The 57,671-nt window shown below is 55.2% G+C and carries 54 protein-coding genes and 1 riboswitch (2 of these 55 running past the window's edge); of the genes, 19 read left to right on the forward strand and 35 right to left on the reverse strand.

The window, feature by feature from the left end:
• The 12 genes from efp to FrondiHNR_RS07340 form a co-directional block, all read right to left on the reverse strand.
• Positions 1-356 carry the 5' portion of an elongation factor P gene (efp, locus tag FrondiHNR_RS07285; RefSeq protein ID WP_279352127.1) on the reverse strand. Its footprint begins 208 nt before the window's first position, so 356 of the gene's 564 nt are visible here — the first part of the coding sequence; it begins with the start codon at positions 354-356; the stop codon falls past the left edge of the window.
• Between the two features lie 77 nt (positions 357-433).
• Positions 434-895, reverse strand: a complete 462-nt coding sequence (locus FrondiHNR_RS07290; RefSeq protein ID WP_279352128.1) for a type II 3-dehydroquinate dehydratase — start codon at positions 893-895, stop codon at positions 434-436.
• A gap of 23 nt (positions 896-918) precedes the next feature.
• A complete protein-coding gene (gene aroB, locus FrondiHNR_RS07295; protein ID WP_279354497.1) occupies positions 919-1,977 on the reverse strand; it encodes a 3-dehydroquinate synthase in 1,059 nt (352 codons plus the stop codon).
• 32 nt (positions 1,978-2,009) lie between these two features.
• Positions 2,010-2,621, reverse strand: coding sequence for a shikimate kinase (locus FrondiHNR_RS07300; protein ID WP_279352129.1), 612 nt, complete (start codon positions 2,619-2,621; stop codon positions 2,010-2,012).
• A 20-nt stretch (positions 2,622-2,641) separates the two neighbouring features.
• Positions 2,642-3,844: a chorismate synthase gene (aroC, locus tag FrondiHNR_RS07305; RefSeq protein ID WP_279352130.1), complete on the reverse strand. Its 1,203-nt coding sequence runs from the start codon at positions 3,842-3,844 to the stop codon at positions 2,642-2,644.
• A gap of 148 nt (positions 3,845-3,992) precedes the next feature.
• Entirely contained in the window at positions 3,993-4,808 is an 816-nt protein-coding gene (locus FrondiHNR_RS07310) for a shikimate dehydrogenase (RefSeq protein WP_279352131.1), read from the reverse strand.
• A gap of 20 nt (positions 4,809-4,828) precedes the next feature.
• Positions 4,829-6,328 carry an endolytic transglycosylase MltG gene (mltG, locus tag FrondiHNR_RS07315; protein ID WP_279352132.1) on the reverse strand — a complete coding sequence of 500 codons (1,500 nt, stop codon included), beginning with the start codon at positions 6,326-6,328 and terminating at the stop codon, positions 4,829-4,831.
• Complete coding sequence (ruvX, locus tag FrondiHNR_RS07320) at positions 6,318-6,809, reverse strand: Holliday junction resolvase RuvX (RefSeq protein WP_279352133.1); 492 nt, start codon at positions 6,807-6,809, stop codon at positions 6,318-6,320. The genes mltG and ruvX overlap by 11 nt, the downstream gene beginning before the upstream one ends.
• A complete protein-coding gene (gene alaS, locus FrondiHNR_RS07325) occupies positions 6,806-9,466 on the reverse strand; it encodes an alanine--tRNA ligase (RefSeq protein WP_279352134.1) in 2,661 nt (886 codons plus the stop codon). The genes ruvX and alaS overlap by 4 nt, the downstream gene beginning before the upstream one ends.
• A 65-nt stretch (positions 9,467-9,531) precedes the next feature.
• On the reverse strand, positions 9,532-9,750 hold the full coding sequence (locus tag FrondiHNR_RS07330; protein ID WP_279352135.1) for a hypothetical protein: 219 nt from the start codon (positions 9,748-9,750) through the stop codon (positions 9,532-9,534).
• A 141-nt stretch (positions 9,751-9,891) separates the two neighbouring features.
• Positions 9,892-10,521 carry a 30S ribosomal protein S4 gene (gene rpsD, locus FrondiHNR_RS07335; RefSeq protein ID WP_279352136.1) on the reverse strand — a complete coding sequence of 210 codons (630 nt, stop codon included), beginning with the start codon at positions 10,519-10,521 and terminating at the stop codon, positions 9,892-9,894.
• Positions 10,522-10,742: 221 nt separating this feature from the next.
• Positions 10,743-12,092 carry a replication-associated recombination protein A gene (locus FrondiHNR_RS07340; RefSeq protein ID WP_279354498.1) on the reverse strand — a complete coding sequence of 450 codons (1,350 nt, stop codon included), beginning with the start codon at positions 12,090-12,092 and terminating at the stop codon, positions 10,743-10,745.
• Positions 12,093-12,203: 111 nt separating this feature from the next.
• Here FrondiHNR_RS07340 and FrondiHNR_RS07345 point away from each other — a divergent pair, with 111 nt between their 5' ends.
• The 3 genes from FrondiHNR_RS07345 (at position 12,204) to FrondiHNR_RS07355 (ending at position 14,908) form a co-directional block, all read left to right on the forward strand.
• Positions 12,204-12,974, forward strand: a complete 771-nt coding sequence (locus tag FrondiHNR_RS07345) for a peptidylprolyl isomerase (protein ID WP_279352137.1) — start codon at positions 12,204-12,206, stop codon at positions 12,972-12,974.
• Positions 12,975-13,048: 74 nt separating this feature from the next.
• Complete coding sequence (locus FrondiHNR_RS07350; RefSeq protein WP_279352138.1) at positions 13,049-14,290, forward strand: DUF349 domain-containing protein; 1,242 nt, start codon at positions 13,049-13,051, stop codon at positions 14,288-14,290.
• A gap of 75 nt (positions 14,291-14,365) precedes the next feature.
• Complete coding sequence (locus tag FrondiHNR_RS07355; protein ID WP_279352139.1) at positions 14,366-14,908, forward strand: hypothetical protein; 543 nt, start codon at positions 14,366-14,368, stop codon at positions 14,906-14,908.
• Between the two features lie 4 nt (positions 14,909-14,912).
• On the opposite strand, the gene FrondiHNR_RS07360 is transcribed toward FrondiHNR_RS07355, so the two are convergent.
• From FrondiHNR_RS07360 to FrondiHNR_RS07410, 11 genes are all read right to left on the reverse strand, one after another.
• Positions 14,913-17,171, reverse strand: a complete 2,259-nt coding sequence (locus FrondiHNR_RS07360; protein ID WP_279352140.1) for a bifunctional (p)ppGpp synthetase/guanosine-3',5'-bis(diphosphate) 3'-pyrophosphohydrolase — start codon at positions 17,169-17,171, stop codon at positions 14,913-14,915.
• A 107-nt stretch (positions 17,172-17,278) separates the two neighbouring features.
• Positions 17,279-18,301, reverse strand: a complete 1,023-nt coding sequence (secF, locus tag FrondiHNR_RS07365; RefSeq protein ID WP_279352141.1) for a protein translocase subunit SecF — start codon at positions 18,299-18,301, stop codon at positions 17,279-17,281.
• 3 nt (positions 18,302-18,304) lie between these two features.
• The gene (gene secD, locus FrondiHNR_RS07370) at positions 18,305-20,050 is read right to left on the reverse strand and encodes a protein translocase subunit SecD (protein ID WP_279352142.1); all 1,746 of its coding nucleotides are present in this window, start codon (positions 20,048-20,050) and stop codon (positions 18,305-18,307) included.
• A gap of 90 nt (positions 20,051-20,140) precedes the next feature.
• Complete coding sequence (gene yajC / locus FrondiHNR_RS07375; RefSeq protein ID WP_279352143.1) at positions 20,141-20,503, reverse strand: preprotein translocase subunit YajC; 363 nt, start codon at positions 20,501-20,503, stop codon at positions 20,141-20,143.
• A 74-nt stretch (positions 20,504-20,577) separates the two neighbouring features.
• Positions 20,578-21,600 carry a Holliday junction branch migration DNA helicase RuvB gene (ruvB, locus tag FrondiHNR_RS07380; RefSeq protein WP_279352144.1) on the reverse strand — a complete coding sequence of 341 codons (1,023 nt, stop codon included), beginning with the start codon at positions 21,598-21,600 and terminating at the stop codon, positions 20,578-20,580.
• 2 nt (positions 21,601-21,602) lie between these two features.
• Complete coding sequence (ruvA, locus tag FrondiHNR_RS07385) at positions 21,603-22,214, reverse strand: Holliday junction branch migration protein RuvA (protein ID WP_279352145.1); 612 nt, start codon at positions 22,212-22,214, stop codon at positions 21,603-21,605.
• A 36-nt stretch (positions 22,215-22,250) separates the two neighbouring features.
• A complete protein-coding gene (ruvC, locus tag FrondiHNR_RS07390; RefSeq protein ID WP_279352146.1) occupies positions 22,251-22,829 on the reverse strand; it encodes a crossover junction endodeoxyribonuclease RuvC in 579 nt (192 codons plus the stop codon).
• A gap of 10 nt (positions 22,830-22,839) precedes the next feature.
• On the reverse strand, positions 22,840-23,601 hold the full coding sequence (locus FrondiHNR_RS07395; protein ID WP_279352147.1) for a YebC/PmpR family DNA-binding transcriptional regulator: 762 nt from the start codon (positions 23,599-23,601) through the stop codon (positions 22,840-22,842).
• A gap of 38 nt (positions 23,602-23,639) precedes the next feature.
• Entirely contained in the window at positions 23,640-24,263 is a 624-nt protein-coding gene (locus tag FrondiHNR_RS07400) for an HIT domain-containing protein (RefSeq protein WP_279352148.1), read from the reverse strand.
• Complete coding sequence (gene thrS / locus FrondiHNR_RS07405) at positions 24,251-26,173, reverse strand: threonine--tRNA ligase (RefSeq protein ID WP_279354499.1); 1,923 nt, start codon at positions 26,171-26,173, stop codon at positions 24,251-24,253. The genes FrondiHNR_RS07400 and thrS overlap by 13 nt, the downstream gene beginning before the upstream one ends.
• Before the next feature lie 119 nt (positions 26,174-26,292).
• Positions 26,293-26,610, reverse strand: a complete 318-nt coding sequence (locus FrondiHNR_RS07410; RefSeq protein WP_279352149.1) for a multidrug efflux SMR transporter — start codon at positions 26,608-26,610, stop codon at positions 26,293-26,295.
• 9 nt (positions 26,611-26,619) lie between these two features.
• Positions 26,620-26,688, reverse strand: a riboswitch (guanidine-III (ykkC-III) riboswitch).
• Between the two features lie 91 nt (positions 26,689-26,779).
• Here FrondiHNR_RS07410 and FrondiHNR_RS07415 point away from each other — a divergent pair.
• Positions 26,780-26,926 (forward strand): hypothetical protein, encoded by a 147-nt coding sequence (locus tag FrondiHNR_RS07415; RefSeq protein WP_279352150.1) that lies wholly within the window; start codon positions 26,780-26,782, stop codon positions 26,924-26,926.
• 5 nt (positions 26,927-26,931) lie between these two features.
• Here FrondiHNR_RS07415 and zapE read toward each other — a convergent pair whose 3' ends face one another.
• Positions 26,932-27,963: a cell division protein ZapE gene (gene zapE / locus FrondiHNR_RS07420; RefSeq protein WP_279352151.1), complete on the reverse strand. Its 1,032-nt coding sequence runs from the start codon at positions 27,961-27,963 to the stop codon at positions 26,932-26,934.
• 153 nt (positions 27,964-28,116) lie between these two features.
• On the opposite strand from zapE, the gene FrondiHNR_RS07425 reads away from it, so the two are divergent.
• Positions 28,117-29,013, forward strand: coding sequence for a sulfurtransferase (locus tag FrondiHNR_RS07425; RefSeq protein WP_279352152.1), 897 nt, complete (start codon positions 28,117-28,119; stop codon positions 29,011-29,013).
• 89 nt (positions 29,014-29,102) lie between these two features.
• Positions 29,103-29,543 (forward strand): SufE family protein, encoded by a 441-nt coding sequence (locus FrondiHNR_RS07430; protein WP_279352153.1) that lies wholly within the window; start codon positions 29,103-29,105, stop codon positions 29,541-29,543.
• A 73-nt stretch (positions 29,544-29,616) separates the two neighbouring features.
• On the opposite strand, the gene FrondiHNR_RS07435 is transcribed toward FrondiHNR_RS07430, so the two are convergent.
• Positions 29,617-30,774: an alpha/beta fold hydrolase gene (locus tag FrondiHNR_RS07435; RefSeq protein ID WP_279352154.1), complete on the reverse strand. Its 1,158-nt coding sequence runs from the start codon at positions 30,772-30,774 to the stop codon at positions 29,617-29,619.
• A 96-nt stretch (positions 30,775-30,870) separates the two neighbouring features.
• Between FrondiHNR_RS07435 and FrondiHNR_RS07440 the strand changes: the two genes are divergently transcribed.
• The 4 genes from FrondiHNR_RS07440 to FrondiHNR_RS07455 all read left to right on the forward strand — a co-directional run bounded on the left by FrondiHNR_RS07440 (position 30,871) and on the right by FrondiHNR_RS07455 (position 36,102).
• Complete coding sequence (locus FrondiHNR_RS07440) at positions 30,871-31,440, forward strand: DUF3000 domain-containing protein (protein WP_279352155.1); 570 nt, start codon at positions 30,871-30,873, stop codon at positions 31,438-31,440.
• Entirely contained in the window at positions 31,433-32,641 is a 1,209-nt protein-coding gene (locus tag FrondiHNR_RS07445) for an HRDC domain-containing protein (RefSeq protein WP_279352156.1), read from the forward strand. Before FrondiHNR_RS07440 ends, FrondiHNR_RS07445 begins: the two co-directional genes overlap by 8 nt.
• A 64-nt stretch (positions 32,642-32,705) precedes the next feature.
• Positions 32,706-33,920 (forward strand): thiolase family protein, encoded by a 1,215-nt coding sequence (locus FrondiHNR_RS07450; RefSeq protein ID WP_279352157.1) that lies wholly within the window; start codon positions 32,706-32,708, stop codon positions 33,918-33,920.
• Positions 33,921-33,924: 4 nt separating this feature from the next.
• Entirely contained in the window at positions 33,925-36,102 is a 2,178-nt protein-coding gene (locus FrondiHNR_RS07455) for a 3-hydroxyacyl-CoA dehydrogenase NAD-binding domain-containing protein (RefSeq protein WP_279352158.1), read from the forward strand.
• 156 nt (positions 36,103-36,258) lie between these two features.
• Here the strand turns inward: FrondiHNR_RS07455 and FrondiHNR_RS07460 are convergent, their stop codons facing one another.
• Positions 36,259-38,064 carry a glycoside hydrolase family 15 protein gene (locus tag FrondiHNR_RS07460; RefSeq protein WP_279352159.1) on the reverse strand — a complete coding sequence of 602 codons (1,806 nt, stop codon included), beginning with the start codon at positions 38,062-38,064 and terminating at the stop codon, positions 36,259-36,261.
• Between the two features lie 106 nt (positions 38,065-38,170).
• Between FrondiHNR_RS07460 and FrondiHNR_RS07465 the strand changes: the two genes are divergently transcribed.
• Positions 38,171-38,938, forward strand: coding sequence for a glucose 1-dehydrogenase (locus FrondiHNR_RS07465; protein WP_279352160.1), 768 nt, complete (start codon positions 38,171-38,173; stop codon positions 38,936-38,938).
• Here FrondiHNR_RS07465 and dxs read toward each other — a convergent pair.
• Together dxs and FrondiHNR_RS07475 are read right to left on the reverse strand one after the other, a co-directional pair.
• Positions 38,935-40,893, reverse strand: coding sequence for a 1-deoxy-D-xylulose-5-phosphate synthase (dxs, locus tag FrondiHNR_RS07470; RefSeq protein WP_279352161.1), 1,959 nt, complete (start codon positions 40,891-40,893; stop codon positions 38,935-38,937). The two genes, FrondiHNR_RS07465 and dxs, sit on opposite strands and share 4 nt — an antisense overlap.
• A gap of 170 nt (positions 40,894-41,063) precedes the next feature.
• Positions 41,064-41,993, reverse strand: a complete 930-nt coding sequence (locus FrondiHNR_RS07475; protein ID WP_279352162.1) for an NAD(P)-dependent oxidoreductase — start codon at positions 41,991-41,993, stop codon at positions 41,064-41,066.
• A gap of 98 nt (positions 41,994-42,091) precedes the next feature.
• On the opposite strand from FrondiHNR_RS07475, the gene FrondiHNR_RS07480 reads away from it, so the two are divergent.
• From FrondiHNR_RS07480 to FrondiHNR_RS07500, 5 genes are all read left to right on the forward strand, one after another.
• Positions 42,092-43,141, forward strand: coding sequence for a D-2-hydroxyacid dehydrogenase (locus FrondiHNR_RS07480; RefSeq protein ID WP_279352163.1), 1,050 nt, complete (start codon positions 42,092-42,094; stop codon positions 43,139-43,141).
• A gap of 171 nt (positions 43,142-43,312) precedes the next feature.
• Positions 43,313-44,098, forward strand: a complete 786-nt coding sequence (locus FrondiHNR_RS07485) for an IclR family transcriptional regulator (protein WP_279352164.1) — start codon at positions 43,313-43,315, stop codon at positions 44,096-44,098.
• Positions 44,099-44,270: 172 nt separating this feature from the next.
• On the forward strand, positions 44,271-45,734 hold the full coding sequence (locus tag FrondiHNR_RS07490; protein WP_279352165.1) for an MFS transporter: 1,464 nt from the start codon (positions 44,271-44,273) through the stop codon (positions 45,732-45,734).
• Positions 45,731-46,504, forward strand: coding sequence for an SDR family oxidoreductase (locus FrondiHNR_RS07495; RefSeq protein ID WP_279352166.1), 774 nt, complete (start codon positions 45,731-45,733; stop codon positions 46,502-46,504). Before FrondiHNR_RS07490 ends, FrondiHNR_RS07495 begins: the two co-directional genes overlap by 4 nt.
• Positions 46,497-47,573: an L-idonate 5-dehydrogenase gene (locus tag FrondiHNR_RS07500; protein WP_279352167.1), complete on the forward strand. Its 1,077-nt coding sequence runs from the start codon at positions 46,497-46,499 to the stop codon at positions 47,571-47,573. Before FrondiHNR_RS07495 ends, FrondiHNR_RS07500 begins: the two co-directional genes overlap by 8 nt.
• On the opposite strand, the gene FrondiHNR_RS07505 is transcribed toward FrondiHNR_RS07500, so the two are convergent.
• The 5 genes from FrondiHNR_RS07505 to dut all read right to left on the reverse strand — a co-directional run bounded on the left by FrondiHNR_RS07505 (position 47,553) and on the right by dut (position 53,667).
• The gene (locus FrondiHNR_RS07505) at positions 47,553-48,464 is read right to left on the reverse strand and encodes an alpha/beta hydrolase (protein WP_279352168.1); all 912 of its coding nucleotides are present in this window, start codon (positions 48,462-48,464) and stop codon (positions 47,553-47,555) included. The genes FrondiHNR_RS07500 and FrondiHNR_RS07505 overlap by 21 nt on opposite strands.
• Before the next feature lie 155 nt (positions 48,465-48,619).
• On the reverse strand, positions 48,620-51,433 hold the full coding sequence (locus tag FrondiHNR_RS07510; protein WP_279352169.1) for an aconitate hydratase: 2,814 nt from the start codon (positions 51,431-51,433) through the stop codon (positions 48,620-48,622).
• A gap of 243 nt (positions 51,434-51,676) precedes the next feature.
• On the reverse strand, positions 51,677-52,540 hold the full coding sequence (locus FrondiHNR_RS07515; protein ID WP_279352170.1) for a DUF3159 domain-containing protein: 864 nt from the start codon (positions 52,538-52,540) through the stop codon (positions 51,677-51,679).
• Positions 52,541-52,547: 7 nt separating this feature from the next.
• Positions 52,548-53,210, reverse strand: a complete 663-nt coding sequence (locus FrondiHNR_RS07520; RefSeq protein WP_279352171.1) for a DUF3710 domain-containing protein — start codon at positions 53,208-53,210, stop codon at positions 52,548-52,550.
• 4 nt (positions 53,211-53,214) lie between these two features.
• Positions 53,215-53,667, reverse strand: a complete 453-nt coding sequence (gene dut, locus FrondiHNR_RS07525) for a dUTP diphosphatase (protein WP_279352172.1) — start codon at positions 53,665-53,667, stop codon at positions 53,215-53,217.
• A gap of 44 nt (positions 53,668-53,711) precedes the next feature.
• Between dut and FrondiHNR_RS07530 the strand changes: the two genes are divergently transcribed.
• Positions 53,712-54,158, forward strand: a complete 447-nt coding sequence (locus FrondiHNR_RS07530) for a DUF3093 domain-containing protein (RefSeq protein WP_279352173.1) — start codon at positions 53,712-53,714, stop codon at positions 54,156-54,158.
• Between the two features lies 1 nt (position 54,159).
• Here the strand turns inward: FrondiHNR_RS07530 and FrondiHNR_RS07535 are convergent, their stop codons facing one another.
• Complete coding sequence (locus FrondiHNR_RS07535; RefSeq protein WP_279352174.1) at positions 54,160-54,450, reverse strand: DUF4193 domain-containing protein; 291 nt, start codon at positions 54,448-54,450, stop codon at positions 54,160-54,162.
• A gap of 177 nt (positions 54,451-54,627) precedes the next feature.
• Here FrondiHNR_RS07535 and sepH point away from each other — a divergent pair, with 177 nt between their 5' ends.
• Positions 54,628-55,896, forward strand: coding sequence for a septation protein SepH (sepH, locus tag FrondiHNR_RS07540; RefSeq protein WP_279352175.1), 1,269 nt, complete (start codon positions 54,628-54,630; stop codon positions 55,894-55,896).
• Between the two features lie 36 nt (positions 55,897-55,932).
• Here sepH and FrondiHNR_RS07545 read toward each other — a convergent pair whose 3' ends face one another.
• A complete protein-coding gene (locus FrondiHNR_RS07545; protein WP_279352176.1) occupies positions 55,933-57,054 on the reverse strand; it encodes an alkaline phosphatase family protein in 1,122 nt (373 codons plus the stop codon).
• Positions 57,055-57,171: 117 nt separating this feature from the next.
• Here FrondiHNR_RS07545 and FrondiHNR_RS07550 point away from each other — a divergent pair, with 117 nt between their 5' ends.
• Positions 57,172-57,671: the 5' portion of a DNA topoisomerase IV subunit A gene (locus tag FrondiHNR_RS07550; protein WP_279354500.1), read on the forward strand. The gene runs 1,930 nt beyond the window's last position; the window shows 500 of its 2,430 coding nt (coding positions 1-500); its start codon is at positions 57,172-57,174; its stop codon lies beyond the right edge, outside the window.

Consider the following 57,671-nt stretch of genomic DNA (forward strand, 5'->3'; position numbering starts at 1 on the left):
GAGCCGTCGTGTAGCGCGATGGTCACATTCTGATTTTCGAGCATAAAGTTTACCGCGTCACCCACCGTTGCCGCCGGAACCGTGATCTGGTCGTAATCAGAGGTGTCCATGAAGACAAAATCGTCACCGTCCTGATAGAGGTACTGATAGTCTCGACGGTCCACGTTTGCGGTTTCAATTTTCATACCCGCGTTGAAGGTTTTATCGATTATCTTCCCCGAGGTAACATTCTTCATTTTGGTGCGGACAAAAGCGCCACCCTTGCCCGGCTTCACGTGCTGAAACTCGATCACGCTCCACAGGTTGCCCTCAAGTTTGAGAACAGTTCCGTTCTTAATATCGTTTGTTGTTGCCATGCTAAAAGTTTTCCGTTCAATTATTACGTATTCAGGTACAGGATATTCTGCAAGCGGTGCCTCTGCGAGTTTAGCGTTCAGAAGACGTTTCTCCCAATGAATTGCAGGGCGAGTTGATAGGATTCGAACCCAAACCCCGCGATAACTCCGGTCGCAACACCGCTAATAACGCTGTTGTGCCGAAAAGTCTCACGAGCGTGCGGGTTGCTGATGTGAACCTCCACCAGAGGAACCCCGGCATCTTTCAATTGTGCAGCGGCATCTCGGAGGGCGTAGCTGTAGTGGGTAAAAGCTGCGGGGTTCAGAATCACGGGAGCTTTTGTCTCCACCGCCTCATGAATCCATCGAATAAGCTCCGCCTCATCATCGGTCTGTCTCACATCGACGGAGAGCGGCACGCCCCTCTCTCGCGACAGAATTGATGCCAAGGCGTTAAGGTCTCGGGTGAGATCATCTAAATTTGCCGATCCATATACCTCCGGTTCACGACTTCCTAAACGCCCAAGATTTGGTCCGTTCAGAACAAAAACTGTGCTCATCTTTTGTCTCCCGAAGTTAGAACCTAGCTCGCAATCTCCTGATACGCCGTAAACAAGAGCGTCTCATCAGGACCGGCAAGCACCGTTGGTTTACCAATTCTATCGAGCACAACAAACCTCAGCATACCGGCACGAGCCTTCTTATCACGCTGCATTGAACTCAGCAAGCCGGGCCAACGGCCCGCGGGGTAGGTTGTGGGTAGGGTAAGTAATTCTAAAACGCTCCGGTGACGGTCCACGGTGACATCATCCAGGGTGCCTACCAGGCGCCCCAACTCTGCCGCGTAAACCATACCCACGGAGATCGCGGCTCCGTGACGCCATTGATAGCGTTCAGCGTGCTCAATAGCGTGCCCTAGAGTGTGACCGTAGTTTAAAAACTCACGCAGCCCCTGCTCCCTAAAATCCTCTGTAACCACGCGCGCCTTAACCGCAATAGAAAGTTCGATTATTCGTCGGAACTCCCTGCTTTGCGGGTCGATCGCCAGGTCAACGTCCTTCTCTACGATGTCGAGAATCTCAGGTTCCGCGATAAAACCATATTTAACAACCTCAGCGAACCCGGCACGAATCTCATTTTGTGACAGGGTCGCCAGGGTGTCCAGATCCGCAAGGACAGCGGAGGGCGCATAAAAAGAACCAACAAGATTCTTGCCCTCTGCGGTATTAATTCCGGTTTTGCCCCCCACCGCAGCGTCAACCATCCCCAGCACGGTGGTGGGAATCTGGACAAGTTTCACCCCACGCAACCACGTCGCTGCAACAAAACCGGCTAGATCAGTAACGGCACCACCGCCAAACCCGATGACCGCGTCTGTTCGCGTGAAATCAGCCTGACCCATAATTTGCCAGCAAAAAGCAGCAACCTCGACGCGTTTTGCCGATTCCCCGTCAGGAACCTCGGCAAGAAGAACATTTTTATAACTCCCCAGCAGCATCTCGCGTAGCCTAGCCGCTGCGGCACCCAGGGTGGGGGGATGCACAACCAGCACCTGGCTCACCCGTTCCCCCAACACCTCGGGAAGCGAGGAGAGGATATCGCGCCCCACAACCACCTCGTAGGGCAGACTTCCCCCTACCATAATTGCTGCGGACCGAGGGCCTACAACCTGAGTCACTGTCTCTCCTCTGTTTTAACGGCGGAGCCGGCTATAAACCAGCGAACAATATCATCGGCAATATCGTCTTTACTTCTGTCAGCCGCATCAAAAGTAACGGTTGCTAGAGAACGATAAAGTGGTAAACGGGCTTCAAGTATGCGGCTCCAGGCGCCCGGGTCCTCCGCTAGCAAGGGCCGGTCTTTCAGATTAGATCTACGTATGACGGCTTCCTCCGTGGTGAGCAGGAGGACAACGTTAGTTTTCTCCAAAAGTGAGCGTGTGCCCGGATGTAAGACAGCACCCCCGCCGAGCGACACAATTGAGGGAATTCCCCGCAACACGGAATCGTGTGCACTTCTGAGGGCGATTCTCACAGCGGCAGCCTCTATCTCACGAAAAGCGGGCTCACCGTGGTCACGAAAATAGTCGGAAATAGAACCGTATTCCGCAACAATGCTTTGGTCGGTATCAAAAAAAGATGCGTTCAGCCGCCGAGCTACCCGACGACCGATACTCGATTTACCGGATGCCATAGGCCCGATAAAAACCACGGGTCGGTTTTGTTCCAACCCCACATGACGATTATTTTGCACAGGCTCAGTGTCCGGTCTATGCCTGGACGTCACGAGCGTCTTCTGCACAATCTCTATTCACCACGATCACGGTCTGTCACAAGCATCTGAGGGATATGTGCAAGATAGGATTCCAGATTACGCCGAGTCTCCCCTACCGAGTCGCCACCAAACTTCTCCAAAACCGCGTTTGCCAGCACAAGGGATACCATTGCTTCTGCTACCACACCCGCAGCGGGAACCGCGCACACGTCGCTGCGCTGATGGTGAGCTTTTGCGGCCTCTCCCGTGGCAACATCCACAGTAGGAAGCGCTTTGGAAACCGTGGCGATCGGCTTCATTCCCGCACGAACGCGCAGAACCGTTCCCGTACTCATACCTCCCTCAACACCTCCAGCTTTATCGGTAAGACGCCGTATGCCTTCCGCTCCCGTATGAAGCTCATCGTGTGCTCGAGAGCCCCTACGCCGGGTTGTTTCAAAACCGTCGCCCACCTCAACACCTTTAATCGCCTGAATCCCCATCAGCGCAGCAGCCAGTTGTGAGTCCAAACGTCGATCCCAGTGAACGTGTGAGCCGAGGCCGGGAGGAAGACCGTAAACAAGAACCTCAACGATACCGCCTAAAGTGTCGCCGTCCTTTTTTGCAGTGTCTACCTCCGCAACCATTGCGGCTGAGGTTATCGGGTCAAAACAGCGCAGTGGGTCAGCGTCGAGAACCTCCACATCGCTCGGGCGAGGGAGAGTCGCCCCCTCGGGAACCATGATCGGGCCAATCGACACGGTATGACTGACCGATGTGATTCCTAGCTGTGAGAGAAAGGCACGAGCAACCGCGCCTAGAGCCACCCGCGCTGCGGTTTCCCGGGCACTCGCTCGCTCCAGAATGGGTCGGGCTTCATCAAAGTCATATTTTTGCATTCCGACAAGATCGGCATGCCCCGGACGAGGGCGTGTCAGCTTTGCTCCACGACCGCGAGAACGGTCGGTCTGCTCCGTTTTTTCAGCGCTCATTACCTCGGACCACTTAGGCCATTCGGTGTTGCCAATTCGGATCGCGATCGGGCTTCCCAGAGTGCGTCCCTGAACAACACCTCCCGAGAAATTGAGCTCGTCCTGTTCAAACTTCATACGAGAACCACGCCCGTAACCGAGTTTGCGGCGAGCTAGATCAGCACGAACATCATCGAGCGAAACGGGCACGCCAGACGGAAGTCCCTCTAACAAAGCAATAAGTTCGGGGCCGTGAGACTCCCCCGCGGTAAGCCAACGAAGCATGATCACTATCCTATATCGTCACAGCCGAACGGGCTTCCGAAATCCATCAAATACCGTCTCTCCGTTTACAAAGATAACAAGTGGCATGTACTGAAATAACCCAACACGGGATGCTCTCCGATTCGCAGCGCAGATATTAGCGCGGGCACTATAAGTTCGCAACAGCCTCTTGCATAGCACGAAAAACATCGGCCTCCGAAGGCAACGTAGCATCGGGGTCGCCAAGAACAAAAATTCTAATCTGCAGTAAAGCCTGTTGCAAAAGCATGCTCAAGCCAGAACTCGCCGATTTTCCCGACTGAGACCAGAGGGTAGCTAACGGACTGGGCCAGGGATCGTACGCTACGTCATAGAGAGGAGTATTCTGTCGCACCCAATCGGGAGCCGAAAGCTCTGCCGCCTGCACACCCGGGACGGTACTAATAACCAAATCGCTCTCTTGCCAGGCCCCACCTAAGGACTCCGCTGCCACACTTACGCCGTGTCGCTCACCAAGCGCTACAAGGTTCTCCACTTTGGAAGGGGTACGAACCCTGAAGGTCACACGGGTGGCACCCAGACCTGCCACCGCCAAGAGAGCGGAAACCGCTGTAGCGCCTCCCCCCAGTACCGTCACACGAGAAAAGTCGCGTCCTATCTTTTCACTTAAAGCTAACCGCAGGCCCGAAACATCAGTATTATAACCACGCCAGGGGGCACCGGAATTCTCTCTGGCCAGTGTATTTACGACACCACTCTCGCGGGATATGGAGTCAATGTAGGAGTTCCTTGCGGAAAGAAAATCAAACGCGGTTTTCTTGAGGGGCATGGTGAGAGAGACCGCATTCCACTGAGTGGTTGCTAAAAAACCCTCTAGTTCGGGCTGGGTGCACTCTGTCGCAAAATAGTTCCACGGCAACCCCAGTACGCTATAGGCCGCATTATGAATACGAGGGGACAGCGAATGGCCTATAGGGGACCCCAAAACACCCAGCGTTACCACGGCTAACAGGCATCCGAGCCAGTCGCAATACACCAGGCCTGAAGCTCTTGAACAAAGACCTGATGCTCTCGCGAAGAATTGGTGAACTTTGTCTCACCCGTCTGAAGGTTGACCGTAGCAAAGTAAGTCCAGTCACCGGGCGCCGGATTCAAAGCCGCATTGATCGCATGATCTCCGGGATTTGTGATAGGGCCGACAGGCAACCCCGCCTGGTTATAAGTATTCCAAGGGTTAGCATTCGAACGCTGCTCATCACTTGTCCAGACTTTACCATTAGCCTCTGGTAGTCCATATTGCGCGGTGGAATCCATGCCCAGCGTCATTCCCAATTCAAGACGGTTAGCAATCACTCGACTCACCTTTTCAAAGTCTTGCTCCTGGCGAGCTTCAGCCTGAATGATGGAGGCGGTTGTCAATATTCGTTCTCGATCAGCTTCCGGGACATTCGCCGCGTTCAATGATTGAATAGTACGGTCCACCATTTTCTGCAGGATGCCCTCGGCGCTATCATCCGGCGTAAATTCATAAGTGGCAGGGAAAAGCCAGCCCTCAATATTTGGAGCACTCGCAGGAACACCAAAAGCGCTCCAGTTTTCTGCGGCTCGCATAAAGTTTTCGGCCGGAATTCCAGTGGCAGAGGACACTATGTCATACACTTGCGAAGCCCTAATTCCCTCGGGAACTACTGCCCGCATAACAACCTTAGTATCGGGGTGCAACAGTGCCTCGAGAGCGGCGGCCGCGCTCATTTCCTTCGCCATCTTATATGAACCAGGGTAAAAAATAGGACTCGGGTTTTGTAGTTGCACGTGCTTAATGAACGCCTGTGCGGTACGAACGACACCGTTGGACTCTAGCGTTCGAGCGATAGCGGTTCCGTCATCACCCTCAGCAATCACAATGGTGACTTCTCCCGTACCCGTTCCCTCATAGTCTTCTGCCCCGCTCTGCCCAAAGATTCCAGAAAGGCTATCGCCAAAGCTCTGCCACAGGAGAAAGCCTCCACCACCAAGAGCGGCAAGAAGAGCGACTACAACCGTGAGAGAAATAATAACGCGGCGTTTCATACTCTTATTCTTTTCCCTATACTTTTTTAGCGGGGGAAAAATATTATCTGTTTGTTCAGCTTGAACGCCCGCAGGCGAGAAGGCTGTCTTTGGGGGGTCCGATTTCTCGGCATTCTGAACCAGTATACCTGCAGCTGACTCCTCAGTAAGTGAGCGGAAATCAGTTTTTCCTGTAGAAGCTCGGAGAGTCTCACTCTCTTCTTTCTTGGCGTTAGGCACAGTTTCAGCCTGTATTCCAGCCAGAGCCTCTGCCCGCTTCCTTTCTTCAGCCTGCACGCGTGCTGTAGCCTCGGCTACAGCACGCGCCTCAGCCTCTCGCGCTAGCTGCTCACGAAGAAGTTGCTCTCGTAACTCGCGTCGCGAAATCAGCGGTTTAGTCTCACCATCATCGTCAGATAAAAACCCTGAACCTCCGCTTGGATCTTTATATCCCACTAAATTTTCCTTGCTGGGTAGCCGACCCTTCAACCAGACGCCCCGGGGGGTGTCCCAACGAACGCTCAACGTCAAGAGCCTGTTGAAGAATAATAACGGCTGCAACCTGATCAATAACTGGACGTGATGATTTTGTGCTACGTCCGACCCCATGTAAAACACTCTGAGCACTCACGGTCGACAACCTCTCGTCGACCAGCCTAATCCCGATATTTACTAAGGAGTCCAATTGGTGGGCAAAACCTAGAGCGTCCTCGGTCGAAGGTGTTGATTCCCCCTGCAGGTTCAAGGGAAGTCCTACCACAACCTCAGTGGCTTCGTATTCCCCAATGAGCTCAAGAACGCGCGCAAGAGTCCCAGACAGGTCTTCTTGTCGCTTAATCGTTTCAACGGGCATAGCCAACATCCCGTGAAAATCCGAACGAGATACCCCGACCCTAGCCTTGCCCACATCGATCCCTAGGCGAACCCCACTCCTCATGGTAGTTCCTCAAGCGCGGCGCGCACCGTTTTGAGGGCTATGCCGATATTTTCAACTTTGGTTCCACCACCCTGGGCTATATCATCCTTACCGCCACCGCCACCGCCGAGAACACCCGCGGCAGCCTTAGCAAGAAGGCCAGCTCGCGCACCAGCCTCACGGGCCTCCGCAGTAGTGGCAACAATGACCAGAGGCTTTCCGGCAGCAACACCGGCAAGAACAACAACGGCCCGTGATTGTAACTTTTCACGAACTCCAAGAACCAGGGTTCGCACATCATCCGCACGATCAACAGTACCGAGGTCGGCAATAACCGCGATTACTCCGCCCACCTCGTGAGCCTGCGACACCAGCTCTGGAACACGTGCTCTGAGAGCGTGAGCCGCAAGCTCAGAAATCTTCTTTTCAGCAGCCTTCAACTGCGCTGCCAGCTCTGCAACACGCCCCGGAATCTCTTCTCCAGGGACTTTAAGCGACGTCGATAACTGGGAGACGATAGCCCGCTCAGCCGCGAAGCTTCGAAAGGCATCAAGCCCAACAAGCGATTCCACACGACGATTAGTAGAACCAACCGATTGCTCGCTCACCAGGTTAATCATGCCAATCTCTGCGCTCGTGGAAACGTGGGTACCCGCACACAGCTCTCGCGACCACGGCCCCCCGATATCAACCACTCGAACACGATCACCATATTTTTCGCCAAAGAGAGCCATCGCTCCAATTTCTTTGGCCTCGGTCAGGGACATTTCACGGGCAACAACCTCGTAGTTTGCTCGGATGGCCGCGTTAGATATCTCCTCAATCTCTGTCTTAGTTTCGATACTCAGCGGCTGCGACCAGTTAAAGTCAAGTCGAAGATACCCGGCCTTGTTAAAAGACCCCGATTGGTGAGTGTGAGACCCCAACACCTCACGGAGTGCCGCGTGAACAATATGGGTTCCCGAGTGAGCCTGGGTAGCTCCGCGGCGGTATTCCTCATCCACAACACTCATCGCCATAGCGTCAACCGCGACCTCCCCGTTTTCGACCAGCACCGTGTGGCTGATCAAACCGGGAACCGGCTTCTGCACGTCAGTAACTTTCAGAACAAAACCGTCACCAACGATACGTCCCTGGTCGGGTGCTTGTCCGCCAGACTCAGCCCACAGGGAGGTCTCGGCAAGAATCACCTCAGCAGTTTGCCCGGAGCGCGCCACCTGAACGGGCGCACCGTCCACGATGAGCCCAAGCACACGAGACTCAGTAACCAGGTCTGTGTAACCCGTAAAAATGGTCTCGCCTTGGGCACGCATCTGGGTATAAATAGAAAGATCAGCAAGCGCAGTTTTCTTTGATTTCGCATCAGCCTTGGCCCTCGAACGCTGCTCCTGCATGAGCGAATCGAACACCTGGCGATTAACCGTAATTCCGGATTCCTCCGCAATCTCAAGGGTGAGTTCAATGGGAAACCCATAAGTATCATGCAGAAGAAATGCGGTGTCTCCGGGAAGAACAGTTGCGCCGGCCTTCACCGTGCTGGCAACAGCCAGATCGAGAATCGCAGTTCCGCCCGAGAGCGTTCGCAAGAAAGTTGCTTCCTCAGCAAACGCGGGCTGTGAAATTCGTTCGTAATCGGTTCTTACCTCGGGATATGCGGCCTTCATGGCATCGCGAGAAGCCGAAAAAAGTTGGTGAAAAGTTGCTTCCTCTACTCCAAGCAGTCTCATCGCCCGTATTGTGCGCCGCATCAGACGCCGCAGAATATAACCACGACCCTCGTTCGAGGGTGTCACACCATCGCTCAACAGCATGAGAGATGAACGCACGTGGTCCGCGATAATCCGCATTCGCACATCGTCTTCGTGATTAACCCCATAACGACGACCTGACAGCTCAGCTGCACGATCCAAAACGGGACGAACCTGATCGATCTCGTACATGTTTTCGACACCCTGCTTGAGGAATGCAACACGTTCAAGACCCATTCCGGTGTCAATATTTTTACGCGGGAGTTCCCCCACAACGCGAAATTCTGTTTTGCTTCTTACCTCATCGATGAGGTACTGCATAAACACCAGATTCCAAATTTCGACGTAACGGTCATCGTCCGTAGCCGGACCGCCATCCTGACCATAGGCCGGTCCACGATCAAAAAAAATCTCCGAGCTGGGTCCCGCTGGACCGGGATGACCCATAGACCAGTAGTTTGTATCTTTGTCTAAACGCTGAATTCGTTCCTCGGGAAGACCCGCAATTGTGCGCCACAGCCGGATTGACTCGTCATCGTCTTTGTAAACCGTAACCCAAAGATCACGGGGTTCAAAACCATATCCGCCATCGGCCTCTGAGGAGGTAAGCAGTTCCCACGCGTAGGCAATAGCGCCCTCTTTAAAGTAATCCCCAAAAGAGAAATTACCATTCATCTGGAAAAAGGTGCCGTGACGTGGTGTCTTTCCAACCTCTTCGATATCGTTTGTACGAATACATTTTTGCACGCTGGTCGCACGCGGGTACGGTGCAGGAACCACACCCGTCAGATAGGGAACAAACGGTACCATCCCCGCCACAGTGAACATCAGCGTAGGGTCATCACTAATGAGCGATGCCGAGGGGACAACGGTGTGCCCACGGTCACCAAAGAATGTCAGCCACCGCTGACGGATATCTGCTGTTTGCATGGGGAGTTGGCTTCTCCTGGTCTCTCTAAAAGTTTTTGGTACGGGATCGAGGGGAGGCTACAACTCTATTTTTTGAAGTCATCAAGGGCATTTTTTACTCCGTTAAGAGCGTTTAAGAGCTCTGCCTCACGCTCTTGATATCCACGACTCACGGCGTCTTTAAACTCACGACGGCCCTGCTCGATCTCTTCAAAAAACTGGCGCCCGCCCGGAGACTTATTAACGTAGTGGGCAATAATAAACCCTGCAACAATACCGCAGAACAGTAAAAACAGCTTACGCACGGATTCTCCTTGGTCTTTGAGCTTATTCAATAACACAATCCAGATAAACAACACTACAGCCTTGACCTGTGGGCATGAGTAATGAGGTTAAAAATATGGAGGGGATGACGATGTTTTGTCATCCCCTCCAGGCTTTAGGATCTAGCGAGCTGCGTAGTACTCAACAACGAGCTGTACTTCACAGGTAACGGGCACCTCTGCACGCTTGGGACGACGAACCAGGCGCGCCTGCAACTTGTCAATTTCAACCTCAAGATAAGCAGGAACCTTGGGCAAGACCTCAAGGTGTGCACCGGCTGCAGCAACCTGGAAGGGCTCCATGCCCTCTGAACGAGGCTTAACGTGAATCTGCTGGCCCGGCTTTACTCGAAAAGAGGGACGGTCAACAAGCTGGCCATCTACCAGGATGTGGCGGTGTACAACCAGCTGACGAGCCTGCGCGGAGGTGCGAGCAAAGCCCGAGCGCAGAACGAGCGCGTCAAGACGCATCTCAAGAAGTTCGACCATGTTCTCACCGGTCTGGCCCTCGGTACGACGAGCCTCCTGGTAAACACGCTTGAGCTGGGCTTCCCGAATATTGTACTGTGCCCGAAGACGCTGTTTTTCACGCAGACGAACCGCAAAGTCCGAATCAGCCTTACGCTTGGTGCGACCGTGCTCGCCGGGAGCGTAGGGGCGCTTTTCCAAGTATTTAGCGGCTTTGGGAGTAAGAGCAATACCGAGCGAACGCGAGAGACGAGTTTTGCTACGGGTACGTGACTTAGTGGACACGGTTTCCTTTCGAAAAAGTTTACATAAATTAAGAAATATCACGGGTACAAGACGGGCTTACTCTATGCCGTCACTGCATATTCCGTGGAAAGTTTGAGGGAATCAGTCAACTACCGCCCGGCTACAGGGCAGGTACCTTCAGAACGTTGAAAACGCAGCCGCACGCTCAGCACGATCCTAAGACCAAAGGTAAGTCTAACACAGGCTGTGCCCCCACCATGCTATTTGCCCCGGGTAATGCGACGAATTTTTTCTAATCTTTCGCTTACAGTTCGCTCGTGTCCGTGATCCGTCGGATTGTAATAGGTTTTTTCTTGAAGCTCTTCCGGGAGATAATCCTGACGCAATACCCCCATTGCCGCATCGTGTGGATACTTATATCCCGCACCGTGGCCAAGCTTCTTAGCTCCGGAATAGTGAGCATCACGCAAGTGCGTGGGGACCCTGCCAATTTTACCCGCACGAACATCCGCAATTGCCAGGTCAATCGCCCTGTAGGCAGCATTAGACTTCGGGGCGGTTGCTAGATAAACCACCGCTTCGGCCAGGGGAATACGACCCTCCGGCAAACCAATGAGCTGCACAGCCTCTGCCGCCGCTACCGCAATGCCGAGCGCCTGAGGATCGGCAATACCAATATCTTCGGCCGCAGAGATAATGATCCGACGAGCAATGAAACGCGGATCCTCACCCGCCTCAATCATGCGCGCGAGGTAGTGAATTGCGGCGTCGGGATCGGAACCACGAATAGATTTGATGAAGGCACTAATCACATCGTAGTGTTCATCACCGTTTTTGTCGTAGCGCAGAAGCGCCCTGTTAACGGACCGTGCCACCACCTCGTCCGTGATCACGGGAATCTCGGGTTCTTCGGGATCGTGTGCGTTCTCATCGACCTCCGCAAGCGCAGAAGAGGCTGCGGCCTCAAGCGCGGTGAGCGCACGCCGAGCGTCTCCAGAGGAAAGCTGAGCGATCGCAAGAACCGCTTCATCGGTAATGCTGACCTGATCGGCAAGCCCTCTCGGATCCGATATCGCACGGCGTACAACTGCCTCTATGTCTTTGTCTTCAAGCTGCTCAAGGGTGAGAAGCAGCGAGCGAGACAGCAATGGCGCTATAACGGAGAAGGAGGGGTTTTCGGTGGTGGCAGCTACAAGGGTTACCCAGCCATTTTCTACGCCGGGAAGAAGGGCATCCTGCTGGGCTTTACTGAAACGATGGATCTCGTCAAGAAACAAAATCGTGGATACACCGTACAGGTCACGATCGTTCAACGCTCGTTCCATAACAGTACGCACGTCTTTTATACCGGCGGTCACCGCAGAGAGTTCAACAAATCTGCGACCGCTGCTGTGCGCTATTGCCTGGGCCAGGGTTGTTTTTCCCGTGCCCGGTGGACCCCACAAAATAATCGACACGGCCCCACTCGCCTGCTCGCCGCCGGAGCTCTCATGAGCCAGGGTGATGAGGGGGGAGCCCGGGGCCAGGAGATGTTTTTGCCCCACAACCTCGTCAAGCGCGCGCGGACGCATACGAACCGCTAACGGTGTGTGTGCGGTGCCGAACGCCATGTCTGAAGTAGTCACAGTGCCAGTCTACGAGTTGACTCTGACAAACTCGTCCCGAACCCGTTAGTATGCCTATTGTCCTGGATGGTTTTCAATATTTTCGGAGTCAAGAACGTGGCACACAATAAGAGCAAGCGCGAGGAAAGACTACACCGTGAGCGACTTCGCAGTTACGAAGCGCGCAAAACAGTTCACCAGGAGGGTGCTGCGAGGCGCAAACGCGACAATATCCTCTGGGCGATAGCGGGAACGCTGGTGGTCGCACTCGCAGTATTCGGGCAAATAGCGTATCTCAACGCAAACCCCTCTACTCCCGCCGCCTCACCAACCACCGCTCCTCCCGAGGGGGAATCAAATCAGGGCGATGTTCCCGATCCAGCCCTCGCCGAGTCGCGGGAATGGACAGGGAACCTCGTAATTAACGACATTGACCTCAAGGTCAAGTTGGATGGGGTCGCAGCTCCCCAGGCTGTCGCAAGCACAATTGCGCTCGCAAATGATGGGTTTTATAACGAGACCTCCTGCCACCGCCTCACAACAGAGGGCATCTATGTTCTCCAATGTGGCTCCCCCGACGGCACCGGTACTGACGGCCCCGGATACTCCTACGGACCGGTTGAAAACGTCCCCGCCGACAATTTTTACCAGGCCGGCACGATCGCCATGGCCCGCGCCGACAGTGAGTACAGTCACGGAAGTCAATTCTTTATTGTTTACGAGGACTCCACCATTGGCACCGCAGAGAGCGGTTACACCGTTATTGGCTCTATAACCAGCGGGATTGAGGAGTTACGAGCAAAAATTACCTCCGAGGGAACCGCTGACGGCTCCACCGATGGAAGTCCAAAAGTCCCAGCCATTATTAAATCCTTCCGGCTCGAATAGCAGTCACGGGCCCGTAAGCAGTAGTCTTTAAGGGCGCTGACCAGTGGCGTCCAACAAATCTGAAACAGTAGGTGATGAGCTTGTCCGACACAAGTGCAAACAAGTCGTGGGGTCGCGTAGACGACACAAACACCGTTTTTGTGCGAGAGGGTGACGGCGAGAGAGCCGTTGGCCAGTATCCAGACGGAACTCCCCAAGAGGCCCTGGCGTACTTTGAACGCAAATACACAGACCTTGCGGGACAAGTCACTCTCCTTGAGCAGCGGGTTAAGCGTGGGACCGCGGTGAGTGATATTACATCTGTGGTAGCTCGTCTGCGAGAGCAGGTCTCCGGCGCAAATGCCGTGGGCGACCTAGCCACACTACTCACAAGGCTCGACGCTCTCACCGGTGTTGCCGAAGAGCTTTCAGAACAGCAACGCCAAGAGCAAGAGAAAGCGCGTGAGGATGCTCGTCAGCAACGTGAATCGATTGCAACGCGAGCAGAGCAGCTTGCCGCACAAGATCTGAGCAAGGTGCAGTGGAAACAAACCAGCGCTGAGCTCACCGCGCTCTTTGACGAGTGGCAAACACAGCAAAAGACAGGACCACGTCTTCCCAAGTCTGAAGCGGATGCCTACTGGAAGCGATTCCGCAACGCCCGCTCTCAGATTGAAGCTGCCCGACGGGCTTTCTTTGCGGAGCTAGACGCAACCAACAGGGAAATCCGCCAGCGCAAAGAAAGACTTATTGAGCAGGCAGAGGCCCTGGCTTCGCAGGGAGCCCAGGGCATCCCGGCCTATCGTGACCTCCTAGAATCCTGGAAGGAAAGCGGCCGGGCGGGACGCAAGCTAGACGACCAATTATGGGCCCGCTTCAAGGCGGCCGGAGACGTACTCTACTCGGCAAAAGCAGAAATCGACGCTCAGATTGACGAAGAGTTTGGTGCAAATCTTGTGCTCAAAGAAGAACTGCTCGCACAGGCAGAGCCCATCCTCCAAGAGACGGACCACATCACCGCCCGCAACGCTCTCTCTGCCATCCAACGACAGTGGGATGGGATCGGTCGTGTACCGCGTGATTCTGTTCGAAGCGTGGATGCCCGCATCCGCAAGATTGAAGACCACGTTAAAGGGTTAGAAGAAGAACACTGGAAAAACAATAACCCCGAGACCAAGGCACGCACCGCCGGACTCCGCGGTCAGCTAGAGGATTCGATCACTCAGCTAGAAACCGCTCTTGCGGAGGCACAGGCAGCCGGAGACAAGAGCAAGGCGGAGCAAACTGCGCAGACCCTTGAAACGCAGCGCTCCTGGCTTGCAGCGATCGGTGATTAATACCCACCGTTACGTTCGTGAACAGCTGTGAATAGCTTCTGGAACGACGGCTGAGAACACGGAACAGTGGTTCTCATGACAAAGCGATTTGAGTCTGTGCTAGGAACCGCGCACATGTCCCCGGCCGAGCTATCAGCTGCTCGTCTTGACGGGGACATATTCCCCGTGGGACCCAGCTACCTGGCCTGGGGGTACGATGACTCTTCCAGGTCACGTGCCCTTGCTCTCTGCCCGCACATTCCCAGGGGACTCATTGTTGAGGCGCAAACGGCGCTCTGGGTTTACGGATTTCTCCGTCATTTCCCATCCAAAATTACACTGTGCACCCCAGTAAAGCGACGTCGTAGAGCAAGCATAAAACTTCCCCACACAGTGCGTGAAGTACTCATCGCACCGCATCAAATACACGGTCTCTGCGGGCTTGCTGTACTCTCACCCTTGCGTTTAGCCTGCGACACCCTTATGGCAAACAACGTGGCCACGCTCGCTGACAAGGTAGCTTTTCGGCTCCTCTGCCTCACCTACAGCCTGAGTATGAAAGAGATTGATCGCGCGCTGGCGACCAGCGGACATCCACGCCGTAATATCGCCCGTCAACGGTTAGCAAGCCTCGTATAGATCTTTAGCCGCTACTTACCCGGTACACGTCGTAAACAGTATCAATACGGCGCACGGCGTTTAATACGCGATCGAGATGCGTTGTGTCTCCCATTTCAAAGACAAATCGGCTAATAGCCAGTCGTGAGCTAGAGGTATTAACCGATGCGGACAAAATGTTCACGTGGTGTTCCGATAGGACCCGTGTCACATCGGAAAGCAAACCGGCCCGGTCAAGGGCTTCCACCTGGATGTGTACCAAAAAGACACTCTTCGAGGTGGGTGCCCACTCGACCTCAACCAGACGTTCAGGCTCTTTACGAAGATTTTCCACATTTTTACAGGAGGAACGGTGAACAGAGACGCCCTGACCCTTAGTAATGAAGCCAACAATTTCATCGCCCGGAACCGGGGTACAGCAGCGAGCCAGCTTCACAAGAATATCAGGGGCCCCACGCACCAAAACGCCGCTGTTGCTCGTCTGGCGCACCATCCGGCGATCCTCAAAGGACGGATCGGGAAGGTGCTCCTCAACCTCACCCTCATTCTCCGCAAGTTTTGCAACAACTTTTTCGAGAACGGATTGGGTGGATACGTGCCCCTCACCGATTGCCGCATAGAGGGCGGTGACATCCTGGTAGTGCAATTGCAATGCGACCTGCTGGAAGGAATCCTGACTCATCAATTTTTGCAATGGAAGATTCTGCTTACGCATCGCCCGTGAGATGGCGTCCTTACCCTGCTCAATTGCCTCGTCACGGCGTTCTTTTGTATACCACTGTCGAATTTTGTTGCGAGCTTTTGTACTAGCAACAAAGTTCAGCCAGTCTTTACTGGGACCAGCGTCGGGGTTCTTCGATGTGAAGACCTCAACAACATCACCGTTTTTGAGGATCGTTTCGAGCGGGACTAAACGACCATTCACCCTCGCCCCCATGGTTCGATGACCGATCTCGGTGTGAACCGAGTAGGCAAAATCGACCGGTGTTGCACCGGATGGCAAACCAATAACTCTCCCCTTGGGGGTGAACACGTAGACCTCTTTGGCTCCTATCTCAAAGCGCAGAGCGTCAAGAAACTCACCCGGATCCTCGGTCTCGGCCTGCCAATCAGAGATATGAGCGAGCCAGGCCATATCCGCACGCTCTGTACCCACCTCGGCCAGCTTGTGTGAGCCTGCGGACTCCTTGTATTTCCAATGTGCCGCGACGCCCAATTCTGCGCGACGATGCATCTCTGTGGTGCGGATCTGAATCTCAACCGCGCGTCCGTCGGGCCCTATTACGGTGGTGTGTAGCGATTGATAAAGGTTGAACTTGGGGGTGGCAATATAGTCTTTGAATCTGCCGGGAATCGGGGTCCAACGGGCGTGTACTGCACCAAGAACGGCATAACAATCCCGAATGGTGTGAACGATTACCCGGATCCCCACCAGATCATAAATATCGTCGAAGTCTCGGCCCCTCACTATCATCTTTTGATATATCGAATAGTACTGTTTGGGGCGCCCAGCTACATCACCCCTGATCTTCGCAACCCGCAAATCGTCGTTGATCGAGTTCACAACGCTTCTCACCATCTCGTCACGTTGAGGGTTGCGCTGCTGCACAAGACTTTCTATTTCAGCGTAAATCTTTGGTTTGAGAACCGCGAAGGAGAGGTCTTCCAGCTCGTTTTTAATAGATTGAATTCCCAAGCGGTGCGCAAGCGGCGCATAAATCTCAAGGGTCTCCGTTGCCTTACGGGTCGCCGACTCAGCAGGAACAAATCCCCAGGTGCGTGCGTTGTGTAAGCGGTCAGCAAGCTTAATAATCAATACGCGGATGTCTTTTGACATCGCAACAATCATCTTGCGTACCGTTTCGGCCTGAGCACTATCACCGTACTTAACCTTATCCAGCTTGGTCACCCCATCAACAAGCATGGTGACCTCATCGCCAAAGTCAGCACGCAATTGATCCAGTGAATAGCTGGTATCTTCAACCGTGTCGTGCAAAAGCGCAGCTGCCGCGGTCATCGGGCCAACCCCCAGATCGGCAAGAATCTGAGCTACCGCAACCGGGTGCGTAATGTAGGGTTCGCCCGAACGTCGTTTTTGTCCGCGATGAGCACGTTCGGCAACCGTGTAGGCACGTTCTATGACGGTTAGATCGCTCTTAGGGTGCGATGCACGCACAGTTTTAATAAGAGCGTCAACCGCTCCCGGGGGACTTCCTTTAGAGAAGATACGCGGCACGAGGCGCCGTAAGCTAGTACTGGTCGATTGTGACGATGTTTCTGTCATGAAGCACCTCCTTAATCGAAGTTACCACTATTAGATGCGTTCCGTTGACCGACGCTGTATATAACCGGCGAGGCGCACAGAGACGACGGCGCACCTCACCAATCACGCTAGGCTTCTATAGCGTTTGCTGAAGCCTTCTGCTCAGCATCACTCTCCTGCTGACGCGCAGCACGCACCCGAGCATCGTGCTTTACGATCTCACTCTCACCGGAGCGAAGGTGTCCGTAGACGGGGGCCGCGATGAAGATCGTGGAGTAGGTTCCCACCAAAATACCGATGAACAGGGCAAGAGAGATATCACGCAGAGTTCCAGCGCCTAAGACAAACGAACCGATAAATAGGATGGAGGCTACGGGAAGCAGCGCTACAACAGAGGTGTTAATTGAACGCACCAGCGTCTGGTTCACCGCGAGGTTGACACTCTCACCAAAGGTACGAGCCTCGTTAAGCTCACCGGGAACCGTATTTTCTCGAATTTTGTCAAAGACAACAACCGTGTCGTAGAGCGAATACCCAAGAATTGTCAGGAATCCAATCATGGTGGCGGGAGTAATCTCAAACCCGCTAATGCCGTATACTCCTGCAGTAATTATTAGGTCATGAAACAGTGCAGACATAGCTGCCAGTGACATTTTCCACGTTCGGAAATACAGAGCCATCACTAGCGCGGCAAAGATCATAAACACTACGAGCGCGATAAGTGCCTGCCGAGTGATGTCCTGCCCCCAGGAGGCTCCGATGAAGGATGACGTGATTGAGTCTTCTGAAACGTCGTAGGCCTTCGCCAGGGCGGCCCTCACCTCAAGGCTCTGGTCATCGGTAAGCTGCTCCGTCTGTACCCACACTGAATCGGTTCCGACAAGAAGCACACGCGGTGTCTGTCCCGAGACCACCGAGTTAACCGCTTCGGTTGCCAGAGACTCGTTGCGGTTCTCTACGTTCGAGATCTGAAACTGACTTCCGCCACTGAACTCAATACCAAAGACAAACCCACCGCGGATAAAGGTGCCCACCAGCGAAATGGCGATCATCACCGCGGCAACAATGTACCAGACCTTACGACGCCCAACTATGTTGTATGAGCGCTTACCCGTATAAAGATCGTTTCCAAACTGAGCAAAAGTACCCATGGCTTAGGACTCCTCTCGCGCGTTGGCCGAAACATTATCGGCGTTATTTTCGGTCGCAGCCTGGGCCGCAGCTTTTCGTTCTGCAATGGTCTGGCGTTTTGCTGCCTCACGACTACTTCGTGCAGCCTTGCCGCCCTTTTCCACGTAAACGGGAGTTTTGAACTGAGCTCTTCCACGGTATACCGCGCCCAGCTGGCGCGGATCCAGCCCGCTGAAACGGTGACCCTGCGCGTAAAGCTTAGTTCGCGCAAGCAACGTAAGCACAGGATGTGTAAAGAGAGCCACAACTAAGACGTCAACAAGCGTGGTAAGTCCCAGGGTGAACGCAAATCCCCGCACGTTTCCAACCGCCAGAATAAAGAGAATTGCAGCGGCCAAGAAGTTAACACCGTCAGAGGCAAGAATGGTTCGTATCGCGCGCTTCCACCCGTGCTTAACCGCGGAGTCGATTCCACGTCCGTCTCGCAATTCGTCTCGAATACGTTCAAAATAAACGATAAAGGAGTCGGCGGTAATACCTATTGCAACGATCAAGCCCGTAACACCGGCCAGAGAGAGCCGGTACCCCTCACGCCACGACATGAGTGTGATCAGAAGATATGCAATAACCGCGGCGATCGTGAGAGAGGCCACCGTGACCAGTCCCAACAGTCGATACTGTGCAAGCGAATACAGAACAACCAAGATCAAGCCGATGAGGCCAGCGATCAAACCACTCTGGAGCTGGTTTGATCCCAGGGTGGCCGAGACGTTCTCGTTGCTCTGAATTGTAAATCCAATGGGCAAAGCACCAAACTTCAGCTGATCAGCCAGGGCCTTTGCGCTCTCCTGGGTGAACCCACCCGTGATTGAGGGGCGCCCGTCGGTTATCAAGCCGTTCATTGTGGGCGAGGTAATCACCGAGCCGTCAAGCACAAACGCAAACCGGTTCAGGGGCTCGGTTGAGCCGTAAAGACGAGTGCTCAACTCCGTAAACTTTTTTGTTCCCTCGTTATCCAGAGTAATCTGCACCGCCCAGGCACCGGTGGTTGCACCGGTCTGCGTTGTCTCGAGCTGAGCAACGGCATTGGTGATCGAGGTGCCCGCAATCTCCTCCGGACCAAGAATGTACTTTTCGGTCTGACTCGTATCACAGACAACAAGCGGCTTACTCGGGTCTGGATTTCCCGCGTTGGGGTCAGTGTTTGAACCACACACATAATTGTCAAACTGAGCCTGAATGGCCGGGGTGATCCAGGCGGGGTCACCGGGTCCGGTGGGTTCGGTTGCCGGTGTATCGGAAAGCTCCCCCTCAGCAGCGTCGGGGGCGGGAGGCACAATCGGGTTTCCCTCGGCATCGGCCATGGGCGGTGTGGCCATCGCGGCCGCCAGCACCGGACGCGCCTGCATTTGGGATGACGCCTGAATCCGCTGGAGAGTTTCCTGATCCGGGGTACCCGGGATCGAAACAACCACGTTCTGATTACCCTGCGTCGTGATCTCGGACTCAGAAACACCGCTCGCGTCAATACGCTGACGGATGATGGCCACAGCCTGGTTAAGCTGTTCTCCCGTAACCGATTGACCATCCTGGAGAGTGGGTGCCAGGAGAATCTGGGTACCGCCCTCAAGATCAAGCGCTAACTTGGGTGTCCACGACCCTTCACCGCGCATCACACCAAAGGCGTTTAAACCGACAAGACCAACTATTATTACGAGAAGCCAGGCCAGAGAACGCCAAGCTTTTTTTACCGGAGCGGGTTTCGCCACGTGCTACTGCTTTCTAGGGCTGCACAACTGCGGTGCAGGACATGAATGGGGGAAATTATTTTCGCTCTACAACAATAGTGCTAAATGGGATTATTTTCCGCTTTCGTTGTCCGTGTCATCACGATTTACGCGCTCCCCAAACTCAGGATCGTCGTCAGCTGGAATCTCAGTATCCGTTTTTTCTTCTGTTTCCACCGGAGTCACAACATTGGCAATTGCGTTACGATGAACCGTCAGAACGGTGCCGGGGCTGGTTTCGATCCGAGCACGGTTTTCATCTTCATCAAGAGATACAACCGTTCCATAAATCCCAGACTGAAGCATAACTTCGGCGCCGGGAACAACACTCTTCTGCAGAGCGGTTGCGGCCGCCTGCCGCTTTCTATTGCCTCGAAACAGAAGAATAATCATCACCAGTGCCAACCCGAGCAACAGGTATGTTGTGAAGTCCAAGGGAATACCTTTCTATAGCGGCGCTACGTCCGCATTACAAAATTTAAGATTTGTGTCTATTAAACAACAACCAACTATAGAACATTTGGCTGGGAGAGGTTGAAGTGTTTCCACGCAGCCGCTGTAGCAACTCTACCGCGTGGAGTACGAGATACAAGGCCCGCCCTCACCAAAAAGGGTTCAACAACCGCCTCAATTGTCTCGGGATCCTCCCCCACAGAAATTGAGAGTGTACTCATTCCCACAGGACCACCCCCAAATCTCTCGATAAGTCCGAGCAAAACAGCCCTATCTAAGCGGTCAAGGCCCATCGTATCAACTTCGTAGAGTTCGAGGGCGGCGTTAACCGCAGCACTGTCACCCTCGGTACTGTGAACCAGAAAATAATCCCTGACACGGCGAAGCAAACGGTTGGCGATTCTCGGTGTTCCTCGCGAGCGGCTGGCAATAATCCCCACCGCGTCCGAAGCGATGTCAAACCCCATCAAACGAGCCGCACGTTCAAGGACCTGCTCAAGCTCCGAATCCTCATAAAACTCCAGGTGGGCCGTGAAGCCAAAACGATCGCGCAGCGGATTGGGAAGAAGACCCGCCCGGGTGGTAGCTCCCACCAGAGTAAAGGGGGCAAGATCCAAAGGAATAGAGGTTGCTCCAGCTCCCTTACCAACCATAATATCGATGCGGAAGTCTTCCATTGCCAGGTAGAGCATCTCTTCGGCGGAACGGGCCATTCGATGAATCTCATCGATAAAGAGCACCTCACCCGGAGTGAGAGACGAGAGGATTGCGGCCAAATCGCCCACGTGCTGAATAGCGGGGCCGCTTGTCATCCGCAGGGGCTTTCCTAGCTCCTCGGCAACAATCATTGAGAGCGTTGTTTTTCCTAAGCCGGGAGGACCCGCAAGTAAAATGTGGTCCGGGGTTCTTCCCTGCATGGTTGCGGCCGTGAGCAAAAGCTCTAGCTGTCCACGAACCTTAGTCTGTCCCACAAACTCGGCCATACTGTGAGGACGAAGCGCACCCTCAAACGCAACCTCACTCTCCACGATAATCTCGGGGTTTGTCAGGTCTTCGGAGTCGAATTTATCAGTAGACATAATCAGCGTTTCGTCCTGTTTTCACCCAGAGCCGCGAGGGCTGCACGCAATAGCTGGGCCTCACTCATTTTATTCGTTGAGGTCCCGTGAACCCGAGCAATCGCATCCGCTGCCTCACGCTCGCTCCACCCCAGGTTAACCAGGGCAGCCTCAATCTTATCGATTCCCGGTATCGTGGTTGTCGGCGCGACAGATTGATCGGGAGAAAAGCCCAGAGCGGTGAGCTTGCCGCTGAGCGACACCGTAAGCAGTTTTGCCGTTTTGGGGCCGATTCCGCTGACCTGGCGAAATGGCTTATCATCCTCCGCCGCAACCGCTGCGGCAATTTGCTGCGGTGACAGCACTCCCAACACACCAAGAGCGCTTCTCGGGCCCACACCCGATACTCCCAAAAGAATGATAAAAACCTCTAATTCGTCACGGGTGGCAAACCCAAAGAGAGTCAGGGCATCATCGCGAACAACCAGATTGGTGTGCAAAAAAACCTCGTTGCCCCGATGCGATTTTGCGGCCTCGGCAGAGGTAACCTCCACGGCAAACCCCACCCCACCGACGTCAATCACAACCGTGCCGTCACGCACATCAAGAACGGGGCCGCGCAAAGAAGAAATCACCCGTTAAGACTACGATGTTTTATTACCTCGGGGATGCTACTCAGCGGCGAGCCATGCTCGTTGCGCCGGGGTGAGGGGTCCGGAAGGCTTTGTCGTCGCACGGTTTACCGCTGCCAGGCTGGGACGGGCAACAGAGTCTAACCCGGTGCCCCGCCAGGCATGACAGATTGCCAGAGCAAGCGCATCCGCGGCATCCGCCGGGCGCGGTGGTGCCGCAAGGTTGAGAATTTTTGCCACCATGGCCCCAACCTGGGATTTATCGGCAGATCCATAACCGGTCACAGAGGCTTTTACCTCAGTGGGGGTGTGCAAACCCACCGGGATCTGGCGCTGCGCCGCCAAAAAAAAGGCAACCCCGCTAATCTGAGCGATTCCCATAACGGTGCTCACATTGTGCTGGGTAAAAACACGCTCCAGGGCGATGGCATCCGGCTTATGCTGATCGATAAGACGTTCAATCCCCTCCCCAATGTTTAAAAGCCGCTGAGAAAGCTCCATCGCAGAGGGGGTTCGCACAACCTGAACATCGACAAATCGTGCGACCCTTGTTGCGGACACTTCAACAACCCCGACACCGCATCGGGTAAGTCCCGGATCAATTCCCAGAACACGCATATCGGACTGCTTATTCGTCTTTCTCGAGCTCCGCCTCAACCTCGGCGGTCAGGTTAAAGTTGCTATAAACATTTTGCACGTCATCGCTGTCTTCAAGCGCATCGATGAGTTTAAATATTTTACGAGCCGTCTCGGCATCAATATCAACCGTCAGGTTGGGAACAAAAGCAGCGTCGGCAGATTCATAATCAATTCCCGCCCCCTGCAGCGCCGTACGCACGGCAACCAGGTCTTGCGGCTCGCTAATAATTTCAAAATCATCGCCACGGTCCGTGACCTCTTCGGCACCGGCATCAAGAACGGCGTTGAGGATGTCGTCCTCAGTGAGCCCATCCACCCTATTGACAACAACCACACCCTTGCGATTGAAATTGTAGGCAACGCTCCCCGGATCCGCCATGTTTCCACCATTCCGGGTCATGGCTGTACGCACCTCCGCGGCCGCACGGTTTTTGTTGTCGGTGAGACACTCAATCATGAGGGCAACGCCGCCCTGCCCGTAACCCTCGTACATGATGTTGAGGTATTCAACCTGCTCGCCCAGCAAACCGGCACCACGCTTAATAGCGCGCTCAATATTATCGTTGGGAACCGAAGTCTTTTTTGCCTTCTGGACAGCATCCACCAGTGTGGGGTTACCGGAGAGATCGGCACCCCCGATCTTGGCTGCTACTTCAATGTTCTTAATCAGCTTGGCGAAGGCCTTAGCGCGACGCGAGTCGATAATTGCTTTCTTGTGTTTTGTCGTTGCCCACTTTGAGTGTCCAGCCACGTTTCTCCCTCAAAAATCTTAAAAATATTATGAACAGTCTAGCTCGTCATCCGAAGCCACGCCTCAGCCAGCGAGGCTCGAACGTCACCCAGTAGCAGGGGAAGAGCCTTGGTACGGGCGATAATCGGCAAAAAATTAGCGTCCTGGGCCCAGCGGGGAACAATGTGCTGGTGCAGGTGCGCGGCAATCCCCGCACCCGCCACCATACCCTGGTTCATACCGATATTAAAGCCGTCGCTGTGTGAGGTCTTTGCAATGACTCTCATGGCCGTTTGGGTGAGCTCACCGATCTCAGTTATCTCCTCCACCGTCGCCAGATCATATGTGGCGATATGCCTGTAGGGACACACGAGCACGTGGCCGCTGTTATATGGAAAAAGGTTCAGTAGCACAAAAGCTGTTTTGCCTCGCGCGACAATCAGCCCCTCCTCGTCGGAGACGGTTGGTGCGTAGCAGAAAGGACAGTCATCGCCGCTCGGCTGCTGTCCGTCCTGAATGTACACCATACGGTGTGGAGTCCACAGCCTTTGAAACTCGTCGGGCACCCCCGCCAGGTGCGACGGATCGACGCTTTCGGAGAAACCACCCGGCGCGGGGCCTGAGCCGTCAGGGGTATTTCCCCCGGGCTTTCCCTCGTAGTCTCCCAGCCCTAGGCGTGCCATGCCGTGACTACCTGTTCGTGAGATTTTATCGATTCTCGGATACGCTCCACGGCCTCCGCAATACGCACGCCGTTGAGCTGGGTGCCGTCGCGGAAGCGGAAGCTCACGGAACCGTTTGCCCGATCCTCTTCACCAGCAATCAATTGAAACGGAACCTTGGCTCTGGTGTGATTCCTGATCTTCTTTTGCATGCGCTCGTCGGAGCGGTCAAGCTCGGCACGCACACCGTGGGATTGTAACTCCGTAATAACTTCTCCTAGGTAATCAGCGTACTCCTGCGCCACGGGAATTCCCACCGCTTGAAGGGGAGCAAGCCACACGGGAAAAGCTCCCGCGTAGTGCTCCGTAAGCACCCCAAAGAACCTCTCAATCGAGCCAAACAGTGCCCGATGAATCATTACCGGCCGCTGCCTGCTTCCATCAGCCGCTGCATATTCGAGATCAAAACGCTCTGGCAGATTAAAGTCAAGCTGGATGGTCGACATCTGCCAGGTACGACCAATGGCGTCACGCGCCTGAACCGAGATCTTTGGGCCGTAGAAGGCGGCACCCCCGGGATCGGGAACAAGCTCTAGGCCGGAGGCCTCGGCAACCTCGGCCAGGGTATTGGTTGCCTCCTCCCAGGCTTCGTCGCTGCCCACAAACTTCTCGGGGTCTTTGGTTGAAAGCTCCAGATAGAAATCGTCCAGTCCGTAATCCTTCAGAAGACCGAGTACAAACTCAAGCGTGCGAGTGAGCTCACCCTTCATCTGCTCCCGGGTGCAGTAGATATGCGCATCATCCTGGGTAAGACCGCGGACGCGCGTGAGCCCGTGCACAACACCGGATTTTTCATACCGATAAACGGTTCCAAACTCAAACAAACGGATCGGTAGGTCACGATAAGAACGCGCCGATCCCCGAAAAATCAGGTTGTGCATCGGGCAGTTCATCGGCTTGAGATAGTAATCGGTGCCGGCCCGGCGAAGACTTCCGTCTGCGTTGTACTCGGCGTCAACATGCATCGGAGGGAACATACCCTCGCGGTACCAATCAAGGTGTCCCGACACCTCGTAGAGATGCCCCTTCGTAATGTGGGGGGTGTTTACAAAGGAGTACCCCTCCTCAATGTGACGCTTGCGCGAGTAGTCCTCAAGCTCGTTACGAATGATGCCGCCACGGGGATGAAAAACGGGAAGCCCACTACCCAATTCTTCGGGAAAGCTAAAGAGATCAAGTTCGGCACCCAGTCGTCGGTGATCGCGTTTTGCAGCTTCCTCAAGACGCACCTGGTACTCACGCAGCTCATCTTTTGTGGGCCAGGCTGTACCGTAGATACGCTGAAGTTGAGGATTTTTTTCGGAACCCCGCCAATAGGCAGCGGCCACCCGTGTCAGGGCATAGCCGTTGCCAATCATACGGGTGTTGGGAAGATGAGGCCCGCGGCACAGGTCTTTCCACACCGTTTCGCCCGTCTTGGGGTCAACGTTGTCGTAGATGGTGAGTTCGGCGCCACCGACCTCAACGTTCTCCCCGGAATCCCCCTCCCCCGGATTTCCCTTGATGCCGATCAACTCAAGCTTGTACGGCTCCGCGGCGAGTTCCGAGCGGGCTTCCTCCTCGGTAACAACTCGCCGGATAAAACGCTGACCCTGGCGAATGATCCCGTCCATCGCCTTCTGGAGACCCTTCAGGTCTTCCGGGGTAAAATGCTCGGCAATATCAAAATCGTAGTAAAAGCCGTCTGTTACGGGCGGGCCGATACCCAGCTTTGCATCCGGGTTGATCTGTTGCACTGCCTGAGCCAGTACGTGAGCCGCTGAGTGGCGCAAAATGCTGAGGCCGTCGGGCGAATTGATCGTAACCGGCTCGACCGTGTCGTTTTCTGACACGGTCGCTGCGAGATCTTGAAGTTCTCCATTAACGCGCATAGCGACAATGGAACGATCAGTAAATAGTGAAAAACCGTCAGCCACGAGTGTGCTCCCTGATGAGATGTTGTAACAGAACAACTCTACAAGCAACCCGCATGATTGCGAGTCATTGGATGTTACTCGGAAACAACTTTAAGCCCCACAATGCACCCGACCAGACCAATAAGAAGCAGAACCTTAACGAGCGAGACGCTTGAATCTCCGGTGACCATCGAGTAGATAACGGTCAGTGAGGCACCGATGCCAACCCACACGGCGTATGCCGTTCCCGTCTCGATGTGGCGCATAGCCACGGCTAGCCCTCCCATGCTGACCACCAACGCGACACCAAAAATAACCGTGGGTAGCGGTTTTGTAAAGCCTTCGGATTTTCCGAGAGCGGTTGCCCACACCGCTTCTAAGACCCCCGAAACAACAAGAATAATCCACGACACGAGCGCTCTCCTGGCCAGTCTTGTCGCATTCCGGGTACTGAACCGTCGTCCGGGATCCTCTCCCTCCGGGATCTATGCTCAAGGCTATCAGTATCTGATCCACATCCGGATACTCTGTCCCTCGGTGCGGTCACGGATCATGTCTCAAGGAACTTGATAGCCTGACAGAATGGCCACATACACAGCTATGCTCCGTTCGCTAGAAACCCAAGAAATCGAGATTGAAGCGGATGACCTCCCCTCCGCAAACGCTCTCCTCAAGGATCGAGTCCCCGAGGGCTTCCAGGTGCAGTGGATACGCAAAAATGATGGATAGAGCGCCTATATTTCAGCGGTCAGAGCGTTCATACGCGACATGGAGCGCAGGTATTTTTTACGATAACCCCCGCTGAGCATGCCCCCACCAAAGACCTGGTCAAGGGATACCCCCGTAGCAACAATAGGTATTTGGGCATCGTAAACACGATCGATAAAGGCCACTAAGCGTAACGCACCGGTCTGATCGTCAAGCTCCGTTACATCGGTGATTCCGATCACGTCAATACCATCGAGAAGGCGAACAAAACTCGATGGGTGAATCTTAGCGAGATGACTCATGAGGGAAGAAAAGGAATCGCTGGTCACATTTTTCCCTAATACCTGCTCTGCCTCAAGGATACCCTCGTACTCCGCCACATCGGTGGTTTTAGCGTGCCCCTCAAGATCACGCTGCCGATAGTCGGTTCCGTCAATCCGGATTGTTTCAAAGTTTGCGGCCAGGGCCTGAATCTCTCGGAGGAAGTCGGCCGCGGCAAAGCGCCCTTCTCCCAGCGCATTGGGCGGGGTATTTGAGGTTGCCGCCACTCTTGTAGCCCCGGCAGTGAGCTCACCCAGAAGGCGGGTCATGATCATGGTGTCGCCCGGATCATCAAGCTCAAACTCATCAATACAGATGAGGGATGCACCCCGCAGAGCCTCCACGGCGGCGGAGTACCCGAGCGCCCCCACAAGCGCCGTGTATTCGATGAAGGTACCAAAGTATTTGCGTCCCTGGGACTGATGCCACAGCGCAGCCAAAAGATGGGTTTTACCCACGCCAAAGCCGCCGTCAAGGTACACACCCGTGGCACCGCTTGTCGCCCGAGCCTTTTTACGATTAAAAAGCCTGCCGCTTTTTACCGGTGATTCATTAAAGTCGCGCAACCTCCCCACCGTTTCTGCCTGCGAGGGATAGTGGGGGTCGGGACGGTAGCTCTCAAAAGTGGCACCCGCAAACTGCGGGGGCGGGGTGAGGTTCTGTACGATCTCGGTACCCGAAACCGTGGGGAGACGATCAACCAGATGAATCATTGTGTATGTTTGCGTTGAGTCCATTAACCTAGAGGTTCAATCTTCTGTGATGGGAAAGGTATCATAAAAATTTATGGCCTGGGTAAAATCACAGGTCTATCACGTAGATTCGTTCCAGGGCCACAGAAGTAGCCTAGTGGGGATCACCGATTAAAACTGGAGGGAGATAAGTCAGAAATGTCCATTGAAATAGATACAGCCGCGGCACACGCTGGCTATGCACGACCTGAACGCCTGGTCAGCACCGAATGGCTAGAGAAAAACCTGGGCCGTGAGGGTCTTGTTGTTGTGGAATCGGACGAGGACGTACTCCTCTACGAAACTGGGCACATCCCCGGGGCAGTCAAAATTGACTGGCACACGGATCTGAATGATCCCATCATGCGCGATTTTGTGAACGGCGAAGAATTTTCTCGAATAATGAGCGAGAAGGGAATCAGCCGCGATAGCACCGTGGTGATCTACGGCGACAAAAGTAATTGGTGGGCTGCTTATGCCCTGTGGATATTCTCCCTCTTTGGCCATAAGGATGTCCGGCTCCTCAACGGCGGCCGCGATAAGTGGATTGTCGAGGGACGCCCCCTCACAACAGAAGTTTCCCCGAGGCCCGTCTCGGACTATCCCGTTATTCAACGTAACGACTCCCTGTTGCGCGCCTATAAAGACGACGTTCTCAAAAACTTAGGGAAGCCCCTCATCGACGTTCGTGGACCAGACGAGTACACAGGCAAACGCACGACCATGCCAGACTACCCGGAAGAGGGAGCACTCCGCGCGGGTCACATTCCCACCGCTGCGAGCATTCCCTGGGCAAAGGCCGCTGCCGAAGATGGAACGTTCCGCAGCCCGGAAGAGCTTAACCAGCTCTATCGCACGGGTGCAGGCCTCAGCGACAATGACGAAATTATCGTTTATTGCCGCATCGGCGAGCGTTCGAGTCACACCTGGTTTGTCCTCACGCACCTCCTGGGCTTCGACAGGGTGCGCAATTACGACGGTTCGTGGACCGAGTGGGGCAGCTCCGTCGGAGTTCCAATCGTCCAGGGCGAGGCCCGTGGAACGGTGCCCGCCTAAATTCGTTCGCTTTTGATGGCCCCGCACTGGGAGATACCCGGTGCGGGGCCATCACTTTACCCCCGGTGCTAGCGGGTACTATTGATCAGGTGACTGAAAACTCTTTACCTCGTGCTCTCCAGGAGATTCGAGAAGACTTCCTTGCGCTCGAGCAGCGAGACAGGCTTCAGCTCCTACTCGAATTCTCTCAAGAACTTCCCGAGCTTCCCGAGCGGTACGCGGAACATCCCGACCTTCTTGAGCGTGTAGAAGAGTGCCAGGCACCCGTCTTTATTTTTCCCGAGGTTGATCATCAGGGGCTATTTCATCTACACGCCACCGCACCCCGCGAGGCGCCTACAACCAGGGGTTTCGCCTCTATTCTTGCGCAAGGACTGGACGGCCTCACGGTAGAAGAGCTCCTCTCGGTCCCGGATGATTTTCCCTATATGCTCGGTCTCACGGAAGCCGTCTCCCCCTTACGCCTCAGGGGGATGCTGGGCATTCTGGGCCGCATTAAACGCGGCGTAAAAAGACAAACCGGCCAATAGTCCGAGGGGTTGACCAATTACTTACCTTACACATCGCGGGGTTCTTGCTGCCAGCTATACACAAGGGCGACACCTATTTTAATGCGGTAAGCCACTCACGAATAGTCTGAGTCCAGAGTGCACGATCGTAGTTCCAGAGCTTCGCGTGTCGCGCGACTACGAAGGGCACAAAGGTTACCAGATCTGGACGAGCCTCCGCCAGCTGTCGCGAGGGTCCCGACACAACGTACCCGTCGTCATCGCTGTGCAGCAGCAGGATGGGGACCGTGAGTAAATCGGCTCGTCTGACCAGGTTAAGCGAGTCGAGATCAATCGGTGCACGGTGCTTCAGACGATACCACCCGGTGCGCAATAACCCCAGAACCCAGTTTTGGATCGGTCTGGGGAGGTGAAGTTCACGACCCAAACTTCTGAGAGTCTCGCTCCAGTCCACCACTGGAGAGTCAAGCACCACTCCCCTAATAAGGTGTCGATTTTTTGCACGCAGCAGTGTCTGAAGCACAACCGCCCCGCCCATTGACCACCCAAACAAAACAATACCTTTTGCTCCGTTTTTCACCGCAAAATCTATGGCGCTCTCAACATCACGCCACTCCGTTTGTCCCAGGGAAGAGTGCCCATCACCACTCGGTGGAGCTTCGCCATCGTTGCGGTAGGAGATCAGCAGGTTGCTATATCCGCTCTCGTAGAACGGGGGAACCCCGCGGATAGTTTCCCCTCGCTGTACGCCGCGACCGTGAACGTGTATAGCCCACCGTCCGCGATCCTTCGCATGGGGAACCCACCAGGCGGGAGCATCCCCCACCTCAGTATTAATCTGCACCTCCCTCACCTCATAACCGAGTTCCGCCGGGGTGAGATAATACCAGCCGCTGATGCGAGCGTGCGTTCCAGGACGGGGTGACCCCCGATCAACCGTGAGGAGATGCCGGGTCACCGTATGGCCATCAGTGTGGAGTACTTTACCAACACGGCTGATATCCACACCACCTTTGCCCGAAACGAGAGTGTATTGCCCGGGAAGCACGGAGTCTGCAGTAACGCTGAGCGTCACCGTCTCTGCTAGCAGGTCTGAAGCGACAATACGAATGTCGTTCTCTTTTTTCCTCGGGGGCACAACCACTGCCCTGGCAAAACCGAGTGCAATCGCCCCAAAAGCACCTCCCACCAGGGCTACAGTTCCCGCTACAACGGCTGTACTCCAGATCCAGGTCGCTTTTATTCTGCGCATAATTTGATGCTACTCCCCGCAACATCGGCGTGGCTCACAGAACGCGCGCTATAAAGAATCTACTCTTCAACTGTGAACAATCAGAGGGAACACGAGATGCCGCCTGAATTCGTTCACGCAATCAACTCCATTCGTAGCGCAGCATATCGCCCAGAACTACTGGTGCGCTCAATAGAGCCGCCGGCACGGCTTGCTCCGCACTCCGTATCGCTAGCCGCCGACATTACTCCCCAACAGCACGGAGTAGACTCCCCGCACGGAACCGGTCGCTTTATACTACTCTATGACCCTGAAGAGCCCGAGGAATGGGGTGGGGCTTTTCGAGCTATCTGTTTTGCTCAGGCACCCCTTGAGACAGAGATTGGACTCGACCCTTTCTTGGCAGAGGTTACCTGGTCGTGGCTAATCGATGGACTTAATGCGCGCAGCGCACGGTACACGGCGGCTTCAGGAACATCCACTAAAATTTTATCGACGGGATTTGGAGAACTCGCTTCACAGGGTGATGGAACCCAGATTGAACTCAGAGCGTCCTGGTCCCCCCTTGACCACAATATTGGCCCTCATGTTGAGGGCTGGGGAGAGCTCTTGTGTATGCTTGCCGGTTTACCCCCCACTTCCGAAGGGGTGGCCTCTCTACAGGCTAGAAGGATGACGCGTGAGTGATTGGCAGCTAGTCACTGATCAGGATGCTTTTCATTCGGCAATTGACCTGCTCGCCTCGGGAACGGGCGCGCTCGGTGTTGATGCGGAAAGAGCCTCCGGATATAGATATGCGCAGAGGGCATATCTTATCCAGTTTTACCGAGAGGGTGCAGGAACTTTTCTCTTTGACCCGGTGGCCATTGAATCTTTTGCCCCCCTACAAGACAGGCTTAGCCAGATTGAATGGGTATTCCACGCCGCAAGCCAGGACCTTCCCAGCCTACGCGAGGTGGGACTCGATCCCGTCACCATATTTGATACCGAGCTTGCGGCGCGCCTGCTGGGGATGCCCCGCGTCGGACTGGGCGCTGTTGTTGAGGAGCTACTCGGTATTCACCTGGCAAAAGAACACTCTGCTGTGGACTGGTCCACCCGGCCACTTCCCGTCTCCTGGCTCGATTATGCTGCAGCTGATGTAGAGCTACTTCCGACCCTGCGCGAAATTCTTTCGCAGCACCTTGCGCAATCGGAAAAAACGGAGTTTGCCCACGAAGAATTTATTGATGTTCTTCACCGACAACCCAAGCCTCCTCCCGAAGACCCCTGGCGTAAAATGTCAGGAATCCACAAAATCACGGGCTTACGCAACCTCGCTGTTGCCCGGGAACTCTGGCTTTCCCGAGACGAGCTTGCCCGCACCTCCGATATCTCTCCCGGTCGCTTAATACCCGATGCTGCCATTGTGAGTGCCGCCCTTGAAATGCCACGCTCAAAAAAAGAACTCGCTGCGATCAAAACCTTTAACGGGCGCGCCAGCAAGCGCGAAATCGACCGCTGGTGGGAAGCTGTTTTGGCCGGGCGAAAAGCTGAACAGCTTCCCCTCGCCCGCCCAAAAAATACACACACAATTCCCCCGCACCGCACGTGGAAAAGCCGTTATCCTGAAGCTTATAATCGCCTCAGCCTGGTGCGTGAAGCCCTTATTGAGCTGGGGGCCCAGGTCAACATTCCTCTTGAAAATCTTGTAACCCCCGAGGTCTTACGCAGAATCTGCTGGAGCCCTCCGCAGGAACTCACTACGAAGTCTGTCTCTCTTGCCCTCGGGGAGGCGGGGGCTAGACCCTGGCAGATCAATCTGGCGGGCGAAACCATTGCCTCGACGCTTGTAGATATACACCAAAATATTCACGAGTCGTCCGAAGAGGATTCGTTGAAAAACTAACACTACCTGCGCAGATAACCTGGGCCTTTATAGAATGTAAACAGCATCAAGATATGGAGGCACAGTGGCCGCGATAAACGAGGTTGTATTTGTTGACGGTGTAAGAACACCGTTTGGTCGAGCGGGAGAGAAAGGCATGTATTGGAATACCCGCGCCGACGATCTGGTTGTCAAGGCCCTAGTGGGTCTTTTGGAACGAAATCCACAAATACCTCGAGATAAAATCGACGATGTAGCAATCGCAGCCACCACCCAACAGGGTGATCAGGGCCTTACCCTGGGCCGCACGGCTGCGCTTCTTGCGGGACTCCCCAAAACAGTGCCGGGATTTGCCATAGACCGCATGTGTGCCGGGGCAATGACCGCAACCTCCATGATGGGGGCATGTATTGGTTTTGGCCAGTATGACATCGCAATTGCCGGTGGTGTTGAGCACATGGGGCGGCACCCGATGGGCTTTAACGCCGACCCCAACCCACGGTTTCTTGCGGAACGCATGGTAAGCGAAGACGCACTTAACATGGGAATGACCGCAGAGAACATCCACGACCGTTTTCCGCACCTGACAAAAGAACGTGCTGACCGCTATGCCCTTCGCAGCCAGCAGAAGGTCGCGGCCGCTTACGAAGCGGGAAAGATCCAACCCGATCTCATTCCGGTTGCCCTGCGCACCACTTCTGGGTGGGGTTTGGCAACGCGTGATGAAGCTCCCCGACCAGACACCACAATGGAGGGTTTGGCCGCCCTCAAAACACCCTTTCGCCCGCACGGTCGAGTAACCGCGGGAAATGCCTCCGGTCTCAATGACGGGGCCACGGCGTGTGTTCTTGCGAGCAGAGATGCGGTCAAAGAGTTTGGACTCCAAGCCAAAATGAAACTGGTGAGTTTTGCCTATGCTGGTGTAGAGCCAGAGATCATGGGGATTGGCCCCGTCCCCTCCACCGAAAAAGCGCTACGCAAAGCGGGGCTCACAATCAAGGATATTGGTCTTTTTGAACTCAACGAGGCCTTTGCGGTGCAGGTGCTCTCTTTCCTCGATTACTTTGGGATTGATGATGATGACCCGCGAGTTAACCTCTACGGCGGAGCTATCGCGCTCGGACATCCCCTAGCGTCATCGGGAGTGCGTCTCATGAATCAGCTCGCCCACCAATTCGCCGAGCATCCCGAGGTTCGATACGGCGTCACCGCGATGTGTGTTGGTCTGGGTCAAGGCGGAACCATGATCTGGGAAAACCCACACTATACCGGCCGCGCAAAAACAGCACAGAAGAAGTAAATTAATGACTGACTACACAAAAATTGACTTTTCATCGCTCATCAATTCAAGCGCTGACGAGGTTGTAACACACAGTTTTGTTCGCGATGTTCCGTTGCCGAGTGGAGGCTTGCTCGCCCTGGTTACTCTCGACAACGGTCGAGACCACACCCGACCAAACACACTCGGCCCCCGCACCCTGGACGAATTCGGACGCACCCTCGATGAACTCTCAGCACGCGCCACACGCGGTGAAATTCGCGGGGTAGCCGTTACCGGAAAGCCCTATATTCTTGCTGCGGGAGCCGACCTGAGCCGGGTATCCGAACTCGACAGCACAGAGACCGCCCTGCGTCTGGCACAGCTTGGACACTTTGTTTTAGGAAAACTTTCCCACCTGGGGGTTCCTTCATTTGTCTTTATCAACGGCTTAGCGCTTGGTGGCGGCACCGAAATTGCGCTCAACGCCGATTACCGCACGGTTGATAGCAGCATTCCCGCGCTGGCTCTGCCCGAGGTCTTTCTCGGACTCATCCCCGGCTGGGGTGGAGCCACAATACTGCCCAACCTCATCGGAATCGAGAATGCGCTTAAAGTTGTTATCTCCAACGCGCTTAAAAACAACAGGATGCTCAAGGGGCAGGAGGTCTTCGATCTCGGTATCGCAGACGCCATCTTTGAACCGGTAAACTTTCTTGAGGACTCGATCCGCTGGGCTGACGGGGTTCTTTCGGGTTCGATTACGGTCAATCGCCCCAATGAACCAGGAAAGATAGAGCGTCTTACCAAGTGGGATCTCGCCATCAAAGTGGCTAAATCACAATTAGAGTCCCGCATCGGCACGGTTGCCAAAAGCCCGTACATGGCCCTCCAACTACTCAAAGCCGCAAAAGATAATAACCGAGAGAGCGGATTCGAACGCGAAGATGAGGCGCTGGCCGAGTTGATCTCCGGAGACCAGTTCCAGGCCAGCATTTACGCATTCAACCTGGTCCAAAAGCGCGCAAAGAAGCCTGCCGGGGCTCCCGACCCATCGCTTGCGCGTCCCATAACCAAGGTTGGAGTCATCGGAGCGGGCCTCATGGCAAGCCAATTTGCACTGCTCTTTGTGCGCCGACTCCGAGTTCCCGTGATCATCACGGATCTCGATCAGGCTCGTGTCGATAAAGGAATCTCCTATATCTATGACGAGATTGACAAGCTCGCCGACAAAAAACGTATCTCGCCAGACGAAAAAAATCGGCTCAAGAGCCTGGTTAGCGGAACAACTTCTCGAGCCGACTTCGCAGATTGTGACTGGGTGATTGAGGCCGTCTTTGAAGAACTCGCGATTAAACAGGAAGTCTTTGCAGAGATCGAAAAACACGTTTCGTCCGAGGCGATTCTGGCCACCAACACCAGCTCGCTCTCGGTAGAGAAGATTGGTGCTGGACTCGCTCATCCCGAGAGGCTGGTTGGGTTCCACTTCTTCAATCCTGTAGCGGTGATGCCGCTCATCGAGGTGGTCAACGCACCCCAGACCAACGCGGAAGCACTCGCAACCGCAATGAGTGTTGCAAAGAAGCTCAAGAAAACCGCCGTCATTACACGTGATACACCCGGATTTGTGGTGAACCGTGTTCTTGCCAAGCTGCTCGGTGAGGCAATGTATGCGGTTGATACCGGTACGCCCTTTGAAACCGTTAATCACGCGCTGGATCCCTTCGGCCTTCCCATGAGCGCGTTTGAGCTCCTTGAACTCGTAGGGCTCAAGGTTGGAGCGCACGTTCTTGACACGCACCACGCGGCTTTCCCCGACCGCTTTTACCGAAGTGATAACCTGCACAAACTTGCCGAGTACGGAAAGATCCTCGACCGAGACGGTAAAGGAAAAATCAAGGGCTTTGATAAAGGTGCCCTCAAAATCATCGCCAACGGAAGTCCTACCCCGTGGACGGGCGCAAAAGCTACCGCTGATGCGCAGGCTGTTACCGGGCAGCAAATCCTTGACCGGGTACAAGACGGGTTGGCTGATGAAATCCATCGCATGCTCGAAGACAACGTTGTGCACGGTGCCGAGGACATTGATCTGTGCATGATCATGGGAGCTGGTTGGCCCTTCCAAATGGGCGGGGTTACCCCCTATCTCGACCGAGTAGGCGCGAGCGAGCGCGTATTTGGGGCATCATTTCATGACCCACAGATTCGGGGTATCCACCGATAGTTTTCACGCTCGGACACGTTCTCGCTGGTTTTACTCCATCTCCAGTGCGGTCTCCCTTGCGAGAACGTGTTCGTTAGACAGTCCCCCCGCCCCTATCTCTCATAGTTTCTTCCGGGCTTCTTTTGGGATCGGCTGCCAGATTTCTTTCCGCGTTGTTTATAGTCGAGTTTCCCTGGTGATGCTCTGATCGCTGCGGTGTGCCCGCCCCGTGTGTAGCTGCAGGGCGCTCGTGACCAGGGGAAAATGACTGAACGCCTGTGGCATGTTACCCAACTGACGCTGTTCGACAGGGTCCCACTCCTCGCTGAGAAGCCCAACATCATTACGCAGTTCCAGTAAACGCTCAAAGAGCTGGGTTGATTCCCTGCGGTGACCGGCGCTGTGCAGGGCATCAACCATCCAGAAAGAACAGGCAATAAACATTCCCTCACCGCCGCTGAGTCCATCGCCCGATTTTTCAGTCTGATAGCGTCGTACCATCCCGTCCTCGCTCAATTCGTTACGGATCGCCTGGATTGTTCCCTCGACACGAGAATCAGACCCCGGGAGGAATCCCACCCTCGGGATAAGCAGAAGACTCGCGTCAAGCTCGGGTCTTCCGTAGGACTGAGTGAAAGTGTTTCGTTCGGCATCGTATCCCTTCTGTAACACCTCAGCTTTGATAGTGTCGCGCAGCTTCTCCCAGCGCTCCCCCGGGCCCCACAGCTGATATTTTTTTACCGAACGTGACATGCGATCCGCGGCAACCCACGCCATAACCTTCGAGTGAGTAAAGTGTCGCGGGTCACCTCGCATTTCCCAGAGTCCATTATCTGGCTGCTGCCAGTTACCCTCCAGGTGGTTCATAAGCGCCACCTGAATGTCCCACGCATCATCGTGAGTTCCGATTCCAGAGTCGCGGGCTAGATTAAGCCCGTCCAACGTTTCCCCCCACACGTCCAATTGCAGCTGCTGAGAGGCAGCATTACCCACTCTCACGGGACGGGAGTCTTCATATCCCGAGAGCCACGAAAGCTCTGACTCGGGCAGCCGTCGGGTACCGTCGATGCTGTACATGATCTGGAGGTCTGCGGGGTCTCCTGCTACCGCACGCAGGAGCCACTCTCGCCACTCACGGGCCTCCGACTCATATCCTGCGGCAAGAAGCGCCTGTAGCGTATAGCTGGAATCGCGTAACCAACAATAGCGATAGTCCCAGTTGCGCGGACCTCCAATTTTCTCGGGCAGGGAGGTGGTCGGGGCCGCAACTATTCCACCGGTTGGCGCGTAAGTGAGCGCTTTAAGCGTAATCAGGGAGCGTGTGACCGCGTCTCGGTACGGCCCCGTAACGTGCTGTCCCTGAGATACCCACTCTTTCCAAAAGGACAGAGTGTCTTGATAGGCACTCTCCGCAGAAAACAGCGCGGGTTCCTTCTCTTGACTGGGGTACCATGTGAGGACAAAGGGGATGCGATCTCCCTCCTGCACCGTAAAGTTGGCAACTGTCGCCCAGTTTTTACCGAAATTTCTTATTGGACTGCTGAAACGAATAGCGTCGGGACCCGCGACGGCATACATGTGTTCCGCATAGTGCCGCACCCAGGGAATAATACTGCCGTAGTCAAATCGAACCTTCAGCTCGGAGTACATCTCTACGGAACCGCTCACTCCTTCAACAATTCGGATCACGTCGGGAGCTTTTTCGCGAGGCGGCATAAAGTCGATCACACGGACGGTTCCCGTGGGGGTAACCCACTCCGTCTCAAGAATCAGAGTGTCTCCCTGGTAGCGGCGAGAGGTTGATTTTCCCTCACCGGGAGGGGCCAACAACCAGCGACCCGCACGCGGTGCGTCCAAAAGTGCAGCAAAGCACGCTGGGGAATCGAGACGAGGCAGACACAGCCAATCGATTGACCCGGTGTTACTCACTAGGGCGGCAGCCTGCAAATCTCCGATCAGGGCATAGTCTTCAATGCGGGCCATGATCCGATTATTACACAGTCAAACAGAAAGTTCCTCTACCATACAAAAATACGCAAAGTGTATGGTGGGAGAACATCATCTACATCATAAACATCGGAGTAACAAAATGCTTCTCACGGATAAGACGATACTGGTAACCGGCGGAAACAGCGGGATCGGTGAGGCCATTGTGCTCGCTGCCGCAGCCGAGGGCGCAAACATTGTTATCGATTATGTTACGCATCCCGAGGAGGCACACAAACTCGTGAAGCGAGTTCAGGGTGCGGGAGGACAGGCAATAAGCGTTCAGGCGGATGTGAGCCGAGTATCAGATATTCAAAAGATGATACAGCAGGCGGTTGATAGTTTTGGAAAGCTCGACGTTATGGTCAACAATGCGGGCATTGAGACCAGAACTTCGGTGCTCGACACAACCGAGGAGCAGTACGATCGGGTCCTTGAGGTTAACCTCAAAAGCGCCTTCTTTGGCACCCAGCGCGCGGCTCAACAGTTTATCGCACAGAAAACGGGCGGCCTTATTCTTAACATCTCTTCCGTACATGAAGACTGGCCGATGCCGGGTAACATAGCATATTGCCTCTCCAAGGGTGGGGTTCGGATGCTCACCCGAACGGCGGGAGTAGAACTTGGAAAACATGGAGTTCGGGTGGTTAACCTTGCCCCCGGGGCGGTCGAGACCCCCATTAACACCAGCACAATGGCAGACCCGGAGAAGATGAAGGCTCTTGACGATGCGATACCACTGGGAAGGATGGCCCACCCCGAGGAAATTGCAAAACTTGCGGTTTTTCTTGCGTCCGGAGAGTCATCCTACATGACAGCCACGACCGTGTTCCTCGACGGAGGAATCATGCAGGGCAGTGTGGGTCTTTAGGCATCCTGCGCGGTGATCCCAATAGACTTGGTCGTGGTCGGCACCTCTTTCCCCGGAAGGGGCCGCGCAACGGGAATTTTACTTCCTAAAACCTGCGCCACCAGGTCGCGGGCGATCTGCTGACCGGTGAGGCCGGCGTCTTCAAGGATTTCCTCGCGGGTTGCGTGGCTCATAAACTCATCCGGAAGCCCAAGCTCCGTAACAGCGGTATCCACTCCGGCGCAGCGAAGATCCTGACGAATGCGCGTGCCCACGCCGCCAACACGAACACCGTCTTCAAGACTCACCACAATGCGGTGCTGCGCGGCCAGGTCGATAACACTCGTGGGTACGGGAACGACCCAGCGGGGATCAACAACGGTAGAACCGATTCCCTGGTGTGCCAGACGATCCGCCACCTCAAGCGCAACGCTTGCCATCGGCCCAACGGCGACCAGCAAAACGTCTTTCTGGTCACCCTCGTAAAGAACGTCAACGCCGTCGTTCGTTCGACGGAGAGCGGGCACTGAGGTGGGGGCAACACCCTTGGGGAAACGAACCACGGTGGGAGCATTTTTAGTATCAACAGCCTCGCGCAATTCTTCGCGCAGCGTCTCTGCGTCTCGAGGGGCCGCAATGCGGATTCCAGGAACAACCTGAAGTATTGCCAAATCCCATACCCCGTGGTGGCTCGGACCGTCTGGCCCCGTGACCCCGGCCCGGTCAAGAACAAAAGTAACGCCCGCCCGGTGCAGCGCAACATCCATCACGACCTGATCAAAAGAGCGGTTCATAAATGTTGAATACATTGCAACGACGGGGTGCAGTCCACCATAGGCAAGACCGGCGGCGCTCGTGACCGCGTGTTGCTCAGCAATACCAACGTCGTACACACGATCGGGAAAACGCTCGGCAAAGTGGTGGAGTCCCGTGGGACGCAGCATAGCCGCTGTAATACCGATCACACGCGGGTTCTTTTCCGCGATATTAACAATCTCATCGCTAAAGATGGATGTCCAGGAGCGCCCAGCAGCGATCCCCAGCGGACGCCCGTTGGAGGGATCAATCTTACCAACGGCATGGAACTGGTCCTTCATGTCCAGACGCGCTGGCGCGTATCCCCGTCCTTTTTCGGTGATCACGTGGAGGATGACCGGTTGCCCGTAGTTCTTAGCCTGGCGCAGGGCCTCCTCCATGGCGCGGAGATCGTGCCCGTCTACCGGACCTACATACTTGATATCGAGGTTTGAGTAAAGAGACTCGTTATTGGTAAACCTGCTCAGAAATCCGCGTGTACCGCCACGAATACCCCGATACAGGGCACGTCCACCCGCTCCGAAACGCCCAAACGCCCACTCGCTAGAGCGCTGCAGGTCACGATATGTGCGTTTGGTCCGTACTCCGTTGAGAAAACGAGCCATTCCACCGATAGTCGGAGCGTAGGAACGCCCGTTGTCGTTCACAACAATAACCAGGTTGCGGGAGTTATCGTCGCTGATGTTGTTCAAGGCCTCCCAGGTCATCCCTCCCGTGAGAGCCCCGTCACCCACAACGGCAACAACGTGGCGTTGTTTTTGTCCGGTTTGCGAAAAGGCTCGAGAGATTCCATCGGCCCAGCTGAGCGAGCTGGAGGCGTGGGAACTCTCTACGATGTCGTGTTCAGACTCCGAGCGTTGCGGGTATCCCGCGATCCCGCCGCGAAGACGCAACCGAGAAAAGTCTTGTCGACCCGTAAGAATTTTATGCACATAGGATTGATGACCCGTGTCAAAAATAATGGGGTCGTTTGGTGAGTCAAACACCCGGTGCAAAGCTATTGTCGTCTCGACCACGCCGAGGTTGGGACCCAAGTGGCCCCCGCTCTTAGACACCTCGGCTATGAGGAAATCACGGATCTCTTGCGCAAGCGTCTCAAGTTCTTCAAACGAGAGCTGATCAAGATCACGGGGACCATTGATCCTCTTCAAAACGCTCACACGACCTCCTCTTAGCACTTTGGGTTTGTGCTGCGTAAGTAGCGGCAGGCACCCAGGGTAGTTTACGGCCCAAAGCACATAGTTTGCTCTGTACTCACCGAATCAACGATGAAGATTATTATGCTACCACCATAAGATCACCGTGTCTCGCTATTCTCACGATCAACTTCTCACTCAGGCTTCTTGTATTCTGCGCTTTTCTTTTCCCAGACGAACCGATGAAAAACAGCCAGGTCCTCCTCCCCCAGACCAGCCTCGGTGAGATCACAAAACTCACCAAAAACAGTATCCAGGAGCGGTGTCGGCGTGTGCGTGGCGCTAGCCTCCGCCACTGCAAAAGAGAGATCCTTCACCATAAATTTTGCTGCCCCAGTAACCGTGTAGTCTCGCTTGACTAGGCGTTCACGTTTAGTCTCTAAAACTCGACTGGAAGCATACCCACCCTCAAGGAGGGTTAACAACGCACTGAGTTCTAGTCCTGAGCGTTCCGCAATAACACTTGCCTCAGAGATAGCCACCATCGTGCTCGCAACAATGAGCTGGTTACAAGCTTTTGCGACCTGTCCCGCACCCAAGGGACCCAGGTGCACCGGATTACCGCAGTGCGAGAGTATGGGAAGCACCTTTTCTACGTCCGAGACGTCTCCTCCCACCATAATCGAGAGGGTTCCCGCCTGCGCCCCCTCGGTGCCACCGCTCACGGGTGCATCCACCAGACGCATCTTCTCTGCGGTGCGCTGGCGTAGTTGCTGATCCAGGCTACGTACGCTCTCGGGTGAAATCGTTGAAGAAACCACGACGATGCTGGATGAGGTAGCGGTTGCGATTCCCTCGGGGCCAAATAAGAGATGCTCCACCTGCAGGCTATCGGGAACCATCAGGACGATAACCTCTGAAATATTTGCAAGTTCACGCGGTGAGTCGACCCACAGCGCACCGCCTCGCGTAGCGGCCTCGGCACGTTCGCGGCTTCTCCCGGTAACAGCTATCCGCGCGAGGTGCGGGTCACTTTTTTGCGAAGCCAAAAGATTAAAAACCATGGGCAGCCCCATGTTTCCCAAGCCGATAAAACCAATGCTATTTTTCGAGGAATTCTCCATCGCAGGCTCCTGTAACATACGATCAGAATACAGAACATCGTTCACTATGATGAATGATACGCTTTTTATCCCTTTAACCCTAAGGAAATTATAGCCCCATGACAAACCGCCTAAGAGTGGTTGCCGCCACCCCGATCAGCGAAGATCTCGTCGCTCATGTGCTCTCCCTCGAACCCCGAATCGATTTTGTGAGGGATCAGACGCTCCTTCCCTCCATGCGGCACCCGGGAGATCACGCGGGAGACCCCGCCTTCACTCGCACCCAGGAGCAGCAGCGGGCATTTGAAAAATTAATTGACTCGGCGGAGGCTCTGTACGGGGTTCCCGACGAGAAGCCCTCGGAACTTGCACGGACAGCTCAAACAAACCCGACGCTCCGCTGGGTCCACACCATGCCGGCGGGCGGAGGCGCACAGGTACGCAGCGCCCAGCTTTCAGATCGAGACCTCAAGCGCATAGCTTTTAGCACCTCGGCTGGTGTTCACGCCGAACCGCTTGCTGAGTTTGCTCTTTTTGGACTGCTTGCCGGAGCAAAAACGCTTCCCACCCTGCAACACAATCAAAAGCAAAAACTCTGGCCCGGCCGCTGGACAATGCCGCTCATTCGGGAACAGACGATTCTCATTATTGGCCTGGGCAGCATCGGTAAGGCAACCGCACTGAAGCTTAAAGCGCTGGGCGCAACTGTTATCGGAACGAGTAGGCGCACAGACCCCGTTGCCGGCGTGGATGAACTCGTTCACCCCAAAGATCTTGCCCGGGCCGTCTCACGCGCCGATGGCATAGTGGTGACGCTTCCCGGAACCACCACCACCGAGGGCCTGGTGAGCCGAAGCCTACTCGACCGGGTCAAACAGGGAAGCACCTTTGTAAACGTCGGCCGGGGCACGGTTGTTGACGAGCAAGCGCTGACGGAGGCAATCGAGAACGGCCGCATCGCATACGCCGCCCTCGACGTCTTTGCACACGAACCTCTCTCACCAAACAGTCCCCTCTGGTCTTCTCCCCGCGTGCTTATCAGCCCCCATACGGCAGCCCTTAACCCCGCAGAGGACCGTCTCATTGCAGAACTTTTTGCCCAAAACGCCGGGAGGCTCCTGGACGGAAAGGAGCTCATCAACCGGGTCAACACGGTAGAGTTTTACTGACCAAACAGGGTTTTCTTGTGCGGAGCACTTCGGTGATTCAGAACCACTATCGGAAGTTTCCTCAACCGGATTTTCCCTGCACATGACGCTTCGATACTGTTCGCCCGAGTAAACGCAACATCAGCCCCAGGGCTTCCCTGCGCACCAGATTTTAACATCAAGGAGAAAGAATTGGGCAATCACGAAACCGATAAACCCGCCCAGGCACCCGCCGTTGTTAAAGCGGTTAAGATACTCGACCTGCTCGCTCAGAATCCCGGACGCGCAAAACCGCTCAGCGATATCGCGCGAGAACTCGGCATTGCAAAATCATCAACCTCCAACCTCTGCGCGGCGCTTGAAGAAGGAAATCTGGTGCGAAAAACTGGGAGCGGCTATCTACTGGGACGCCGCACGGTCGAGCTCGGCAGTTCTTTCCTGGCGGGCTTCGACCAGGTTCGCGAATTCTACAGAATCTGCGAGGAGTCCGAGGTCCTCCAAAATAACCTGGTTCAGCTTGCCATGCTCGACGGCGTCAGGGCATTGTACCTCGCGGTTTACGAGGGCCGCGAGAGGTTCCCCCTCTCGGCGAGTGTTGGTGATAGATACCCAGCCTCGTCAACGGCGGTAGGAACGGCCCTGCTCTCGGAGCTCTCCCCGGAGCGGGTTGAGGACCTCTATAGCGACCCGGCGCAGATGGTGACCCTCACCAATCGATCGACCAAAGACCTGAAGACCCTGCAAAAAAAGCTTGCGGACACTCGTTCGCGTGGGGTGGCCCTTGATGATCGTGAAGTTCACCTCAGCGTTGTTGGGCTTGCCGTTCTTATCCCCTCAACCCGAAACGGCGAACCCTCCTTTGCTATCGGCGCATCCCTGGTTCATCCTTACGATAGCGAGGAAGAGCGCTCCGTGGTAACCGCGGCGCTGCGGGAGGCCGCGGAAAAGCTCAAGCGACCAACGTTAAGCTCTCACTAACACCCAAAAAGCGTTCAGCATATTGAACCTAATTCAGCATAATGTTTCTTTTGTGTGAAAAAGCTGTTACATTCTTCTCACGGGGAAATCCCCGTCATGAGGTCTACCGTCTCCATCAACGGCGATTTCTCTGAATTCCTCGAGGTAGAGACACACACGAGAGGTATTAGCTGTGGACGAAGAAGGCACAGACACCACCGTCAGATCATCATCCGATCCCGAGTACGCCGCAAATCTTCGACGGGCAACCCTCGCTTCGAGCGTCGGGAGCGCGCTGGAATACTATGATTTTGCACTCTACGGATTAGCATCCGCCCTCATCTTCAGTAAGCTTTTCTTCTCCAACCTCGAACCGACAGTTGCCCTCATCGCGAGCTTTGCTACATTTGGGGTTGCGTTTGCGGCCCGTCCGCTCGGAGGGATATTCTTCGGCGCGATGGGCGATAAGCTGGGACGCAAATGGGTGCTCATCACAACAATCGCGCTCATGGGCGGAGCCTCCACCCTGGTTGGCTTACTCCCCACCTACGAGCAGATTGGCATCTGGGCGCCCACGCTACTCGTTCTACTGCGCCTCCTCCAGGGCTTTGGGGCAGGAGCCGAGCAGGCGGGTGCCACGGTTCTCATGGCCGAGTACGCTCCGGTTCGTCGCCGGGGATTCTTTTCCGCCCTGCCCTTCATCGGAATTCAAGCGGGCACCCTCCTCGCCTCCGGGGTATTTGTCTACCTGGGCACACTTCCCACGGAGGTTCTGCTCGCTGGGGTCTGGCGAGTCCCCTTCATCGCGTCAGTCCTCCTGATTGGCCTGGCCGTTCTCATTCGCATCCGCCTCAAGGAGAGCCCCACCTTCATCGAACTTGAAAAACAGGAGCAGATCTCCAAAAATCCCCTTCGGGAGGTGTTTAGCGCCTCTTTTCCTAACGTTCTGCGCGGTATCGGTCTGCGCATGGGTGAGAACGGTGGATCATATATTTTTAGCACGCTCGCGGTGAGCTACATTGTGGGCACCATCGGAGTTGACGCTTCGATAGGCCCGCTTGCCGTTGCCATAGGATCGCTCGTGGGCATGGTATCCGTACCCTATGCGGGACATATTTCGGATCGGTTCGGACGCATTCGCGTATATCGTTTTGGAGCCCTGTTTCTTCTTCTGCTCACCTTTCCCGGTTGGTGGCTGCTCTCGCTCGGAAATCCAGTTGTTGCGGTCGTCGTGATCGCAGTAGCCATTGGGTTTGGTGTGAACACCATGCTCGGCGCCCAGTGCGCTCAGCTCCCGGAGCTCTTTGGTAATCGCCACCGCTACGTGGGTGTTGCCATGTCACGCGAGCTCAGCGCCGTACTTGCCGGTGGTATTGCCCCCGTGCTCGGCGCCTGGCTCATCCAGACCAGCAGCGGATCCTGGTGGCCAATCGCTATCTATGTTTTTATACTTGCCGCCATCTCATTTGGCACCACGTTTATCACCCCCGAGACCCGCTCGCGGGACCTCACCCTCACAACTGACGCTTCCGAAGACACCCCCGAACAGGTCTCGACCCGTCCACCCGCACTCACCACGCTGGCCGAATACCGCAAAGACACACTCACCCGTTCTCAGGGTTCCAGCGCACAACAGAAAGTAGCCACACACATATGACTTCCTCTACCCTCTTCGACCTGACCGGGAAACGGGCCCTTGTCACCGGTTCTAGCCGGGGCATCGGCAGCACGCTGGCCGAGGGGCTTGCCTCTCACGGAGCCTCCGTTATAGTTCACGGACGTAACGCCACACAGGTGGAACGCACCCGCGAACGCATCGCGGAAAGCACACTCACAACGGTGTCTTCCATTCTCTTTGATGTCACAGACGAAACCGCAGTGACCGAAGCTATCCACACGATTGAAAATGATCTGGGAGCCATCGACATTCTTGTCAACAACGCGGGCATCCAACGAAGAGCCCCGTTCACCGATTTTGCTCTCACCGATTGGAATGACCTGGTCGCTACCAACCTCACCAGCGCTTTCCTCGTAGGACAACAGGTGGCCCGCCACATGGCACAGCGCGGTGCCGGAAAAATTATCAACATCGGCTCTGTGCAAACCGCGCTCGGGCGTCCGGGAATCACCCCCTACGCCGCAACCAAGGGTGGTATCGGAATGCTCACCAAGGGAATGTGCGCAGACCTTGCGCCCCTGGGCATCCAGGTAAACGCCCTCGCCCCCGGGTATTTTGCCACCGATCTCACGGCTGCCCTAGTCGAGAACGCCGAGTTCAGCACGTGGGTACAGAAACGCACTCCCGCGGGCCGCTGGGGCCAAGCTGAAGACCTGGTGGGGACACTGATCTACCTGGCTTCCTCTGGTTCCGCGTTTGTTAATGGCCAGATTGTCTATGTTGACGGGGGGATGACGGCCGTTGTCTAGAACTTCCCCAAGGACGGAAGCGCTTGCACCCGAGACAACAGAGGCGCTTGTCATACACGCGCAGGGCCAGCTCAGCGTTGATACCGTTACCCTCTCCCCCGCGTCACCACAGGAGGCACTCATCGATATCGCCTACGGGGGCATCTGCGGCTCGGACCTGCACTACTGGAGCCACGGTGCGGCGGGAGACTCAATACTTCGAGAGCCCTTGATTCTGGGGCATGAGGTCTCGGGAATTGTCCGGACCTCTGCGAGAGACGGAAGCGGCCCGGGAGTCGGCACTCGAGTAACGGTACATCCGGCTCGCCCCGGCCCGGGGGATGGCAGCCGTTACCCTCAGAATCGACCAAATCTCTCCCCCGGCTGTACCTACCTGGGTAGCGCGGCACAGTTCCCGCACACCCGGGGGGCCTTTGCCAGGACAATTGCTCTCAGCACCGACATGCTTCGCCCGCTACCCGACACCCTCCCCCTCCGTCGAGCTGCTCTCGCCGAGCCCACCAGTGTCGCGTGGCACGCGGTCAAACGTGGAGGCGATCCCCGGGGCAAAAGGGTTCTTGTTGTGGGCAGCGGACCCATCGGAACCCTCATCATCGCTGTTCTTGCCCGGGCGGGAGCATCCGAAATTATTGCGGTAGACATACACGATGGGCCGCTCAATATCGCGCGTTCGGTAGGCGCAACCCGGACTCTGCTCGCCCCCGGCGCTCAGAGCATCGCGGGCATTGATGCCGACATCGTCATTGAATCCTCGGGGACCCATCGGGGATTGGCCTCCGCCGTTCGCGGTGCTACGCGGGGCGGACGCATCGTTATGGTGGGTCTCCTTCCCTCGGGAGAGCAGCCTACCCTCATCTCAATAGCAATCTCACGAGAGCTTGAACTGGTGGGGTCATTTCGATTTAACTCGGAGATCAACGAGGTGATTCAAGCGCTTGCAGACGGTTCGCTGTGGGTGGATCCAATCATCACTCACGAGTACACGCTACTCGACGCCGAGGAGGCATTTAGCATCGCGTCACAGGCGTCGCTATCCAGCAAGGTGCTGCTACGCTTCAGAATGGACTAATGTTTTCTTCCCGTGAGAAGAGGTGACCGCGATAATCCGTCGTAGCGCCGATCGCGCCTCCGATGTCCAGAGAGCGCCAATAAAATCGTGAAAGGCCCCCCGATATACCCGAAGCTCCACAGTACCCTGTGCCTCCGTTATTTTTTGTGCGAGCCGCACCGCATCCGGATAGAGCAGGTCGTGAGTGCCCTGATAGATATACACCGGAGGAAGATCGTGCATATCGCCGTGTAGAACACTCACCAGGGGGTCAGAGGGATCTTTCTCACCAGCCCACCAGCGAGCGGCAAGTTGTAATCCCCCGCGCCTGAGAACCGGATCTCGGCGTTTATTTGCGGGAATTTGCGGATTGCTCATGGTCAGGTCAACCCACGGGGCAACAAGAATAACCGCGTCAGGAGCACGCAAGCCCTCATTACGGCAGCGCTGAGCCCACCCCAGAGCAAGGGAACCGCCCGCAGAATCACCCATCATAAATATCTCGTGACCATCTGATCGCTCTGTTGCCGTGAGATAAAGCGTCTCAAGAAACTCATAGGCGTCGGTGGCCGTGTACTCCGGGGCAAGCCCGTACAACGGGACGATAACGGTCGCCCGACTACGACGCAGAAGAGCGGAAACTAACCACCAGTGAAACAGGTTGATGGGGACGACAAAACCGCCGCCGTGCAAAAATATAATCTGATCTCCCGAGGGGCTTTTTTGGGGAGTAAGGGTGAGAACACGCTGTCCCTTCACCCTGGACTCTTCGATGTGAGCGATTTTTCTGATCGACTCGGGAGGGGTCGCTTCTTTGCGAGGGCGGGACACAGCCCTGCGTATTGTTCTTTCGTTTAAGTAGGGAGGAAACGCGTAAAACAAGACCCTGCTCAGGGTCATTCTCAGCGACATACAGAATATCCTCTCACTCTCATCGGCCCTCAAACTCACACTACTCCCTATCCTGCAGAAAGCGGAAGTGGTTGCGGGTTCAACATCACCGCCCCTCCCATAACGATGGGAGGGGCGGTGCACGGAAGGTATGAGTACTAAAGTTACCTTTAGTTTTACACTAGTGAGCGCAAAACGTATTGCAAGATGCCCCCGTTACGATAATAATCGGCCTCACCCGGGGTATCGATACGTACTATCGCGTCAAATTCCACGGGTTTTCTCCCCCCGGCTGAAAAGTTGCTCGGGGTGGCCACAACACGCACCGTCTTGGGGGTCTCACCCTCATTGAGCTTCTCAATACCCGTTATATCGAAGGTTTCGGTGCCGTCAAGACCAAGAGAATCCGCGGTCTCTCCCTCTGGGAACTGTAACGGTAGAACACCCATGCCGATCAGGTTAGAGCGGTGGATACGCTCAAAGCTCTCGGTGATCACCGCGCGCACGCCCAGCAGGCTCGTTCCCTTGGCAGCCCAGTCACGAGAGGAACCGGAACCGTATTCCTTACCTCCAAGCACAACAAGCGGTGTTGCAGCGTCCTGATAGTTTTGTGCCGCGTCGTAGATAAAAGCCTGGGGTCCGTCCTGCTGAGTAAAGTCGCGAGTGTACCCGCCCTCGACGTCGGTGAGTAGCTGATTTTTCAGGCGAATGTTGGCAAAAGTTCCCCGAATCATCACCTCGTGATTACCACGACGGGATCCATAGGAGTTAAAATCCTTGCGTGCAATGCCGTTGGCGATCAGGTACTGGCCCGCGGGAGTATCCGCTTTAATATTTCCAGCGGGGCTAATGTGGTCGGTGGTGACAGAGTCTCCCAGTTTAGCAAGAACCCGGGCACCCGCGATATTGGTTACCGGTGTGGTCTCCATCGTCATGCCCTCAAAATACGGAGGCTTACGCACATAGGTTGATTCACTATCCCACTCAAAAACATTCCCCGTAGGAATCGGAAGAGAGCGCCAGCGGTCATCACCGTCAAAAACACTACCGTATTTATTGGTGAACATTCCGGTATCAATAGAACTATCAATCGTCGCCTGAACCTCAAGCGGATCGGGCCAGATATCCTTCAGGAAAACGTCGTTTCCTTCTTTATCCTTACCCAACGAATCACTGTCAAAATCAAAGTTCATTGATCCGGCAAGCGCGTAAGCGATAACAAGAGGGGGGCTTGCCAGGTAGTTCATCTTAACATCGGGGTTAATGCGTCCCTCAAAGTTACGGTTACCCGACAGCACCGAGGTAACAGCAAGGTCGTTGGCCTGAACAGCGGCAGAGACCTCTTCGGGAAGCGGGCCCGAGTTTCCGATACAGGTTACACAGCCATAACCCACAAGATAAAAACCAAGCTCCTCTAGGTAGGGTGTGAGACCAGACTTGTCGTAGTAGTCGGTCACGACCTTAGATCCCGGAGCGAGCGTTGTCTTCACCCAGGGCTTAGCACGAAGTCCCTTTCTCGCGGCGTTACGAGCGAGGAGCCCGGCCGCAAGCATCACTGAAGGGTTTGAGGTGTTGGTGCACGAAGTAATCGAAGCGATCGTGACCGCACCGTGGTCAATAATATAGCTCTCACCCTTATCGTTGGTGATCTTTGCCGGGTTGGAGGCGCCTGCCGGACCCGAGCTGATCAGGATGGGGGCCTCTGAGGTGTGGCCAGCGTCCTCCGGGCTGGAGGATGGCGGGTCCGAGGCGGGGAATGATTCCATCGACTCACGATCGATGATCGAGTGCGAAACAGTTGCGTAGTTGTTTAGATCGGATGCAAACTGCTCTTTTGCCTGGGTGAGCTCAATACGATCTTGGGGGCGTTTTGGACCCGCGATTGAGGGAACAACCGTGCTGAGGTCAAGCTCGAGGTACTCACTGAAAACGGGCTCGGCAGTGGAATCGTGCCACATTTTTTGTAGTTTTGAGTACTGCTCTACCAGAGCAATCTGTTCTTCGCTGCGGCCGGTAAGGCGGAGGTAATCAAGGGTAACGTCGTCAATCGGGAAGATCGCGGCGGTTGACCCAAACTCGGGGCTCATATTGCCAATAGTGGCCCGGTTTGCAAGGGGAACAGACGCAACTCCCTCACCGTAAAACTCAACAAACTTACCCACAACACCGTGCTGACGAAGCAGCTGGGTGATAGTCAGCACAACATCGGTTGCGGTAACACCCGCCGGAATCTGCCCGGAGAGCTTAAAGCCAACAACCTTGGGAATCAGCATCGAGACGGGCTGTCCCAGCATGGCCGCTTCCGCCTCAATACCGCCAACGCCCCAGCCGAGCACTCCCAGTCCGTTAACCATGGTCGTGTGGGAGTCAGTTCCCACACACGTGTCGGGATAAGCCTGGAGCTTGCCCTCAACCTCGCGGGTGTAGGTTACCCGCGCAAGATACTCAATGTTTACCTGATGCACGATGCCGGTTCCCGGGGGCACAACCTTAAAGTCGTCAAAGGCGGTTTGACCCCAGCGGAGGAATTGGTAGCGCTCACCGTTACGCTCATACTCAATCTCAACATTGCGTCGGAACGAATCAGCTGTACCGAAGAGGTCAGAGATAACAGAGTGGTCTATCACAAGCTCTGCGGGTGCAAGCGGATTAATCTTGTTGGGGTCGCCACCCAGGTCGGCAACCGCCTCGCGCATGGTTGCGAGGTCAACGATACAGGGCACCCCGGTGAAGTCCTGCATGACAACACGCGCCGGGGTAAATTGAATCTCGGTATTGGGCTCCGCCTGAGGGTCCCAGTTGCCCAGTGCCGCGATGTGTTCTCGCGTGACGTTTGCACCATCTTCGGTGCGAAGAAGGTTTTCCAGCAAAACCTTAAGACTATAGGGCAGCTTCTCATAGCCGGGAACGGAATCGATACGAAAAATCTCGTAGTCCTGCGAACCCACCGAGAGGGTTCCACGTGCGCCAAAACTGTTAACCACGGTCACGATATCTCCTTACATTGAGCCTGAGTTAATTTTGCTCCCAGAAACCGCGAACCGCCACCAAGGATTACCTTACCTAGCCTGACAATTCACGGAAATTCCGGGGAAAATTATCTCGATATCAAGATAATTCTACCATTGATTTGAGACATTTTTGACACGCTTAACACCAGCACACAGGCACAGGCACCGTCAAATCATAGACCAAGAATCCTGTACCACGCACTTCGAGAGAAACGGTTCCGACTATTTGTCCGATTCACCCGAGGGAGCAGCCTCACCGGCCACCACGTCATTCTCGTTAGATTGGCCCGCAGCGGAAGAATGGCGACCAATACTTGATCGCACCACGAGCCAGGAAAGCACCACAAGCAACGCAAAAAGCGGCACCCCCATCACAAATCGTGCGATGCCCAGCGCCTCAATCTGTTCCGCGTAGAACAGGGGAAGCTGCACCACAAGACGAAGAGCAAAAAGTCCCACCCACATGAGTGTAACCAGCGTCATGATTCGGAAGGTTTTCTTATCCGAGCGCCAGGAGGTACCTATTCCCGTAAAGAATCCAATTCCCACACCAATCAGAGGCCATCTCACCACAACCGATACGAGTAGACCCAGCCCCCAGGCAGCATTGGTGAAGAACCCGGTGAGGAAGTAGTCCACCGCACGACCGGTAAGCAACGCTATCACCACACAAAAGACAATACCCAAAAGCCCTGACAGGGCGGGGCTGATCGGTTTCCTCCGCACGATCCTGGCAACCAGAAAGCCTACGCCGATAATAACGGGAGCGATAACACTCAGCTCAAGCTCATGCGTTAAAATATAAACACCCAAGAAGACTAGGCCGGGCAGCACGGATTCAAGCATGCCCCAGTAACCACCCAGGGATTCAAGTACGGCATCTTTTGTGAGCTTTTCCCCGGTTGCCGCGCGCGCAACACTGTCGACCAGGCCAGAGCGCACGGATCGAGAAGTGGCGCCGGGTTCGGAGATGCCGGGAGGTAAGGGCTCATCCCCTTCGCGATCGCTCACGGGAAGGGACGACTCATCGCCGGGTAATTTTCCCTCCGGACTCTCGGGTATCTTGTCACCACTCTGCGCCGCCATTCTTGTTTCAGCTTTCCAAGGAGCCCTGCTCGGTACCGGCTTCCCCAGCCGCCGCCGCCGGAACGCGAAGAGCGAGTAGGTCGCGTGGGGGCAGAGGCTGTTCCCCGCGCACCACAACCACGCTGCGAAATATCTCGTAGATCTTCTCTCGAGCATCATCATCAGACAGTGCAGCTCCCGAAACTACACCGCGGAGAAGCCAACGGGGACCATCAACCCCTATAAAACGCACCCGGTTCGAGCCTCCGTCTGCCGCAGTAATAACAGCTTCAAGCTCCGGGCCAAACACATCCTCTCGTTCATCAACCCGCGCCTTTTGCGCAACAAGCTGTTCGCGAATCTGCTCACGAACCTCATGCCACAGACCGGTGCTACGAGGAGCAGAGAAAGCCTGCAATTGCAGGGTGGATTGGTGGTAGTCAAGTGATACAGCAACGATTCTCTGGGTACCCTCCTCCACATCAAGGCGCATTTGAATCCCCTCACGGGGCAAAATTTTAAGTGACCCGAGGTCAACGTAAGGTCGCACCGCACTCGCCTCTGAAGCGTCGAAGGGTCCCTCCACTTCGCGATCAGTTGGCGCAGACTTCGATTCGTCTACTGTCGGTTCCGTTGAGGCGCCCTCGGACTCTGCACTCGAGTCATCGGTCTTTTTCGTGTTATCAGCCATGAGATTATCCTTTCGAGTGTGCTGCGCCGTATCCGGTTGAGCCAAAGCCAGACTCACCCCGGTCGCTTCCGGGCAGTGTTTCCACCCGAATAAAGTTTGCCCGAGACACTCGCATAAATATCACCTGAGCGATGCGATCGCCGGGGTTCACCGTATAAGCCTTATTCTTATCAGTGTTAAGCAGGGTTACCCTGACCTCGCCGCGATACCCGGCGTCCACGGTTCCCGGTGAGTTTAACACCGTGATACCGTGCTTGGTTGCCAGACCACTGCGAGGTACCACAAAAGCCACATACCCGTCGGGCAGCGCAAAAGATACTCCGGTAGGCACCAGGGCGCGCTCTCCCGGCTCCAGCACCACGTGCTCTGTACTACAGAGGTCAGCGCCCGCATCACCGGCATGCGCGTAGGTTGGCGGGTGGTCTGCACGGATCAGTACGTCAACTGCTTCATTCACTCTTATTAGCGTAGCCCACATTCAGAATCTGATAGTCATAGAGTATGCGTTTTTATTCTGAACGACTCGTGCCCGGCGTCTGGACCTTTGTTGCGACTTTTCTGATTGTTCCCGGAACAGTCCTGGTAATCTTCCCCATCAATCAGATGGTGGCAGTCATTTCTGCCGCTGTGCTATACCTTCTTTGCGTCACGCTGCTCATTGCGACCAGCCCTGTGGTGCGTGTTGAGAAAGGACAACTCAACGCCGGCCGAGCCAAGATTTCTGTGAATCACCTGGGAAAAATTGAGCACTATGATGGGGACGATGCAACACAGCAGCGCGGCCCCCTACTGGACGCCCGCGCCCACCTAGTTATTCGGGGTTGGGTAAGCGCTATCGTTCGGATCGAACTAAACGACCCGCAAGACCCAACCCCCTACTGGATTATTTCAACTCGTCACCCGCAACAACTGGCCGACGCCATTCGTCAGGCGCAGGAGCAAAGTTAACCTAGGCGGCGCACTCGCGGCAAATGGGGCCAAGCTTGGTCTCGTGATCGATCTGGGAACGATGACGAACAAGAAAACAGTTCACGCAGGTGAACTCGTCATCCTGTGGTGGCAGTACGACAACATCAAGTTCCATATCGGACAGATCAGCACCGGCAAGTTCGAATCCAGGATTGTCAGCATCCTCTGAATCCACAACTCCCGAAAGTTTATCGGGGACACGCTCTTTTAAAGCTTCAATTGATTCAGAGTCATCATCAGATTTGCGGGGAGCGTCGTAATCAGTCGCCATTCTTTTCCATTTTCTTTATTCAACAGTGTGAACCCATGAATTATGGGAGACGGCGATAGTTTGCACGAAAGTCGCAAGAAGTGCAAACTCAACTCAGGAGACTCTCAGGTTTTTAATCCCAATATCACGGCGCGCCCGCGATATTTCCCGGCTTTTTCGATGTGCGTGACAAGATTGATGAACGCGACCTACATACCGGAGGCAGAAATTATGCAGGAGCTCAAAGTCGTCGGGAACGAAAACGGCGCCCTCGTTGTATCAAACGATACCGGAGAAAGCTTTCGTGTCATGGCGGATGACGCTCTCTTTGCGGAGGTTCGCCGACTGAGTAAACGCGAAGCCGAACCGTCAAAAGTTTCTCCACGAATCATTCAGGCACACGTTCGCGCGGGTCGTACCCACCAGGAAATCAGCGACCTCACGGGTGCCAGCGTTGCAGACATTGAACGTTACGAGGGTCCCGTTCTGGCTGAACGTCGCTATGTCCTTGACAGCGCACTCCAGGTGTCAGTCGTTTTGAACACCGCTGAGGCAGAGCTGCAACCCCACACCTTCGGTAACGCCATCAATATCCGACTCGACTCGCTCTCCGCCAGCGAGAGGGAATGGTCTTCGTGGCGCGACGACGAAGAGGGGTGGCTCGTGCGTCTCACGTTTGTCGCAAATGAAATAACCCATAACGCAACGTGGCAATTTGACCACAAGCAACTCACACTCACGCCCATCAGCTCAGAGGCAATTATTTTGTCCAAGCAGGAAGATGTGGGCGATCGTCTTATTCCTAAGCTCCACGCGGTTGATTCCCCCCGCAGCAAACGCTCGAGTGAGCGTTTTGACTCGGGCGCGTTTGACTCGCACACCCTAGAAGAAATCGACCCCACCGCTGCTCAATCCCTCGATGCAAGCGAACAGGAGGCGGCCCGCCAGGAGTCCGTTCCGCTGAATTCGCACTGGACCCAGGAGGTCGAAGAGCTTGCGGTTGCAAAAGCAGATGATCCAGCAGATTTCGGACAGACCTCAGATCTATTGGAGGCCCTGCGGCGACGGCGCGGTGAACGAGAGTCAACAGTCCCAACCTCCGACGAAACTGACCCCAACACAACACCCCTCTTCGACGTGTTGGCTTCCACCGAGGCATACGATTTTAGTTCCGATGCCCCCGCGGAGGGAGTCCCCGTATCGGGAATTAGAGGAAGCCTCTCTCCCCTCACATCCGGACTCGCGGACGGCTCCGCCCTGCCTGATCAAACACCGCAGAAGGAGGAAACCTCTCTTGATGCGACCGAAGCTTTCCAGAAGGCAGATGTTCAAAACAACGTTTCGCCTCATCCCGCCAATGATTCCGGAGCCCAGCCAGCCTCCACCCGCGGACGCAAGAAGAGAGCAGAGATGCCCAGTTGGGACGACATCCTTTTTGGATCCTCCCGTAGCGAGGATCCCGTATAGGCTCAACGGCCCCTAGTCGTTTAAGAAGCGTTTTTCTTACGCAAAAGCTCCGATTCGAATGAGCGGAACCCCCACTTCTTCGGAGCTTATTCCACCGTGCTGTCCAATCATGCCGCGAGATCCCGCATCCTCAGGGCCAACACTGTAGAGAGCGTGGTCTCCCTGTGCGATAACCAACACATCACCAATGCGCTCCAGCACCTCGGGAGCCACCTCACCAAACATGCCCGAGGCCACCGCTTCTGTCCTCGTGAGGATAAGAGCGGAATCGCCGAGCGTCCTCCCCCATCGAGTGGCAAGCTCTCGCGTTCTCTCGACGCGTGCTATCGCGTCGGTGGGGTCCAGGTACAGATACCGCATACGTGGTTCCCCACCCACTCGGACGATGCCCCCCATCATCTTTTCGTCCTCATCATAAAAGATGTGCTTAGAGGCCGGAACATCAATGATTCCATGATCTGCGGTGAGGGCGATCCCTACCCCCGGATCGACTCTATTGGCAAGCTTTCGGATCTCAGAATCGAGCGATTCTAGTGATTCGCTCCACTCCGAAGACTGCCACCCCCGCGCATGGGCAATTCGGTCAAGCTCATCCACATAGAGGTAAACAATTCCATAATTATCGCTTTTTACGGCCCCGTAAGCCTGCTGGAAGCGCTCCTCAATACTGTTTGCCGCCAGATAGTCGGCCCCCGTGAGAATCGCCGATGTGAGGCCGCTCTGTTGATGCGCAGTACGTCCAATTACCGCACTCCGAACCCCGTAGTCAGCCGCACGTTCAAACACCGTGTGTGACCGTTGCCACTCTCGAACCCGCGTGGTATGCCCCCACTCGCTGAGGGTGGTAACCAAATCACCGCTCTGTGGGTTTCGAATCCGATATCCGACCAATCCGTGCTCTCCCGGCAGAGTACCCGTGGTAATCGTGGTGAGAGCCGCCCCCGTGGTGGAGGGAAATACCGTATTGATACGTTCTCGCCACTGCGCCCACAGAAAGCGCGCATATCCCTTCCTCTCGAAAAGATTCTCGTATCCCAACCCATCAATAACGATCACAACCGCCGTTGTAGCCCGCCCCCAGGCTGATGAACGCTCCTCCACACCCAACGAAGAGAGGCAAATTGGTAAAACTTCGGCAAGGCGCGAACCATATGACATTTGCATAGATAGCATGGGGGCAATCGTATCTCGTACGCGCAAGATCATGTGAAAGCAACAGTGAATAAAAACCACACCCCAACCGAGAAAATTGAAGACATCGACATCTCAGAGGAGATGCAGAGTTCATTTCTGGAATACGCCTACTCGGTCATTTATTCACGCGCGCTGCCCGACGCTCGGGACGGCCTCAAACCCGTACAGCGCCGAATTCTGTATCAAATGACAGAGATGGGTCTGCGGCCCGACAAAGGACACGTTAAGTCATCCCGTGTTGTTGGCGATGTCATGGGAAGACTGCACCCCCACGGTGATGCCTCCATCTATGATGCTCTGGTGCGTCTCGCACAGGATTTCACCCTGCGTCTCCCCCTCATCGACGGACACGGTAATTTTGGCTCTCTTGACGATGGCCCCGCTGCCCCCCGCTACACCGAGGCCCGCCTCGCGGGCGCCGCTCTTGCCATGACGGATAATCTGGAAGAAGACGTTGTTGAGCTCGTGCCCAATTACGATAATCAGCTCACGCAACCCGAGGTTCTTCCCGCAGCCATACCAAATCTGCTTGTTAACGGAGCATCAGGCATCGCCGTGGGAATGGCAACAAATATGGCGCC

The sequence above is a fragment of the Lysinibacter sp. HNR genome (assembly GCF_029760935.1).
Lineage (GTDB): Bacteria > Actinomycetota > Actinomycetes > Actinomycetales > Microbacteriaceae > HNR.

Coding starts and splice junctions, on each gene's coding strand:
- FrondiHNR_RS07290 (WP_279352128.1), bottom strand. CDS start 895: ATGAGCACAGTTTTTGTTCTGAACGGACCAAATCTTGGGCGTTTAGGA.
- aroB (WP_279354497.1), bottom strand. CDS start 1,977: ATGGTAGGGGGAAGTCTGCCCTACGAGGTGGTTGTGGGGCGCGATATC.
- aroC (WP_279352130.1), bottom strand. CDS start 3,844: ATGCTTCGTTGGCTTACCGCGGGGGAGTCTCACGGCCCCGAACTTATT.
- ruvX (WP_279352133.1), bottom strand. CDS start 6,809: ATGAGGAGTGGGGTTCGCCTAGGGATCGATGTGGGCAAGGCTAGGGTC.
- alaS (WP_279352134.1), bottom strand. CDS start 9,466: ATGCAAACAGCAGATATCCGTCAGCGGTGGCTGACATTCTTTGGTGAC.
- FrondiHNR_RS07340 (WP_279354498.1), bottom strand. CDS start 12,092: ATGGCGTTCGGCACCGCACACACACCGTTAGCGGTTCGTATGCGTCCG.
- FrondiHNR_RS07350 (WP_279352138.1), top strand. CDS start 13,049: ATGAGCTTGTCCGACACAAGTGCAAACAAGTCGTGGGGTCGCGTAGAC.
- FrondiHNR_RS07355 (WP_279352139.1), top strand. CDS start 14,366: ATGACAAAGCGATTTGAGTCTGTGCTAGGAACCGCGCACATGTCCCCG.
- FrondiHNR_RS07360 (WP_279352140.1), bottom strand. CDS start 17,171: ATGACAGAAACATCGTCACAATCGACCAGTACTAGCTTACGGCGCCTC.
- secF (WP_279352141.1), bottom strand. CDS start 18,301: ATGGGTACTTTTGCTCAGTTTGGAAACGATCTTTATACGGGTAAGCGC.
- ruvB (WP_279352144.1), bottom strand. CDS start 21,600: ATGTCTACTGATAAATTCGACTCCGAAGACCTGACAAACCCCGAGATT.
- ruvC (WP_279352146.1), bottom strand. CDS start 22,829: ATGCGTGTTCTGGGAATTGATCCGGGACTTACCCGATGCGGTGTCGGG.
- FrondiHNR_RS07400 (WP_279352148.1), bottom strand. CDS start 24,263: ATGGCACGCCTAGGGCTGGGAGACTACGAGGGAAAGCCCGGGGGAAAT.
- thrS (WP_279354499.1), bottom strand. CDS start 26,173: ATGCGCGTTAATGGAGAACTTCAAGATCTCGCAGCGACCGTGTCAGAA.
- FrondiHNR_RS07415 (WP_279352150.1), top strand. CDS start 26,780: ATGGCCACATACACAGCTATGCTCCGTTCGCTAGAAACCCAAGAAATC.
- zapE (WP_279352151.1), bottom strand. CDS start 27,963: ATGGACTCAACGCAAACATACACAATGATTCATCTGGTTGATCGTCTC.
- FrondiHNR_RS07425 (WP_279352152.1), top strand. CDS start 28,117: ATGTCCATTGAAATAGATACAGCCGCGGCACACGCTGGCTATGCACGA.
- FrondiHNR_RS07435 (WP_279352154.1), bottom strand. CDS start 30,774: ATGCGCAGAATAAAAGCGACCTGGATCTGGAGTACAGCCGTTGTAGCG.
- FrondiHNR_RS07440 (WP_279352155.1), top strand. CDS start 30,871: ATGCCGCCTGAATTCGTTCACGCAATCAACTCCATTCGTAGCGCAGCA.
- FrondiHNR_RS07455 (WP_279352158.1), top strand. CDS start 33,925: ATGACTGACTACACAAAAATTGACTTTTCATCGCTCATCAATTCAAGC.
- FrondiHNR_RS07460 (WP_279352159.1), bottom strand. CDS start 38,064: ATGGCCCGCATTGAAGACTATGCCCTGATCGGAGATTTGCAGGCTGCC.
- FrondiHNR_RS07465 (WP_279352160.1), top strand. CDS start 38,171: ATGCTTCTCACGGATAAGACGATACTGGTAACCGGCGGAAACAGCGGG.
- FrondiHNR_RS07475 (WP_279352162.1), bottom strand. CDS start 41,993: ATGGAGAATTCCTCGAAAAATAGCATTGGTTTTATCGGCTTGGGAAAC.
- FrondiHNR_RS07480 (WP_279352163.1), top strand. CDS start 42,092: ATGACAAACCGCCTAAGAGTGGTTGCCGCCACCCCGATCAGCGAAGAT.
- FrondiHNR_RS07495 (WP_279352166.1), top strand. CDS start 45,731: ATGACTTCCTCTACCCTCTTCGACCTGACCGGGAAACGGGCCCTTGTC.
- FrondiHNR_RS07505 (WP_279352168.1), bottom strand. CDS start 48,464: ATGTCGCTGAGAATGACCCTGAGCAGGGTCTTGTTTTACGCGTTTCCT.
- FrondiHNR_RS07515 (WP_279352170.1), bottom strand. CDS start 52,540: ATGGCGGCGCAGAGTGGTGACAAGATACCCGAGAGTCCGGAGGGAAAA.
- FrondiHNR_RS07520 (WP_279352171.1), bottom strand. CDS start 53,210: ATGGCTGATAACACGAAAAAGACCGATGACTCGAGTGCAGAGTCCGAG.
- FrondiHNR_RS07530 (WP_279352173.1), top strand. CDS start 53,712: ATGCGTTTTTATTCTGAACGACTCGTGCCCGGCGTCTGGACCTTTGTT.
- FrondiHNR_RS07535 (WP_279352174.1), bottom strand. CDS start 54,450: ATGGCGACTGATTACGACGCTCCCCGCAAATCTGATGATGACTCTGAA.
- sepH (WP_279352175.1), top strand. CDS start 54,628: ATGAACGCGACCTACATACCGGAGGCAGAAATTATGCAGGAGCTCAAA.
- FrondiHNR_RS07545 (WP_279352176.1), bottom strand. CDS start 57,054: ATGTCATATGGTTCGCGCCTTGCCGAAGTTTTACCAATTTGCCTCTCT.